Here is a 44,929-nt window from a genome sequence, read left to right as displayed (position 1 = left end):
AAAGCCTCTACATCTGCATTATTGTAAAGGGCTACATGTGACCACTCGTGAAGCTGATCCCTATATTCCTGCGGCTTAATTTTCTTAAAGACTTTCTTAACTGCCTTATAGGGTTCAAGCTGTTCTTTTAAGGAAAGGTTTTTAGGGTAGTATTCCCATTGTTTTTTTTCTTCTTCCAATTGCTCCTCAGTAAGCTGTTTCCGCTGATAAGAGAAGTTTTTGTAATTGACTAACAGCAAGTACATGGCCTCCAAAATCCTCAAATTGAGGTCATATATAAAAAGTAAAGTGCCGGGGCCATGACGTTTTTCATCGTAATGCTCGTCGTTAACTACATAATAACGCCATTCCTTTAATCGCTTGCCGTGGCCTTTTACTGAATCTGCGCTAAAAAAATCGACTACTACAGACATTGGATTTTCAACTTCGTAATGGCGAAGTGTTTTAGGGTAATGTTCCCAGGGGGCATAAGTTCCGTTGTACATGATGCTCTTTTTTACACCGGCCTCCATTAACCGGCAAAACAAAAGAATAGCGAAATATCACGGTACCGAACCATAAACGATTGTACTTTACAATATAGCCGTTGTATTTCATCTCAAGTAAAAAGTAATAGGACACAATAAATATTATGCTTAAAAAGCTCTTATCTTTGATAGAGCGTTTAAATACAATCAATTACAAATAAATGGAGAGCCCTCGAAAACTTATTAAAGGCAAGTTATCTGCTGCGTATAACGATAATAAAAATCTCGTTGTCGATGTATTTCAAAAAGCCGATGCTTGGATTTTATGGTTCATAGGCTTTTCTATTGGTGGTTTAGCGCTGTTTGCAGGCAATTTGGATAAATTTTCAAACAAGCTTACTACCGAGCAAATTCATAAAATATTTATTGAGCTATTCTTTTCGGTGATTTCCGGTGTTCTATTTAGATACGTGTATATATGGTTTTACATGTTGCTAATAAAAAATATTTATAGTCGTGTCAGCAACGACTTCGATGCGCAATATGATTTGCCAGTTTTTAAACCATTAATAGGCAATGAAACGTTTGCTGAATTGATTATTCATATCAACACATATACTGGCTCAGATTTCAATAATTTAATTCAACAATTTGCTGATGCTGATGAAAACCATAGAATAGCGTTATGTAGCGTTTTAATTGACTATTATAATAGCCTATCCCTAAGAGTTTCAGCGGTAATACTGCTTTTTGCTTCGGTCAATTGACTGTGCGACTCATACACTTGTTTTTGCAAAGTGTCTAAATAGGCATTAAAAGATTTGGTGTCCTCCTTAGTCCCTTTTAATCTGCCCGCAATGCTGTTCCATTGACTTGGCTCACATTCCCGCCCTGTGGTAGTTTCGGAACGTTTACCATTTACGGTAATGCGTAGATAAATCGGCACCTGGCCGCCTTGATAGTTTTTTGGCTTTTTTAAATAAAAAAGCAAGCTGAAATTAGTTTTCATAATGTTTTAAGCATTAAAAAGTGAAACAAAATTAAGCTTGCAATCACATCCGTACAAGATGTTCAAAATTTGAACACCTTGATTATCAAATCAATAGGTCGTCTTGGTGAGTAAGGAATTACTAAAACTTACTCACCGAATTACGCTCCTTTTTATTGCGAATTGGTGAATAATATAGCCATTTGACTAAAAAACAAAAGCCTGCAATCATTTGATCTGCAGGCTTTTACTCTGTTTTAACATTGAATTCAGTGGAGCCGGAGGGATTCGAACCCTCGTCCAAACATGGTATAAGGTAAGCTTTCTACATGCTTAGCTTCTGTTTAATTGTAGGGAAGGGGAAGGCCAGTCGCTTGCCTGTACCGTCTTCCTTAGGTGCTTTATCTCGCCCGCTATGCACACCTTAAGCAGGCCAGTTTCATCTTTCGATGCCCCTGGTGCCGGCCCGATGAAACGGAAAACCGGCGGGACAAAAGCTAGCTAAATTCTAAATTAAGCAGCTAAGGCGTAGTTATTTTCGCCATTTGTGATTTTGAGTGTTCTGATTAGAGCGCTAATTCACCCAACGCGCTGCATGCTTACTTACTTATCTCCATCCTGTCAATTCCGGTCGACCCCATTTTTTGAGTCCTTAGTCTAAAGTCGATAGTTTTAAGTCAGATAAAGGACTGCAAATATAGTTATAAACCCTGGCTTAACCAATAAATTAAGACTTTTGACTCAAGACTCCGGACTCGAGACTTAAGACTCTACCCGGGTACACCTTCAGCGCTTCGTCCAAACAAACCATGGCTTTTTCAATATCATTGATATTCAAAACGTAGGCCATCCGCACTTCGTTCAGGCCTGCACCGGCAGTGCTGTAAAAGCCGGTTGCAGGGGCCATCATCACGGTTTGGTTTTCGTGGCTGAAGCTTTCCAGCATCCACTGGCAAAATTTGTCGGCGTTGTCAATTGGCAGTTGGGCCACCACATAAAATGCGCCGCCGGGATTAGGGCAGTAAACGCCTTTCATTTTGTTTAACGCATTTACAATGGTATTGCGGCGGGCAGTATATTCTTTATTTACGGTTTCAAAGTATTTATCCGGGGTATCAACAGCAGCTTCACCGGCAATTTGTTCCACCATGCCGGGGCTAAGGCGGGCCTGGGCAAACTTTAATCCTGCCGCTATTACTTCCTTGTTTTTGGTGATCAAACAGCCTAAGCGGGCGCCGCAGGCGCTGTAACGCTTGCTTACGGTATCCATAACAATGACGTTATTATCTAACCCATCTAAATGCATTGGCGAAGTAAAAGTCTGACCGTCATAACAAAACTCGCGGTAGGCCTCATCGCTGAATAAGTAGAGATCGTATTTTAATGCAAGTTCCTTTAAGGCTTCGAGTTCCTCGCGCGAATACAGGTAGCCGGTTGGGTTATTTGGGTTGCAAATAATAATCGCCTTTGTTTTATCGGTGATCAGCTTTTCAAATTCGCTGATAGGGGGCAGGGCAAAACCATTTTCGATGTAGGATAATATCGGCTTCACCACAATATCGCTCTGGCATGCAAAGCCGTTATAGTTGGCATAAAATGGCTCGGGGATAATCACCTCGTCGCCAGGGTCCAGGCAGGCCATCATAGATATAGTTATCGCTTCAGAGCCACCGGTTGTAACAATTATATTATCAGGGGTAATGTTATAGCCCAGTTTGTTGTAATATTCAACAAGCTTTTTACGGTACGATAACGTGCCTTCCGATGGCGTATAGGCCCAAACTTTAAAGCTGATGTTCTTAATAGCATTCAGCATCCCTTCCGGGGTTTCGATGTCCGGCTGGCCGATATTTAAATGGTAAACCTTTTTACCGTCCAGCTTTGCTTTATCGGCAAACGGCGTTAATTTACGTATAGGCGATGCGGGCATTTGCTGCCCTTTGTGCGATATTTTTGGCATGGGACAAAGGTATGAAAAGAGTCCGAAAGTCCGAAAAGTCAGTAAAGCCCGGAAGAAAAAGGTCTATCGCATTTAACGCAGGCCTGTGATCTGGGTTGACGGTGGTCGCCCCCCTGGAGCTGGGTGAATTCGCTTAATTTATGAGGCACAGACTCAATGTTAATTACAAACGTCGGCTTTTAAACTGGAGAAAACCTTCAAGCCCCAAAGGATCGCTATTCATCAGCGCAGATCGCAGGCCTGCGGTAAAGGTATTGAGTTAACAATTTGTAAAAAAAAAAGACACGATTGCCCGTGTCTTCAAAATATTTTAAAAGTTTCCCTTCTAAGGGGATAAGGGTTTACTTACTGCTACTCGCCGGTTTTGCTACAACTTCGCCAACAATATTTAATGTTTTTTGCGGGATGGAAGCGTTAGATGTAACTACGATACCTTTATTAAACGGAGCTGCAACAGCTGCATTATAGGTAATTTTGATAGATCCCTTTTCATTGGATTTAACCGGGGTTTTAGTAAAGTCGGCAATGGTGCAACCACAGGTTGGCCTTACATCGGTTATAATAAGCGGCTCTTTACCAACGTTAGTAAATTCAAACACGGTGGTTACAGGAGTACCCTGCGGAATTTTACCGAAATCGTGTTTTTCTTCGTTGAATTTAAATACAGCTTTTTCGCTATCTTGTGCCGAGGCAGTAAAGGCAAAGCCTAAAATTACTGCGCATACTAATAATATTTTTTTCATAATTACATGTTTGATAATTACAAATATAAAAGGTTTAACCTAATAATAAAACTATTATGCAAACTGTATGTTTTATAAGCAGACTTGCCAATTACAGAATAGAATTTCTTAATTTTACCGCCCTAACAAAATAATATATGCCCGAAAGCGCAATTAACACTACAGGACAGCTGACAACCGCCGAACTGAGTTTTGATGATTTTAAAAAGATTGTAATAAACGATTACCGCATTGGCTATGAAAGCCGGCAGGCGAGTTTGATTGGTCGCCGTGAGGTGCTTACGGGTAAGGCGAAGTTTGGCATATTTGGTGATGGTAAGGAAGTTGCTCAACTGGCTATGGCTAAAGTCTTTAAAAAGGGTGACTGGCGCGCAGGTTATTACCGCGACCAGACTTTTATGTTCGCCACCGGCATGAGCAACCTGCATGAGTTTTTTGCGCAACTGTATGCTTATCCCGATATAGAAAAAGACCCCGCATCGGCAGGAAGGCAAATGAACTGCCACTACGCAACCCGCTTTGTCGATGCCGATGGCAACTGGACAAACCAGGCCGAAAGCATGAATTGCTCGGCCGATATTTCGACAACCGGCGGCCATATGCCCAGGTTGCTGGGTTTGGCTTATGCATCAAAGTTATACAGGCAAAATAAACAGCTGGAATATTTAAATAATTTTTCGGTAAAGGGTAATGAGGTCGCATTCGGCACCATAGGCAATGGATCGACATCCGAAGGCCTGTTTTTTGAAACACTGAATGCTGCTGGTGTTCTGCAGGTTCCAATGGCGATTTCTGTTTGGGATGATGCTTACGCCATTTCAGTTCCGGCCCGTCTGCAAACTACTAAAGAAGATATATCGGAGATATTAAAAGGCTTTCAACGCGCGCCTGGCACCAACGGGTACGAGATATTTAAGGTAAAAGGCTGGGACTATGTGGCCCTTTGCGAAACTTACGAGCGTGCCATCGCCGTTTGCCGTGCCGAACATGTGCCGGTTTTAATACATGTAATTGAAATGACGCAGCCGCAGGGGCACTCTACCTCGGGCTCGCACGAACGGTATAAATCAAAAGATCGCCTTGCCTGGGAAGACGAGCACGACTGTCTTTTACAGATGCGTAAGTGGATGATTGCGTCGGCGGTGGCTACCGAGGCCGAAATGGATGAGATGGAAGCCACGGCAAAAAAATATGTACGCGAAATCCAGCGCCAGGTTTGGAACGAATTAAGCGAAGAAATAGCCTATGAATTAAACGAGGCTTCGCGCCTTATTGAGCAATTGGCCCGCGAATCGCAATTTCAGGATGAACTGTTGGAAGTTGTTACCGAGCTGAAGGAATGTATCGACCCCGGCCGTAAAGATGTTGTTGCCGCTATACGTAAAGCTTTGCGCATTACTGTGAAACAACCTACCTCACAGCGCGAGGTTTTGATAGGCTGGCTGGCCAGCGAAAATGCTAAAAACGAAATACGCTTTAACTCTAAATTGTTTGGCGATACCCAGTATTCGCCGTTACGAGTTCCGAATGTATCGGTTAGGTATTACGAGGATTCGAAGCATATAGATGGACGCGAGGTATTAAACGCCTGTTTTGACGCCAACTTTGAACGCGATAAAAGTATTGTTGCTTTTGGTGAAGATGTAGGCGCCATTGGCGACGTAAACCAGGGTTTTGCGGGGCTCCAGGCAAAATACGGCGATTTACGTTTGACCGATACCGGCATACGTGAAGCTACAATAATAGGGCAGGGTATGGGCCTCGCCATGCGCGGCCTGCGACCAATTGCCGAGATACAATATTTGGATTACCTGCTCTACTCTATAAACGTGTTAAGCGATGATCTGGCAAGCTTAAGCTATCGTACGCGCGGCGGCCAGAAAGCACCTTTAATAGTGCGTACCCGTGGTCACAGGCTCGAAGGTATCTGGCACTCGGGTTCGCCGCTTGGGCTGATATTAAACTCAATGCGTGGCCTGCATATTTGCGTGCCACGCGATATGACGCAAGCCGCAGGTATGTATAACGTATTATTAAGAGGCGATGAGCCTGCATTGGTGATAGAATGTTTAAATGGCTATCGCCTGAAAGAACGTTTGCCAGCTAACGTAGGCGAATACACCGTTCCGCTTGGCAAAGCCGAAATACTGAACCAGGGTACTGATATTACTGTTATCTCATACGGATCAACCCTTCGTATTGTATTGGAAGCTGTTAAAGAGCTTGAAAAACTGGGGATTAGCATCGAAGTTATCGATCCGCAAACCTTATATCCTTTTGATATCGACAACGTTTGTGGCAACTCGCTGAAGAAAACCAGCAAGTTGCTGATAGTTGATGAAGATTTGCCGGGTGCGGCGTCTGCTTATATTTTACAGCGCGTGCTTGAAGATCAGAAGGGCTATTACTCACTCGACGTGCAGCCTAAAACACTTACAGCCAAAGCGCACCGGCCGCCTTATGGGTCTGACGGCGGATATTTCAGCAAGCCATCACTGGATGATATCATAGAGGCAGTTTATAGTTTGATGAACGAAACAGATCCGCATAAATATCCGGCTATATTTTAACTGGTAAATTCTTTATGATTTAGACAATGTAAAGATTTGCTAAGTTTTCACACCTCTACAAATCTAAAACAACAATAATCTTACTTTTGCGTCCTGGTCGTTTTGGCCGGGACGTTTTTATTTATACAGATATGGATATCGAATTTTCAGCAATAGCAAATACAATTAAAAATCGCCGTAGTGTTAAGGCTCAGGCCATGAATGGCAATAAAATACCAAACGGGCATGTAGCCGCTATATTGGAGCTGGCTAACTGGGCGCCTACGCATGGTAACACTGAGCCCTGGCATTTTGTGGTTTACGAAAACCCTACTGAATTTTGCCTGCAACATGCAGAACTATACAAACAAAACAGCCTGGGCGACAACTTTGTATCAGGTACCTACGATAAACTATTACACCAGGGCGATAATGTCTCGCATGTTATCGTAGCCGTTATGAAACGCGGCGACCTTCCCAAAATCACACCTTTAGAAGAAATAGCAGCTTCGTCATGCGCTATCCAAAATATGCTGCTGGGGGCAACCGCTTTAAATATTGCCTCGTTTTGGAGTACAGGTGGCATGGCGTTAAAACCCGCTTTAAAAGAGTTTTTAGGCTTTGGAGAGCATGATTTGGTGATGGGAATTTTATATTTTGGTTATGCAAATGAGTACCCTGCCGGGAAAAGAAACACCAGTATTGAAGAAAAAATAACCTGGGTTAAATAATAAATTAACAATTGTGGAGTTTATTACCAGAAGTCGTTAGTATTAAATGGTATAAATTGTTGTTTAATATTTTCAATTAAATTATAATTAAAGATAAATTTTGTAATTATTAATTATAATTTACTTTTGTAACAAATTACGATTAGTGATAAAAAAGCAAAACCTAATTTTGTTTTTTACGTAGAAAAGGTCACTAATTAATTTATTGATTTAAATCCGGGAAAACGAATGAGAAAACCTCTTGGCGGGCTCGTATCTATTTTATTGATACTTGCGATAACTACCATCAGCTGGAAAAGCGCGAAAATCACCAAAGAAAGAAATTTTAAAAATGGCTTTTCTGCCAGGGAATTACTGCAAAAATACATCAGTAATATCTACGAATCAGCCCATTTACAGGAATCAGGCCTTGGGCTTGAAGTGTTTAATAAAGCCGTAACCGGTTTTATGAACTTAAAAGCGGGCAACATGGTGCCCCAAACAAGTTTTATCCTTACTGTTGTCGATCTTGCAAAATCGAGCCACCAAAAGCGGATGTGGGTAGTAGATTTGCTTGATAAACAATTGGTTTTAAACACCTACGCCGCCCACGGCCATGGCAGCGGCGATGATATGGCAACCAGTTTTTCGAACAAAATTGATTCGCACCAAAGCAGCCTTGGTTTTTATATTACAGGTGAAGTTTACCATGGCGGCAATGGTCGCTCGTTAAAACTTGACGGTGTGGATGCCGGTTTTAACTCAAACGCCCGCGAACGCGCTATAGTTGTACACGGCGCCGATTACGTTGGCGAAAACGCAATATATTCAATTGGTCGCCTTGGCCGTAGCTATGGATGCCCTGCAGTACCGGTAAATATGGCGGAACAGGTTATCAATACAATTAAAGATAAAACGGTAATGTTTATTAATGGTAACGACGGCCGATACACATCAAAATATTTAGATGAAGAACAGGCTGCCAATTATGTTTTTCCTGAATCATCAAATGGGAACGTATTGGCATCGATGTAGAGTATAATTTGTAACTCACTATAACGAATGCGCTTTATTGATTTTACCAGTAGGCGCATTTTACTTTTTATGCAACTGCTAAATAAGGTCTGCAAAACCCATGCGGATTAAAAGGGCAATTAGCCTCGTCATTCAAAAGGCTTCTATTGACAGTCATCAAAGCAACCAGGCTTAATTGTTTGCGGCCATGCGCGTTTCCGTCTTTGCAGGGTGCAGCAACTTTTGCAATTGTTCGTATAATACAATGTCCTGCCCGTATACATCATCCCTGAATTGCAGTTTACCGTCTTCATCGGCCCAGCAAGTAATATAAGTAATGTAAACAGGTGTCTTTTTAGGTACGTTAATGTCCGATGGGTCGGGATTATTGTCGTCCATATCCTGCACAATCTCGTCGTATTTATCACCGGGTCCAAACAGGTTTAATGCAAGTGCTTTAGGGTCGCCCAAACGAACACAACCATGGCTCACAGCCCTCATCTTTCTAAAAAAAGCAGATTTTACAGGTGTATCGTGCAGGTAAACGTTGCTGCGGTTTTTAAACAGAAACTTTATCTTACCCAGTGAGTTATCTTCACCAGGTTGCTGTTTAAAGTCATAGTCTGAGTTGTCTTTTGTTACTCTTGTCCAGTCAATGCTCTCGGGGTTCGGCACCAGCTTACCATCTTTATAAACATTTATGCCTTTGTTGGCTAAATAATACCGATCATCAGCGGCCTCTTTAATAATCTCTTTATTGGCTATGCTCTGCGGGATGTTCCAAACAGGATTCACCTCAACATAGTTTATCATGCTGTTTAGCAAAGGTGTTTCGTGTTCATTTGGCCTGTCAATTTTACAAGTATCGTTATAGGCGGCCAGTGTATTGGCATTATTCATATTGCGGCCCTGGCCAACGCAAACCTTCATTTTAAGGACAGATCTACCGCCGCTATCAATCACGTTCAAGTTAAAGTCGGGAATGTTTACGATAACATATTTCTCCTCGAAAGGCTTGTTGCGCCATCTTAAGCGCTCCAGGTTAACCTGGAGCATTCGCCTGCATTCCTCGGCCGGTCTGCCTTGCATTACATATTTGTCATTCCATGCTTTTTGCAGTGCCAGGTATTGCGGGCTTTTGGGTTGAATGCTGTCGAGGTAGGCGCGCATATCAGCAATATGAAATACTTTAAGCATAGTTGCACTGTCAGGCTGCTTCGTTACCAGGAAATACCGCTGGTAAATACTCTTCGGGTTAACAACGCCGTACTGTAACGCATTTGAATACGTAATTAACGAATTTGCAGCAGCAACTTCCAGTTCGGCAATCTCCTGGTAGGCAGTATTAATATCTTTAATCTTTTGCTTGTCGTAAAACTTATAGACCAGGGCGCGCAGTTGGTCAGCGTTAAACATTTCCGGGTTGAGCCCGTGTTCGTCTGCCTTTAAGTAATAGTCGGATGCGGCAAGTAAATCATTGTTAAACAAATGATTCATTACCAGCACAGGCTGATAGTTATTTTTTTTGTAGAAGGCTGTAATTACTTCGGCATGAGAAAGATTATTTTTTTCATTTTTCAATACTTTTTTCAGCACCTGGGTAAACGCTTCGGGTGTGTAATCCTGGTAAATTTTATTGTGGGTTTTCTTAAAAAAGAAAGTTGCCTCTTCGGAGCGCTTTTTTTTACAGCTTTGAAAGGTGATAAGCAGGGCGCAAATTATTAACAGGGGCGCGGCAATCTTTTTTGCCGTTACAAGTTTAGTCATAATAATTAATCGCCTCAAAGATAACGCTTTGTTTGAAAATGCCATTTATAAGTTAATAATAGATTTTTGTTAGTTTTGAAAAGCTATTTATTTGTACAGTTTAAGTCAAGACAAAAGCATGCCAACTAAAGCAATTTTCGCGTTTATTTTACTATTGTTTATAAGTTTCTATTCAAAGGCGCAAGGTTATAAGCCGGTAAACGAAAATGCATCAGCAGGGGCGAAGAAAACGCTTAAGTTACTGTATGATATAAAGGGCAGGTATATCATGTCTGGCCAGCAGAATTACAATAGCGACAGGAACGTGTTTTCAGATAGCGCCCATAACATCACCGGGAAATACCCTGCTGTTTGGGGAAGCGATTTCATGAACTGGGGTGATAAGGACCTGGGACCGCAGATAGTTGAAGAAGCCATAAAGAAATCGAAAGAGGGGTACCTGGTGACATTGATGTGGCACGAAGGAAACCCAACGCAGGACCCGCCGTATGATTTTGAAAGAAATGTAAAAGGCAAAGTAACCGATGCGGAATGGAATGATCTGACAACCCCGGGGACTGATTTGTATAAAAAGTGGCTCGGGCAAATTGATGTGGTTGCGGGATATCTGAAGCAGCTGCGTGATGCTGGCGTCACCGTGTTATGGCGGCCATACCACGAAATGAACGGGGTTTGGTTTTGGTGGGGTAACCGCAAAGGCGAAAACGGTATTGCCAAACTTTGGAAAATGATGTACGACAGGTACACCAATTATCATCATTTAAATAACCTGTTGTGGGTGTGGGGCGCAAACGGGCTAAGGGACATCCCTTATGATGAAGCTTACGATTACAAAGACTATTATCCGGGCGCTAATTATGTGGATGTTTTAGGCGCCGATATTTATCATTTTGACTACGAGCAAAAAGACTATAACGATTTACTTGCCCTGGCAAACGGAAAACCAATTGCACTTACAGAAACAGGCGAATTGCCTAACCCGAAAATATTGAAGGTACAACCGCAATGGACCTGGTTTATGGTTTGGACAAGCTGGCTTTGGACGGATAACAGTCGCGATCATGTTCGCGAAATTTATAACCTGCCCCAAACGCTGAGCCATGATGAAGTGAAGGCTAAGATCGATTCAATTAAATAAGGATGGCAGATAAGGAACGCAAGCCCGAAGTTTGGTTACGCGGCCGATTAGCCGGAGTACCGGCACTATTGCAGCCTGTTGCCCATGCGCTATTACAGGCTCGTGAAGAAATTAATGAGTTAATGACGGGATTTCCAGATAGCCTATTGTGGGAAAAACTTGCCGGCATGGCGTCGCCGGGCTTTCATCTGCAGCACCTTGCCGGGGTGCTTAACAGGTTGTTTACTTACGCGAAAGGAGAGCAGCTTAATCATGAACAATTGAATGCATTAAAAGCGGAAGGGATACCCCTTAGCGGGGAATATGCCGTCGATACACTGATAGCAACCTTTAATAACCAGGTAGATAATTGCATTACACAATTAAAAGATGCCGACGAAACAACGTTAACTGAAAGCAGGGGAGTAGGGCGGGCGCAATTACCGTCGACGGTTATAGGCCTGTACACCCATGCTGCTGAACATACCATGCGGCATACCGGGCAACTATTGGTTACGGTAAAGGTATTGAGCGATAGATATTCGGGTGATACAGAGTCAAGACTGATTACTTAGCATTTTCGCAGCCAACGGGGCCGTAAAAAATTACCCATGTTGCAAAATCAGCACTAAAATTTTGAAAACGGTGTTCAACCCCGGCCGGTACAAAAAGTACGTCGCCAGGCCCGAAAGTGCGGCTTTCGCCGTTATTCAAAAAATTACCTTCGCCGCTGATGATAACATACAGCTAGTCCTGTGAATGCGGGGTTTGTCTGTCTGTTTCAACCGGTCGATAAATCTCGACCGACATAGACCCGTGCTCCATCAATTTAACGAACAACGCACCATCGCCGGCTGTTAATTTTTGTAACGCGCCATCTACCTTTAATTGCATAAATCAAAGGTAAATAATAAAATAGCCGTCTTCTAAAATCCGTTGATTTTACCAGGCTGTTGCTGTTGTTGAACCGTCACAGGCTGCAGTTGCAATGAGCAGGCTCGCTTTTGAAAAAAAGAATTCAATTTTAAACGATGCCCAAATTTTTTGTACAGGTAGGCTGTAAGTAATATTACCATAAGTTTGATTTTGTTTAATTGATATTTTTAAAATATATTGATAGTAAACATTTGTGTTCGAAATAAAACCGCGTGTTTATAACGGGCTGCCTATGCAAGCAAAACCCGACTGCCGTTATGCTTCAGTCAATTCCAGGAACTTTGCCCGGTAAATACGAAAGTATTTTCACGGCAAAATGCCATGTGCAAACAAAGGTCCGTAATACGACCAAAGCCTAACAGATTAGCGTAATACCGGTTACTCTGCTTAAAAAGCAAACAAACAGATTCAACAGGTTTAAATTTTTATTTTTTATCTATATTCAATTGGTTAAATAAATATTCCGGGCGTTATAAACTCGTGGCTCTCACATTTTATCAATATAATCTGCTATGTCCAATAATTTTATTTTCAGTTACTTATACGTTATATTTATAAAATAAGATGTGTTATAATTAGCGATTATAATTGCCGGTATGGGAAAAGAAACGGTTGATGATTTAGTGAGATTTTTACTGCCTTACCCCGACAGCGTTAAGGCTGCTGCACTATGGCTGCGCGAGTTTGTTTGGGATTTATACCCCGAAACCAATGAGCTCATTTATGATAATTATAACGCGGTTGCGTTTGGCTGGTCGCCTACAGACAAAGCCGGCGATGTGTTTTGCAGCGTAGCCGTAGTTAGCGATCACGTTAACTTTGGGTTTAACCGCGGCGTTGATTTTCCCGACCGGCAAAAACTATTGATAGGTAACGGCACTCAATATCGTTACTTCCAGGTGCGAAAAAAGGAAGATTTTCCGGCTGAATATGTGAAAGAGTTATTGGCTATGGCTTATGAGAACTCAGTTTCGCGCCAAAAGCCGGTTAAATTGCCAATAAAAGGGCAAACAATTGTTAAATCAATTTCACCCGTCAAAAGAAGGCCGGGTGTTAGTTGATTAGTTAACTAGTTAATTAGAAATTAGGCCACACCTTTTCACAAAGTTCCTGATCTCTAACCTCTAATAAACTAATCTCTAATTCGACTTTGCCGCTGCCTTATCAAGCTGTGCCTGTTTCTTTGGGTCGACGTACTCTTCGTCGCGGACCTCGGGCATATTTCTCAGATCGATATTATCAACGTAAACCCATCTGCCGTTTTTTAATTTGTAACCGCTGTAGGTTAAATCAGGGCCGTAACTTGAATGTTGCGCCTTCAATTTAGGGTCGGGCGGAGCAAGGTGATCAAAAACAATGGTGTTATTTTCAGGTACATATCTTAACAGCATCGAGACTTCGCGGTTATATTCAAAAACAACCCGCGCCCGTGTTTTACCGTTACCGTCGAAAATATGCATGCCGAGTTCGGGCTTGTCACCGGTAAATGACAACACGTCAATTACTTTCTTGGTTGATTCAACGGTATAGCCTTTCCAGCCAACTAATATGTAATATGGCTTGGGTGCATAAACAGGCACTATTTTATAGTATTGGGCGCCATACCATTTGCGGTTGTCAGTAACAGAATCTTCCGGATTTTTTAGTAAAGGCGAATAATCTTCAAGTGGGTACATTTTTAATTTACCACCGGTATTAAGTTGTATGGTGCCATAAAAACGATAGCTGCCATCACTGTTTTTTATGTTCCAACTGAAGATACGAAAGCGATTGTCGGGCGAATTTATTACTTTAATGCTTTTTACCGAATCGAACCCGAAAAGAAATGAATTTGGAATTTTTAAAGCATTTACCAAAGTTTTGATAAACGCATAATTAGCATTTTTCCGCTCAAGGTCGTTTTCGTCGTTTATAAACTTCTTACCAAGTTCAATCAGCGTATCCTGGTAAAGATTTAATTGTTTAATACGCCCGTTTTCGTCGGAATGCTGGGCGAAAATAAGGCGTGGCATTGCAGCCAGTAAGAAGCAGGTAACAACGAGGGATTTCATCACCCCTAATTAACGAAAATTTTCTATAATCATTGCGCTTGCACCACCGCCACCGTTACAAATTCCGGCAGCGCCATACTTCCCATTATTTTGCTGCAACACGCTTAGTAATGTTACAATGATACGCGCGCCCGAAGCACCAAGCGGATGGCCAAGCGCTACGGCACCGCCGTTTACGTTTACCTTTGCCGGGTCGAGCTTTAGAAGCTGATTGTTGGCAATAGCAACAACAGAAAATGCTTCATTTATTTCGAAGAAATCTATTTCATCTGAAGATAGTCCGGCGCGTTGCAAAGCCAGCGGGATAGCCTTTGACGGTGCGGTGGTAAACCACTCAGGAGCCTGTTGGGCATCGGCATAAGCAACTATACGGGCCAGTGGTTTAATGCCCAATTCATCGGCTTTATCCTTACTCATCAAAACAACTGCTGCTGCACCATCATTTAAAGTTGATGCATTAGCGGCTGTTACTGTGCCGTCTTTTTTAAATACAGGTTTTAACGACGGGATTTTATCAAACTTAACTGCTTTTGGCTCCTCATCATCGGCAAAAAGGGTTACGTCGCCTTTTTTATCTTTTAATTCAACCGGGGTTATTTCTCGCTTAAATTTACCATCGGCTTGTGATGCCAGTGCTCTTTTGTATGATTCTATCGCAAACGCATCCTGTTCTTCGCGACTAACACTGCATTCAACAGCACACAACTCGGCAGCCGAACCCATGTGGTAATCATTGTAAACATCCCACAGGCCATCTTTTATTAGTCCGTCGGTAATCTGTCCGTTGCCAAGGCGATAGCCGTTACGGGCCTTATCGAGATAGTAAGGCACGTTGCTCATGCTTTCCATACCGCCTGCAACCACAATATCATTTTGTCCCAGGGCTATGCTTTGGGCAGCCAGCATTATAGCCTTCATGCCTGATGCGCATACTTTATTTATGGTAGTAGCTGGTAGCGTAGGTAAACCCGCAAATATTGCCGCCTGAGTGGCAGGGGCCTGACCAATATTGGCAGAAAGCACATTACCCATATAAACTTCCTGCACTTGCTCGGGCTTTAATCCTGCTTTCTCAACAGCTGATTTAATTACAATACTGCCTAGTTGTGTTGCCGAAAGGCTGGCTAAACTGCCGCCAAAGCTGCCGATAGGGGTACGGGTTGCTGCTACTATTACTACTTCTTTCATTTGGGATGCGTGTTACTTTTGGTGGTGCAAAATTAATAATTTTTATTATGCATGCATAGTTTTTAGTCGAAAGTCTTAAGCCCAAAGTCGACAGTCGTTTTATTTTACAAACTAAAGACTTTTTACTTACGACTCTTTTTTCTTTCTATCCCCTTTTTTACGCGCGTTTAAAGCCTGCTGCAGTAAATACTCAACCTGGCCATTGGTGCTGCGAAACTCGTCGGCCGCCCATTGCTCAATTTCTTTAAGCACTTCAGGATTGATGCGTAATATAAATGCTTTTTTTTCGGCCATAATTAATGCGCTGCTTGTCTTCGCCTTCTCAAAACTGTTAAAAACGAACCAAAAAAGATTAATAAAGGAATTAAATTCGTGGGTGCCTTATTGGGGTCAATATGTATAAAATCAGTTAAGCAAAAAGGATTACTTTTAATATGCATTATTACCCCATACCCGGTTGAATTCCAAATACCCACCCGCGACCAAATCGACGGCCTGTTAAATTCGGCACTAAACCCGGTTTGCAATGTTAGTACCACTTTTCGGCTAAACAACGCCTGTGTTGCCCGACCTATTATGGCCATATCCTCGCCAGTAATTAATAACGTCCGGCTAAAAATGCCTTCGCGCTTAAATATCCATGTACCGGTTGCTGAAATCACGGTTGCCTTACACATTGAAAGCCGGTGATAAGTAATTTTACCGTAGCTGTAAATCTTGTCAGTCAACTCATACTCGTGGCTAAACCAACCCTTTCTCACCATGAAAAGGTCGTCCGTTTTGCTTGTATCAAGTGTGTTGAACATATTATTAATGATATAACGTACCTGTGTTAACAACCGGATTTACGCTGCGGTCGCCACATAATACAACCAGCAGGTTGCTTACCATAGCGGCTTTGCGTTCCTCGTCAAGTTTAACTATTTTTTTCTCGGATAATTTGGCCAATGCCATTTCAACCATACCAACCGCTCCTTCAACAATCAACCTGCGGGCCGATATAATGGCAGATGCCTGCTGACGCTGCAACATGGTGTGGGCAATTTCGGGCGCGTAAGCGAGGTGCGATATCCGGGCTTCCAACACTTCAATGCCTGCGCGGTCAAGTCTTTCGTTCAGCTCTTTTTCTAATAAAAGGCTTACTTGCTCGGCCCCGCCACGTAGGGTAATGTTCGCCCCTTCATCCTCCATATTATCATAAGGAAATGAATTGGCCAGGTGCCTTACTGCGGCTTCGCTTTGTATGTTTACGTACTGCAGGTAATTTTCAACCGCAAAAATTGCACTTGCGGTATCTTTTATCTGCCAAACAATTACTGCGGCAATTTCAATTGGATTGCCTACGCTATCGTTAACTTTAAGCTGCTGTCCGTTAAGGTTAAATGCTTTTAAGGATACTTTCTTTTTAGCGGTAAAGGGGTTTACCCAAAAAAAGCCATCCTGTTTTACCGTGCCTACATACTTGCCAAAAAGGGTAAGCACTTTTGATTCGTTGGGGTTAACGATAACAAGGCCCGGCAACACGAAAATAAAATTAATTAAAATAGTAGCAACGCCTGCGGCAATGTAATGAAGTGCAAAAGATACTATCGCTGCAGCAAGCAATAACAAGAATAAAAAGAATGCGAGGTAACCTGAGGGTGGGTTGATGGTTTTTTCGGTATTCATGATTTTTGTGATTTTAAAATGATATCATAAAGATATCATTTTTGATTTGATAAAAGCAAGAAAAAAAACATTTAACCGAAACTTATATTAATTTTGGTGTAGAAACGTATAAATGGCAAAACTATCCACTTCGCGCCAAAAGGCTTTATTTCGCAAATACTCGCGTAATGTTAAGTTTTTAATGATGCTGGCGAGTATTTGTGTAATTGTATTTACCCTGCCCAAACAGGCCAAATTCAGTTACGATATTGAGAAGGGACGCATCTGGAACCAGAAGGACTTAGTCTCACCTTATAATTTCGCGATACTAAAAACTCAGCAGGAGATTGAGAATGACCAAAAAACTGCGCTGGCAAGTATTACGCCTATTTACCAGGCTGATGCTGATATGCCGGGGCATCAGCTTGAGGGATTTAAAAACGATTTTGAAATAAAATGGCACAACGCCGGTATTCCTGATAACAAGAAAGCGAAATACGAATCCGCAGGATATGATTTACTAAAATCAATTTATGATAAAGGCGTTTTAGCGCTAAATCCTAAGTATCAACAGAGTGCCGAAAGTTACAAGGTAACGATGTTAACCTTTAACCTGGCAACTGATAAAAACACCGCCGACCTTTATACCAAGCAAACAGCCCTGGCCTATTGCGACCAGTTTTTAAGTGCCAATAAAGATTTGGATAAAGCCTTTCTGCTCGATTTGATAAGTAACCGGCTACAGCCAAATTTAGTTTATGATAATAAGCTAACATCAAGGCTTGAAAAAGAAGCGATTGACAACTTATCGACAACCCGGGGAATGGTACAAAAGGGCGATGTTATTATAGCCAAAGGTTCGGTTGTTAGCGATGAGGCCTACCAGAAACTGCAATCGTATAAGAAAGCTTTTGAGGACAATGCCCGCATAAACGGCGACCGGCGACTGGTGCTGCTCGGCCAGTTTTTGCTGGTGGGTATCACCATTACTTTGCTGATTGTATTTCTATACCTTTTTCGCAAGGATATTTACGCTGATAACCGCCTGGTGAGCCTGATATTGCTGGTTATTACCGCAATGCTGTTTACCTTATCAATAGCTATAAAACTGCAGTTGCCCAATTTATACTACATACCCTATTGTATTGTACCTATAATTATTCGCATACTGTTTGATACCCGTTTGGCGCTAAACATTCACCTGCTGGTAGTGTTGATAGCGGGCTTTTTTGTACCAAACAGCTTCGAGTTCGCTTATTTTGAAATAACTGCGGGGATGGTATCCATCTACAGCATCAAAAACCTGATACGCCGCGAGCAATTTTTAATATCGGCGCTGATTATCACTTTTACTTATTTCGTGGCTTTCCTCGGTATTTCGTTTATTCGCGAAGGCAGCATCAGGAGTATCGACTGGATGGACTTTGTGCCATTTATAGTAAGTGTGCTGCTAACCTTGCTGGCTTACCCGCTTATTTACATCTTCGAAAAAATATTTGCCATAACCAGCGACATTACTTTAATAGAACTTACCAATACCAATGCGCCTTTGCTGCGCGAAATGGCATTTACTGCACCCGGCACGTTCCAGCACTCGCTGCAGGTGGCAAACCTGGCTGAGAACGCCATATACAGCATTGGTGGCAACGCATTGCTGGTTAGGGCAGGGGCTTTGTATCATGATATTGGTAAAATGGAGAACCCGTTGTTTTTTATTGAGAACCAAACGTCGGGCTTTAATCCGCACGATAAGCTGCCGTACCAGGAGAGCGCCCAAATAATAATCAGGCACGTAAGCCAGGGTATTGAGATGGGGCGTAAAGCCAACCTGCCCGAGATTGTGGTAAACTTTATCCGCACACACCACGGCGACACAAGGGTGGATTATTTTTACCAGTCATTTTTGAAAAATTTTCCTGAAAAATTCATCGACGAGAACACTTTTAGGTACCCGGGACCCATTCCTTTCTCAAAAGAACAGGGTGTTTTGATGCTTGCCGACTCAGTTGAGGCCGCATCGCGCGCATTAAAGGAGCCGGACGAACAATCGATAAGCAACCTGGTCGACAGGATAGTAAAATACAAACTCGATCAAAACCAATTGAAAGACAGTGATATAACCCTTAAAGATATCGAAACCATCAAGGTGATTTTTAAGCGGATGCTGATGAGTATTTACCATGTGCGGGTAGATTACGATTAAAAAGAACTTTTTTTTTGAGGGATAAGCCTAATTGCTATATTTGCAATCCCGAAAAAAAGGGAATTATTGGAATGCCGGCCGAAAGGCTAAACATGGTGAGGTGCCTGAGAGGCCGAAAGGATCAGTTTGCTAAACTGACGTACGGGAAACTGTACCGAGGGTTCGAATCCCTCCCTCACCGCCAGTATAAAAAGTCCCGTAGGTTACGGGATTTTTTATTTCTGAATAAAAAAAGGAGAGGTGTCAGAGTGATCGAATGTGCCTGATTCGAAATCAGGTGTACTGCAAGGTACCGGGGGTTTGAATCCCTCCCTCTCCGCTGAATAATTGTAAAAAGCTTAAAATCTTTCGATTTTAGGCTTTTTCTGCTTTTATACCCGATAAGCCCTTGGTTATCTAATGAGGCCAGTTTATTCTCTTAGATTTTCATTTTCGATATTGTTGTACATGTGGCACTTCTTGTTTTGGCCAGGAAATTTGCGGTAACAAGCGACATGAGCAGTAACATACCCACAAACTGGTGTAAAACGGAGAAATAAATCCCAGACCGGAATATACTATTTATCAGCGCCAGTATACCGAGTATCACCTGTGCAATGACGAGCAAAAAAGGCACCCACCTGAACTGCCTGAGCGGCATGCGACCGGATAATTTCCCCGACCGGTAAAAAAAGACAATAATCAAAATGGTAACGATATAAGCCAGGCCGCGGTGAATAAACTGAATCATCATCGGGTTGTAAAGTAAATCATAAATGATACCACGGGAGGTAAACAGACCCTGGGGAATTATTGATCCGTTAATATCGGGCCAGGTTGGCGCTAGCAAGGCAGCGTGGGTGCCTGCCATAAATGCTCCGTAGGTAAGCTGACAAAACACCAGGCCCAAAAGTAGCTGCAGCAACCTGTTTGACCGGTTGAAACCTACAGACTTGCGGCTAGCCATACCAACATTAAGTGCAAACCATAGCAGATAGCTCAGTAATAACAGTGCGCAAACAAAATGAATTGCAAGCCGGATGTGACTGACGGCCACATCAGTGTCGTTTAACCCGCTTTGTACCATCAGCCAGCCAATACCACCCTGCAGCCCGCCCAGTAGAAATAGTATGATAAGCGGGCCTATCATTTTATCGCAGATCTTTTTTTTGATTAGGAAAAATATAAATGGAACGATAAATATCAGCCCCATGAAACGTGCCCATTCCCGGTGCAGCCACTCCCAGAAGAAAATGGCCTGGTAGTCGGCCAGGGCAAAATGGCTGTTCAGTTTCTTAAACTGGGCTATCTGTTGATATTTTTCGAAACTTTTCATCCATGCCTGGTCATTCATAGGAGGTAAGGCACCAAGTAGCGGCTGCCATTCGGTTATTGACAACCCGGAACCGGTGAGCCGGGTAATGCCGCCGAGTAACACCTGCACCATTAACATAACAACTCCAACTGCAAGCCAAATGCTTACCCACCGGTTATTTTTATTGTTTGAAACCATTTAGTACGGATAATATAGCTGGCAAAATTGACCATACGGCCTGGCTTTTTATATGAAGACAATCAGTTTCCTAACTGACGAGGGTCATTTTTTGCCCCGTTGTTATTTCGCACTTTCGCAAAAAACAGCAAGGGTGTTCCAGTTGTAAGGCCGATCCGAAGTTGCTGGTTATGTCTTGCGGACTAAAAAGCCGCAGACTTGACTATTTGCAATTGCTGTTGGGGCGGGATTAACTATTATGATTATATACAAACAATTTACTTTCGATTCGGCGCATTTTTTGCCGAATGTGCCCGAAGGGCATAAGTGCAGGCAAATGCACGGGCATACTTATCTTTTAACTGTTTACGCACAAGGTGAATTAAAGCAACCGGAGGGATGGTTGCTGGACTACGGTGATTTAAAAGCAATTGTTAAACCCATCGTCGATACCCTTGACCATTCGCTGCTTAACAATATTCCAGGTCTGGAGAACCCAACTGCAGAAATGCTGGCTACCTGGTTATGGACTAATATTAAACCATTACTTCCGCAACTGAGCCGGATTGAGTTGAAGGAGACACCAACATCCGGCGTAATTTATGAATGATAGCAAATTAGCCGTCAGCAAAAACAAAAATTAAAAAGTGAGACTGAGTGATATTGTACTCTACTATTATTTTCCTGCTTCCCCATGTAATGCGATCTTATTGCTGCCGTAATTAAAACTATACGCTACATCTGCATCCAGTTGTTGTTGGTTGAAGTGAAATGTAATTGTTTCCGAGTGTGGGCTTTCGGTGTAGCGTAGTTTTATTTGTAACGTTTGGCTGTCCTGCCAGGCGAAACTGCCTGCTATTTTATAAGGCGCCATAAAGGAAAAATCTTCCCGGGCTGCCGTTACCAAACCCGGGCCCTGCATAGCTGTTTGGCCGTTTATCCACTTACCGCTCCCGAAATTCAACACATAGTTCGCCGAATCCTTTTTTAAAGTAACGTGGCAAACATTACCGTCAATGGCAAATGCTATTGAGCTAATGTGTAAATTATTGGGTTGTATCGAAAAAACTTTTTTGAATTCCGTGTTCGCAGCATTTTCCGTGTTTTTCAAGGGCGGTAAGTTCAACGCGGCTAAATGGTTTTGGAGCCTTGTTTCACTCCCTTGGTCGGGAGGCAAGGTAGCCGGGTGCATGGCAGGCAGTAAATATTTCCACACAAGGTCAAGTTCGCCCTGCATATCACTTGTTTCGGAGGTGATGGCGATCACGGCGTCCTGGTCGGGCATTACCACAATATACTGTCCGAAAGCACCGTCGGCCCTGAATGCGTTGTGGCGGCAGCGCCAAAATTGATAGCAATAGCCCTGCATCCAATCACTTGCGTCTTTTTTACTTTGATCTGCCCCCGGCGCCTGGTCTATTTTGAAAGTGGTGGCTTCTTTAACCCATTCTTTTGGCAATAACTGTTTCCCTTTCCACACACCTTTTTGCAGGTAAAGCTGACCCATTTTTGCCAGATCTTCCGTCTTTAGCCGTAATCCCCAGCCACCTGTATTAATCCCCTGTTTGTTAATTTCCCAATCCATACCCTGTATTCCTAGCGGATCAAACAGGCGTGGTTTAAGGTAGTCGACTACCTTTTCCCCGGTTACTTTTTGCACAATTGCTGATAGCATAAACGTTGCCAGCGTATTGTACAAAAACTGGCTGCCCGGCTTGTGGACAATAGGTAAGGCAAGGAATGATTTTACCCAGTTGTCCTGGCTAGCTACTACACTAAAAGTAGGGTCGGGGTCTTGCCCGGCGGTCATAGTCAAAAGGTCTTTTATGGTGAGCGCTGCAAGGTATGGCTTAATAGTGTCCGGCAGGCTGCCCGGAAAAAAAGAGGTTACCTTATCGTTTACTGTGATTCGTTTTTCACTCACTGCGAAACCGATGGCCGTTGAGGTAAAGCTTTTACTGCAGCTGTAAAGACTATGCCGTAGCGTTGCCTGGTACGGGCTCCACCAACCGCTGGCTATAACCTTGCCATGGCGCAGGAACATAAAGCTATGAAACTCATGTTTGCTTTTCGCAACTGCATTCAGGAAACTATCAATACCGGCAGCTGAAACGCCGGCTGCTTCGGGGCTGCCTTTAGCAAAAGTATTTGTTTTTTGTGCGTATAATGCGCTGTTAAAAAACAAAAACAAAGCTGCGGCAGCAAGCAGTTTTTTAAAGGTGTTTTGCACCAGCGATGGATAATAATTAAGCATTGCAGTTATTTAAAGCGTTTATAATCAAGGTGAAAATAAGCTTTTTTGGTTGGAAGTTGTCAAAAATATTGAATTTCATTTATTTGAAATCATCTCGTCTGGGAATTGGTGCAGAACTTGACTTTTAATGGGTTTATGTTGTAACCCTATCGCAACCAATTGAACAAAAAAAGGGCGGTGGTCACCGGCCCTTATTGTTTTTACTGACTGCGTAAAATCTAATTTTTAAAGTAGTCGCTGGCTTTATAAACAGCTTCCACCCATATTCCTGAATTCGCATTTAATACGAATTCGCTTACCCCAACCCGGTTGGAGCCCGGCGCCCAATTGTAGGTGTAGCCCATGCGTGTCCACGGATAATAGACCTGGGTACCTGTAAGCGGTTGAAAATATGATGAGATAATTTTGTTGTTAAACCAAAGTTTGTATCGCGGGGTAGCATTTAAAGACAACGTTCCCGAGGCTTTTGCTGCCGTAACGTTCTGACTACCGGCCGGCCTGAAAACGCTGTCGACCTGCACCCAGTATTGTGCGATATGGGTGTAACCAGATACCGGGGGAAGGCCAAGCATTTCATTTAGCTTCAAAATTGTATCGGTTTTTGGCCGCATAATATTACGTAGCCGGCCCTGCATCTGGCCAGGGATAAACATCCAGGTCTCCCTGGTAGTTGTTGTTGAATCTCCTACGGGGTAGGCTTTTAGGTAATTGGTAAATGATGCCATTAATACATAGTTTTTTCCTTTGATTGTTTTCCACTTAAGCACGGGGTTAGATGGAGTTAAAGTCATCAATGTATCGATGTTTTGGGTGCTGTCGGCAATCATAGAGAGTTTTGTTGCCGCGTCGTAAATCTTTGTAAGATTATTTTGTGCACTCAACAGTGTGGTTTTGCATACAATTGCAAGCAATAAGATAATAACAGGTAGTTTTTTCATGGTAAGGTTGGTTAGGGTTAATTTATGCGATGGATTAGTTTTTTGCTTGATTTTCACCTATCGCGATTTCACATGCTAATTTACCAAAATTAATTTTAAAACAAAAATTTCGTGGTATGCAATGTTCCTAAATCAAAGTAATACAACCACAATTTTTTTTGGCTACAACAACCGCAGACTAGACTACATCACCCCATTTATTCCTGTCCACCTTTGTAGTATCAAGAAACAGGAATATGAAAATCAAAGTAACAGGTTCATTAGGACACATCAGCAAGCCACTTACCGAAGCGTTAGTGCAAAAAGGGCACGAAGTCACCGTTATAAGCAGTAACCGCGAAAGACAAAAAGAGATAGAGGCATTAGGAGCGACAGCGGCCATTGGTACAGTGGCTGATATCAATTTTTTGACGGACACTTTTACCGGTGCCGATGCCGTGTACACCATGGTGCCGCCGGGTAATTATTTTAACACCGACCTCGACGTAATAGCATCATGCAAAGTCATTGGGAATAATTATGCCGAAGCAATCAGGCAGTCGGGTGTAAAACGGGTAGTGCATCTCAGCAGTGTTGGTGCGCATTTAGAAAAGGGTTCGGGGCTGATCCTCGGCCACCATGCGGTGGAGGGTGTTTTGAACCAACTGTCGGATGTTGCCATAACATTTATGCGTCCGGTTGGTTTCTATTACAATTTATACAGCTTTTTGCCGATGATAAAAAAAGAGAGCCATATGGCGGCAGCATACGGCGCCGATGATATGCTGGTATGGGTGTCGCCAATAGATATTGCCGCTGCCGTTGCAGAAGAACTGGAAACGCCCGCAACAGCAAGAAAAGTAGCATATGTGGCCAGTGACGAGCTTACCGGCAACGAAACTGCACGGATATTAGGCGAAGCAATTGGTATGCCCGGCTTAAAATGGAATTTAATCAGCGGTGAACAAATGCAGCAGGGATTAGAGGCCGCCGGGATGCCCCCCGGTATTGCCACAGGTTTAGCAGAGATGTTTGTAAGCCAGCACAATGGTATATTAACAGAAGATTATTACCGCCACAGGCCGGCGTTGGGCAAAGTAAAGCTGGCGGATTTTGCAAAGGAATTTGCTGCTGTTTTTAATCAAAAATAAGTATATTGTGATATGGCAGCTACCCAACCGCTACGGATAAAAACGATAAGTGAATACCACCGGGTTATGGGACTCCCAAAACCGGAGCACCCGTTAATCAGCGTAATAAATTTTGAATCGATTAAACACTTGCCTTATAATGAGTCGATAAGCCTGGTGTTTGATTTTTACTCCATTTCGTTAAAGAGAAATTTTAATGCCAGGTTTAAGTACGGGCAGCAGGAATATGACTTTGATGAAGGCATTATGTTTTTTATATCCCCGGGGCAGGTATTCGGGCTCGAGATTGAAAAAGGTTCGGACTTAAGGCATTCGGGATGGTTGTTGCTTGTACATCCCGATTTTTTTTGGAACACCACCCTGGCCAAAACGATAAAACAGTACGAGTATTTTGATTATTCGGTAAATGAGGCGCTGTATCTTTCAGAAAAAGAAGAAACAAAGATTACCGATATGATGCAGAATATGGAGCAGGAATACCGCTCAAACATCGATAAATTCAGCCAGGACATCATTGTTGCCCAGCTGGATTTGTTGCTCAATTACGCCGACCGGTTTTATCACCGCCAGTTCATTACCCGGAAAATAACCAACCACCAGATTTTAAATAGATTGGAAGAAACACTGACTGCATATTTTGCAGGCGATGTATTGACAAAAAAAGGGTTGCCAACGGTCCAATACATTGCCGACACATTAAATGTATCGCCTGGTTATCTAAGCGGATTACTAAAAACGTTAACCGGGCAAAGTACGCAGCAGCATATACACGATAAGTTAATGGAGAAGGCAAAAGAAAGATTATCTACCACTGATTTATCGGTTAGCGAGATTGCGTATGAACTGGGGTTTGAACACCCACAGTCGTTCAGTAAGTTGTTTAAAACGAAGACAAACCTTTCGCCTTTGGAGTTTAGGCAATCGTTTAACTAATCTATTGAAACAAACGTCTGCGGGTAACGGATTACCCGCAGACGTTTATATAATTTATATTGTAACCACTAACCGCCGCCCATCAGGGACTTCAAGATCCCAAAGTTCGGCTATATTCTCCAGTTTAACTTCGATGGTTTCAACCTTTAGTTTCCCGTCGGCAGCCAGTTGAAACATTTCCGGTAAAATTTCCGAGAAAAGTTCAGCTACTTGCAGCTTTGACCAACTGCCCAGGCCGGAGCCTGTCAACTGCAAATCGACACTGCGCAGGTTTGCTGCAGATAGCTGGATAATATCGCCGCTCATGCTGCCTACCGAAACAAACCGGGTTTTGTTTGTAAAGGATCCTTTGCCGGTCAGGCCAGTCAGTATCATTTCGGCGGTATGACCCCAAAGGTAGTCGATGATCACATCAATAGGTGTTGCTGCATGGATGGCTTTTATTTGAGCGATAAAACTTTCATCACCCTGTTTAACAGAAATTATTTCATCAGCTCCTAATTCCAGCAGATCTTCAAGCGATTGTTGATTTCTCCCGGTCGCAATTACCTTTTTTGCGCCGTAGTGCATTGCAATTTGGACGGCAACCCGTCCGGTAAAACCGGTAGCACCATTAATTAACACGACATCTCCTGGTTGGATATCAGCTTTAAATTTAAGGCCCATAGCCGAACCAATAATGGCATTGGCCAGTGCAACTGCGGCTACATCGCTTACTCCAGCCGGAAGTTTTACAATTCTGTCTTTTTCAACCAGGGCCTTTTCGGCAAGCATCCCGCTTACACCTATTCCGTATACCCGGGTGCCGTCGTCCATCAGGCAAACGCCATCGCCACCAATTACGCGCCCGCCTTCCCGTGGCGCATCGCTTGAGTAGTGTTTGCCTGTTGCCTTTCCTTTATCAAAATGTTTTATAGCCACGGCCTTCACGGTTACTAATACCTCGTTGTTTTGAATGGTTGGCTCCTGGAAATCTGTATATTGGGGTAGTTCCCCCTTTTGGTACATTACTGCTGCTTTCATCTTATTTTCTTTTGCTAAGACAAAATTAGGTTGATAGGGAAAGGCAAACGATAACATATGTTACCAAGTGAAGGCAAAAGTCTTGAGCCGAAAACCCTAAGTCGCATTTCGGAAAATATTGATTTAAGGCCTTTGACTCAAGACTTGGACTTTAGACTCAGAACTACCGCTTCCTCGCAAGTGCGCTTTTTATCCTGCTTAAATGTACCCGGCTGATACCGAGGTAAGAAGCGATGTAATGCTGTGGTACCCGTTGAACGATGTGCGGCCGTTCATTCAAAAGATTTTGGTAGCGTTGTTCGGGCGTATCTCTTATAAACGAAACAAATTCGTGCATATAATGGAGTTGCCGTTCGGCAAAGATATTTAAAATCATATCCGCAAAACCGGGTTCGACGCTTAATTCAGTCATCAAATCCTGGAAGTGCTTTTTGGGCAGAGCGTATATTACTGATGGTTCAATCGTTTCGATAGTAAAAAGGCTTGGTGTGTTTTTCAAAAAGCTTTCAAGAGAAGTAAGTCCTTCGTTCTCGAAAAAAAACTGCACTGTTTTATCGGTGCCGTTATTATTAAAAGCTAACCGTACGCAGCCTTTTTCTATGAATATGTAATTGGATGATGTTTTTCCCTCCTCCAGCAATACTGTTTTCGCCGGCACTTCCATCCGCTTTTGCAGCGGCAGGTATCTATCCCAATATGCAGTTAGTTGCGGAAATTTGTCTTTGAAATGGAATAGCATAGTGGATGGTATGATTTGCTAAGTTAATTTAGTTAAGCAAATAGAAGAAACGTTGGCGATAAAGATGTAATTATCATTTCTTATTAAAAATCAGGTTGGTTTCACAAAATATTATTATTTTCAACTACTAAATAATATCATTTTTATGAGACTAAAAATACTCCTTTCCATTGCGCTTAACCTCCTGCTTTGTAACGTTTTCGCCCAAAATTACAACAACAGGGTTACCGTTTACCGCGATTGCGGTTTTAAAGGTCAGGCGCAATCGTTTGAGGAGGGGTGGTATACGGTTAACCAACTGGGTATTGGCAACGATGAAATATCATCCATATGGGTGCCAAAAGGGTGGATAATAACCATTTACGAGGATGATGGTTTCCAGGGCGAGCGACGGTCGTATAATACAGCGGTTGATTGCTTACCCGATGATTGGAACGACGAAGTGTCCAGCGTACATATCAGGCGAGACAACAACTTCGGAAACTATCGTGAGGGTGAGGTTGTGGTTTACCAGGATTGCTACTTTAAAGGGCAGCGTGCCGTATTGAGTGAGGGCTCATTCCGTAATTACCAGCTTGGTATTGGCAATGATGAAATCTCCTCGATCAGGATACCGATGGGCTGGACAGTTACTGTTTACGAGCACGACAACTTCCAGGGACAAAGCCAGGTATACACCGGCACCATTGATTGCCTGCCGCCAAACTGGAATGACCGGATATCGAGCATAAAGGTTAGCAGAAGAGGCGACTACAATAATTATAATAACAACAATTATAACGGTGACGACCAAGTTGTTGTTTATCGGGATTGTAATTTTCAAAGTGTAAGCAAAGCCTTTGGCGAGGGTAATTTTCGGGTCGATGAACTTGGGGTGGGCAACGATAGGATGTCGTCGTTAAAGATACCACGTGGCTGGATAGTTACCGTTTACGAAGACAATAACTTTGGGGGTGCTAGCCGGGTATTTACCCATACGGTTGACTGCATGCCTCAAGGCTGGAACGACAGGATATCGAGCATGCGCGTCAGCAGATTAAGCAATTACTATGTTAACAACCCCGTTGTTGTTTACAAGGACTGTAACTATAGAAGCGAAAGTCAATCATTTGGCGAAGGCTGGTACCGCGATTACCAGCTTGGCGTTGGTAATGATAAAATATCCTCGTTAAAAATACCATGGGGTTGGTCGGTTACCGTTTACCAGGATGATAACTATAGGGGAGCCAGCATAACCTACACCAATGATATCGATTGCCTGCCGCCTGAATGGAACGACAAAATATCGAGTATGCGCGTGATGAAGAACAGGTAGCAACACAGTAAAAAATAAACGAGGCCCGCAAAATAATGCGGGCTTTTTTTGATGACTTTATCCTGAATTACTGATTCACCCCAAACGCTTCCCACCCTGCGGCAGTAGCCCGGTTACAGGTCATGGGTTGTGTGCCGTTTTCGCTGGAGATAAACTTGCCGTTATTGCCACGTAGCGTAACCTTACCATCGGCGGTTGTTATCCAATCGAATTTTTCCCAGTCGCTAAAAGTGGCGCGGTTACAGGTTATGGCCTGTGTACCATTTTCTGACGATACGTATTTGCCCTGGCTTCGCAAAGCAATTTTGCCGCCACCCGCATCAACTACGGTAAATGTTTCCCAGGCTTGCGGGGTAGGGCGGTTGCAATTCATGGCTTGGGTGCCGTTTTCGCCGCTTACATATAGGTTATTGAAGCCTTTCAATGTAATATTTTGGCCGATAGGGGCGCCAGTGCCGCCGCCTGAATGAGCAACTATCACATTATGAATAGCCGATAACAAGGAGTTAACGCCGTTAGCATCGCCGGCCAGTTCCCAAATCATCATACCGCCAATGCCATTGGTAAAGGCAAGGTTTGTTTTGCTGGTAATAGTGGGGATACCATTGTAGCCAATGGTTTGAAATGTATCTGAATTGGGGCTGCCGCCTTGCGACAAAATCGCGTTGTAGTTAACGGTTAAATAATCGTAACGGTTGTCGCGGCCATAAAACGGAACGCCCAAAATTGTTTTCTCAACCGGCAAGCCCCTGCCGGCCCAATAATTCAAACAATCAACAGCTGATTGGTAGGTGGAGTGCTGAAAATTATTGTCGTCGTAATCCATTATATTCAACCAATCGAGCGCCGTAAACATGCCGCTGGTGATGTATGTTGCACCGGTTGAAATAACGGCAATAGTGCAAAGCTTGCCATTGTTATGCATTGCGGTGGCTAATTGCTGCATCATCAGTAAAAAATTACTGGCCTCGGCGCCGGCAGATGGAAACTCCCAGTCTACATCCACACCATCGGCGTTATACTGGTTCACAAAGCCCACCATGTTGTTTACAAAAGCGGTGCGGGTGCCGGAGCTGGCAACAATGGTATGGAAAGCATCTCCTCCGCCACCTCCGCCCACGGATATTATCACCTTAACACCGTTGTTGTGAGCGGTGGCAACAAGGCTCGTAAACTTAGGTGTGTTATCCAGCGCTTGCAGGCTGCCATTGGTATTGGGGATAAGAAACGCGTAGTTTATGTGCGTGAGCTTACTGTATTGAACAGTATTTACATCGCCTTCCCAGCTGGGCATATAACCTATCACTTTAAAACTGGCAGCGGTTACCGGCAGGGCCGTTTCTGTGTTTTTTGATAATAGATCCACCGGCTTTGGCGCATAGTCGGCTTTGTTTTCCTTTCGGCATGAGGATAAAACAAACAGCGCCGCCGCAAAGGCCATCAACAGGTAAGAGTTGAATTTTGATTTCATAATGTAGTAATTAAAGGTTAATAATATGTGTTAGTTATTGGTTAATGTTTTTAATCAAACCACATCGGGGTAAATAACCCACAACCCGTAATTAAATGGGGTGGAGACTTTTTAAGTATGTGGTAAACTAATTAAGGTTTATGCATGTAAAGTTATATAATGCGTATAAATAATTGATTATAAATAGTTTATATATGTTTTGATACGAGCTGCTCACATTACAGGAGCGTTAAAATAGAGGTTGCTTTGGTTTAAATGCGATAATCGACTAAAAGCATTATTTGTTGCGATACGGTTAATTCACAGGATTTTTGGTTAATTATTATGAAAAAGAGTTTCGCGCGTAAAGTGGGTTGATATTTTACACAGGAAATACGAAATTTTGTAGAGTTAATGTAGGGGTGCGCAACGGTAGTGGATATTTATTAGGATCAAGCTGTATATTTGAAAAATGAAGCTAAATTCTATTTACCTGTTAATTGCGTCTTTGTTTATAGCGCAGTTTGCTTATGCCCAATCTCTGCTGATAAAAAATCTTGCGGCCGGTAAACACCAGTTGTTGGTAACCTACGGTACAAGTTTAACCGCCGGTGAGGGTGGCAGGGCATGGGTAAATGCCGTTAACGATTCGCTGAATAAGAAATACAACAATAATTTAACAACGGTTAATGCCGCTAAAAGTGCAATGTGGTCGGGGTGGGGAGTACAGAACTTTGAAGACAGTGTAATTAACAAAAAACCGGATGCGGTGATTATTGAATTTGGTATGAATGATGCCTTCCTGAATTACAAAACATCGCCCGATCTGGCAAAGCTGAACCTTAACTATATGATTGACAGGCTAAAACTTTATAAACCGCAATGTGAAGTGATATTACAAATTATGAACATCCCCATTAATGTTCATGCCGATGCCCGCCCCAATATTTTAGCTTATTATGAAGTTTACCGGCAGGTTGCTGCAGAAAGAAAGCTATTGTTGATTGACCATTACCCACGCTGGAGGAAAATACTTGACCATGGAAAAAATGAATATTTAAAATATGTTCCTGATGGCATCCATCCAGGCGTTGAAAGTGCAAAGGCCGTGATTGCGCCTTACGTGTTACAGCGATTGCAGGAAGGAAATTGAAAGCCCGGGGGAACAATTTACCGCCCGGATAATATAATTCTGCTTAAGCCGTCAATAAATAATTAATAGTGCTTTTATCCGCCAAGTTATTATATTTGAACCATCACTGTTTTATGATTTATGGTTAAACTTTTTTTCGGCGGTTTTCCGCTTGAATTTACGGAACTTGACATCGCGATGCTTGTTGGTTTCCATGGTGATATAAGCACCATCAAAATTGTGCGGGACAAAAAGACAAGAATATGCAAAGGTTATGCGTTTCTTGAAATGGCCGACAAAGAGGGTGCTGAACGCGCTGTTGAAGCACTTGACGGTACAAAAGTAAGCGGCAGGCAAATCAACGTAAAAATAAGGGAAGAGAAACCTGTACCACCGCCGCGCTCTAACTATGGCTCCCGCAATACTGGCGGTGCCGATATGCAGCGTATAAAAAGGCCGCGCAAACAATTCTAACGCTTTCTGTTCCCCACGTTACCAATTACTATTATTTGTTCGGATATTTACCTGCAAACAGGTACAATAAATTCTTTTGAGCAATCCATCCACTAACAAGTCTACCGGCCCCGAAAAACATGCTGTTGTTTTAAAAGGCGTACGCATTGATACGTTAACGGATGTAGGCATTGCCCAACACAGTTATGCCGGAATATACCCGGACCTTACCGATAGCCGGCACATATTTCCGTTGCTGCTCGAGGTCGACCACGGCGTTTTTATCAACCAACATAGCAAAGTTGTTTTCCCTGACGTTACCGTTGTGCAGGAGCATGATTATTTGACCTTAACCTGCGATTGCAATACCGAAAAAGACAAATTATGCGAACACCAGGCGGCAGTATTATCAGCTATAATTAAGCGCGACGAACTGCAGATTTTTTTTGACGATAAGCTGCGCCACGGGAAACTAAAGAAATTTGCTGTTGATTACGGGTTGGAAAACGAAACCAACCTTGACGATTACTTTAAAATAGACTATACCAACAAACAGGTTGAAATTAAGCCGCGGTTAGCGTCGCTCATAGCGGTAAATAAACAAAGCCTGGCCCTGCTGAATAATGTGGTTGCTGCAGAAAACACCCCGGCAGGCAGCAATGATGAAGGGGCGGTTTGCATTGTGCTTAAGCAGCACAAGTATTACAAATACCTGTTCGTTGAACTTTACAGAGCTGAAATAAGCAAAGACGGTAAAATAAAAAACCCGCTAACGGCCCTGCCGCCCCTGGATTTTATCTGGGAGACGGAGGACGCACAGTTACTTAAGTTTTTTACAGGTATCCACAAATTCCAAAATCACGTTAATAAAACGCTGAGCGATGCGGACATTATGGCATTGCGCGCGATTATCAAAAATCCGCCCGGCTACGATTTTTATTATCACAATAACGAGATATCGGAAAAGGTTACCGCCTCGTCCATCTTCCCGGTAAAGGTAGGGCTGATTACCCGTGAGTTAAAACTGGCAGTTGAGCCAAAAGATCAATTTTTTGAGTTGTCGGCTACCTTGGGTATCGAAAACAGGCTTTACGATTTAAAAGACCTGAAAATAAAATTCAGCTATTTTGTGGATACAGGCGAAGGTCTTTACCTGGCCGATAACCTGCAGCAACTGAATGTGATCAACCTTTTAACTAAACAGCCGGATAACCTGCTGGTGCATGCCTCAAAATTTAACGAGTTCAAAAAACAGCTGCTGCAGAACCTGGAGGAAAAAGTTAAAATCGATTATAAGCATATTCCCCCCGCCACCCCGGTGCAGTTAAAACAGCAGGGCTTTACCAACGAAACGGAGCGGATAATTTACCTGTCGGATTTTGGTGCGCATGTAATGATTATCCCGGTTATGCGCTATGGTGAAGTAGAAATATCCGTACGAACAAAAAAACAGATATACTCGGTTGATAATACGGGCAAGGAGTTTATGGTGTGGCGCAATGATGAGGCCGAAATTGATTTTACGGCGTTACTGGTAAAGCAACACCCATATTTTGAAGAACAGCTGGAAAACGACCTGGCCTATTTTTATCTGCATAAAAAACGCTTTTTAGACGAGGACTGGTTTTTAAGCGTATTCGATGACTGGCAGCGGCAAAATATAACCATTCTTGGTTTTAATGAGCTGGAAGGCAATAAGCTGAACCCCAACAAAGTAAAAATTAGCATTAAGGTGTTAAGTGGCGTTAATTGGTTTAATGTGGTGGCAAATGCTAAATTCGGTAAAACAAGGGCATCACTTAAGCAAATTTACCGCGCGGTAAAAAATAAAACTAAATACGTGCAGTTGGATGATGGCACGATGGGCATAATGCCTACCGAATGGCTGGAAAAATTTAACGGCTACTTCAATTCGGGTGAGATTACGGATGACGAAACGCTGCAGATAGCGCGGAGCAACTTTACGGTTATTGAGCAATTGTTTGATGAAATAATGCTGGATGAGCAGGTAAGGAATGAAATCAGCATCTACCATCAAAGGTTAACAGATTTTACCTCTATTAAACCAATCGATACTCCGTCGGCATTTGTTGGCAGCCTGCGACCATACCAGCAGCAGGGGTTAAGCTGGTTGAATTTTTTGGACGATTTTAATTTTGGCGGCTGCCTTGCCGATGACATGGGCTTAGGTAAGACGGTACAGGTTATTGCCTTTATCCTGTCGCAACGAGAGAAAAGTCCGCGTAACACCAACCTGGTTGTGGTGCCTACTTCCCTCATTTTTAACTGGCAGCAGGAAATTGAAAAATTTGCGCCATCGATAAGGGTTCGCACTATTTATGGCGTCGACCGCATTAAAAATATTCATGATTTTGACAGTTACGAAGTGGTACTTACCTCGTATGGTACCCTGTTGGCTGATATTGTGTTTTTGAAGGATTATGTGTTTAACTACATCTTTTTAGATGAGTCGCAGCAGATTAAAAATCCTGAATCGCAGCGTTATAAGGCTGCAAGGCTGCTGAAATCGCGCAATAAAATAGTGATGACCGGGACACCGATTGAAAATAACACCTTCGATATTTACGGGCAATTGTCTTTTGCCTGCCCCGGTTTGCTAGGTAGCAAGTTGTATTTTAAGCAGATATATTCATCGCCCATTGATATGTTTAAGAGCACTAAACGGGCTATGGAACTGCAAAATAAGATAAGGCCCTTTGTACTGCGCCGCACCAAACAACAGGTAGCCACTGATTTGCCGGAGAAAACCGAAATGGTTGTGTATTGCGATATGAAACCCGAGCAACGCACCATCTACGATGCTTACGAAAAACAGTTCAGGGATTACATTTCAGCAACTACGAGCGAACAACTGGAGAAAAAATCCATGGATGTACTGAAAGGCATTACCCGCCTGCGGCAAATTTGTGACTCGCCGCTGTTGATAAAGGGGGAGAAGATGCCCGGTAATGCGTCATCTAAAATTGATATGCTGCTTGAGCAAATTGAAGGTAAAATGCACCTGCATAAAATACTGGTGTTTTCGCAGTTTGTGTCGATGCTTGATTTGATCAGGACAGAGTTGAAAAGCAGGCAGATCGGATTTACTTACCTTACCGGCCAAACCCGCAACCGGCAGGCAGTTATAGAGGAATTTCAAAATAACCCTGATGTTAGGGTTTTCCTGGTGAGCCTGAAAGCGGGAGGCACAGGTTTGAACCTGACCGAGGCTGATTACGTTTACCTTGTAGACCCATGGTGGAACCCTGCAGTTGAAAACCAGGCGATAGACCGCTGTCACCGTATTGGTCAAGACAAGCGGGTCGTTGCCGTTCGCCTGATTTGCCCTGCGACAGTAGAAGAAAAGATCATGCTGCTGCAGGAAACCAAAACCGACCTGGCGAACGATTTGATAAAGGCGGATACATCATTTTTAAACTCGCTCAATAAAAATGATTTACTGGGATTGGTTGGCGGGAAATAGTACAATGCCCGGACCAGTTTACCACAGCAAGGCTGGACTTTTAGAGATTAGACAAAATTCCTTCTCCGCATTTCGGCTAATCTCCAACCTCCAATTAACTAATCTCTACTTAACCACCTCAACCCATTGCCCCTTTATCAATGCCGTTATCGAATTATTATACATCGCTTCGCAATACGTTGCCGGTAAATAATACTTGCCTGCATAAGCGGCATTAAGCATTACGTAATAGGTAACTTCTTTCCCTTCAGGCAGGCTAAAATAAGTATTAACCCGGTCGTCCCTGATATCGCGATAGTCTGACTCCGATGAAGTAAATGCTTCTGCACCGTTCATCATCCGGGTATTCAATATTTCCCAGCCCGACGGGAATATCTGCGTAAGCGCCAGGTTATCGTAACGGCCGCGTTTGCCCGGGTTTTTAATATTTACCTGGGCAACAAAATCCGTCCCTTGTTTCAGGCTGGCAGGGTCTACCGGTTTTCCGCCGAGGGTGAAGTAACCTACCCGCAGGGTTAATATATCAGGGTCAACGCGGGTTTGTATATCCTGGCCTGATGAGGGTTGTCCTTGTTGTATCAACCTAATGTACAGCTTGTTATTGCCGTTATTTTTTAGCGATACATTGCCGCCCCTTGCATCAACAGGCAGTTGCCACATATACGACTGCGAATTAACGGCAGCCTGTGCATTACCGGCTTTGTAGTTAAAGGTAAGTTTGGCTGCCGATTTGTTTTGACCACAATATTGGGCAACTGCAATCAGCGAATAGGCGGTAGTTTGGGTGCTGTACCAGCTATCTTTCGACAAATGGGTTGCAACCAAACGTAATTCGCCGGCTGCCTTTTGTTGCTGTCCGAGCAGGGTGAGTGTTTCCAAAATCATCGCCTCATCACGCAAATCAGAGCCATATGTGCCATACATTGAATTATACGGCTTTATGGTTAACGGCAGGCCTGCAATCATTTTCAAACCAATTTCGGGCTGACCAGCCAATTTGTAGGCCGCAGCTAATCGCCAGCGGGCTTCAATGCTCAGGTATTTAAACTCACGCAAACGGTTCATGGCGCCAAGTTCGGGCGAACGTGCCAGGGCCAGCAGGTATAAGCGGTAGGCCTGTATTAAATCGGCCCCATAAAAGCTGCGCGAATCTGGCGCCCAGGTTAATGCTTTTAGTTTCTGGTATTTTTTCCATTGCTCGATAAACCCAAGCGGAAGGCTGTATCCTTTGGCTTGTGCCTCGAGCATAAAATGACCGGCGTAGTTGGTGCCCCATTCGTCGGCCTCGCCAACACCCGGCCAGTAGCTCAGTCCGCCACTGTTAACCTGGAAACCGTTTAACCGATTTATAGTTGCCTTTATGTTTCGTTCCGTTTCGGCTTTTTGCCTGGCGCTCAGGTCGAGCAACTGGCCCAAATACAACTGCGGAAATGCAGATGATGTTGTTTGCTCAACGCAGCCATAAGGGTATTCAATCAAATAATTTAAACGTTTGGTAAGGTTTAGCGGTGGGATGGAAGCAACCTCCAGCACAGCCTTGTTGGTGCCATTTATCCCTATTGCAGCATACGACGTATTCCAGCTTTCGCCCGCAGCCAGCTCCTTTTCTGTTATTTTAGTAACCGGCGGATTAGGGTTGCGCACATTCAACTCCACATCATAAGCAGCTATCTCACCGCCACTTCTGGCAACTATATGCACTTTACCCACGCCCACAAAATCTTTAACACTTAAATCAAAAGTTACAAGCTGGTCGCCGGTTTTTGTAAAGGTGATGGTCTTTTGGTTATTACCAGCCATGTTGCTAAATGCATTCGACTGCACCTGCACAGCAACCGTTTTGATGTTGTTTTCCATAGCAAAAACAGTAACCGGCAGTTGTACCTTTTCCGAAGGGCCTAAAACACGCGGCAATGTAGCAAGTATCATCAAAGGTTTTTTAACAGCTACAACTTTCTCTGCACGGCCGTAACTGCCGTTATGCCCGGCTATTACCATCGCTTTTACCGAACCGATGTACTGGGGCAGTGTAAACGCATGGGTTTGCTTTTCGCCGGCATCCAGGTGATATGGGCCTAAAAACTTCACAACAGGTTTAAACCTGTTTACCGATACATTGCGGTTGGCGCCACCGGTACCGTCACCACCTATGCTTAAAATTCGCTCAAGCCCGCCGCCAAATGCGCCGATAACATAATCGAATAAGTCCCAGGTTTTTACACCGAGCGCCTCGCGGGCGTAAAATGTCTCATGCGGATCAGGTGTTTTGTAGTTGGTGATGTCGAGCAAGCCCTCATCAACAATAGCAACCGTGTAAGTCATCTCCTTGCCTGATGCTTCGGATACGGTGATAGACGACTGTGTTTCAGGCTTTATTTTATCAGGCATACTGATAACCGGTTTCAGGATAGTCTCCGGGTTATCAACAGAAAGCGGTATCGCCCCATACATCCGGATAGGTAAATCGTTAACCGTTTGCGAATGACGCTGCAGCAGTGTAACGTTTACAAACACGTTTGGCGCCATGGTTCCATCAACTTTAAAGGTATAACGGGTTTGTCCTTTTTTTGTATCAATCCAGGTAGTTTTTAAAACCTTGCTGCCATTTTCAAAGCTGATAAGCGCGCGGCCGTCTGACATGGTAGGGATGGTCAAGGTCGCATCTTCGCCAACTTTATAATTGGTTTTATCGGCAGTGAACGAAAGCATCGCAGCCTCGGTAGGGTTGGTTTGCTGCAACCTTTCCGACCAATTTGACCAATCGACATATAAAATCTTACCGGTTGAGTGCCCGGTGGTTTCATCTTTGACGCGGATAAGGTAACGCCCCCAATCGGCCTGATTGATGTGCAGGTTCCACTTGCCGCGGCCGTTTACCAGTTTTACGCTGGCTGTTTTTACCAGTTTGTTGTACTTGTCCTGGGTAAAGTTGCTCATTTGGTTGCCGGTCTCGTCCCACCACCAGCGCCATTGTATTTTGTAGAGTTCCAGTTCAACGTTGCGGGTGCCTTCAAACGGTTTCCCGTTTACGTCTACGTCGGCAATATCAATATCATGATCTTTACCGGTAACCAGCATACCTGAAAGGTCGCTGCCTTTTTCTGTTTTAATGCCCACGTAGCCCGGGTAAACATTATATGGCATGCTCAGCGCTTGTATGCTAAAATTGCCGCCCGGTTCAAATACTTTTACCAGGAAGTTGGCATTCAGTTGCCCCGGCGCCTGTTTCTCAATATTGATATTGGTGTTTACCGATGCTTTACCGTTTTCGTCGAGCCGGCCGTCGAATATGGTTTGGGTTTGCGTGGTAAAGGCTAAGGTAGGATCATCAAATACATAATCTTCGTAACCTTTGAAAGCTGTTGTTTTTGGCGACAAAAAAGCGTCAACCTTAGCTTTCAGGTTTTGCGCCGTTCCGCCAAACAACCATTGTGCAGTGAGTGCCCCGCTTACGTCGCCGCCTTTGGTTAATTCTTTTGCCCCGCCAAAGGTTAAGCCTATTTTAAGGCGGTTAGGCATTATGGTTTCAATCTTTACGCTCTTTTCGAACACAGCGCCGCCAACTTTCACTTTAGCGCTCCAGTTACCGGTAGGCGAGGAGGTTTCGGTTGCTGTGTGGAAGCTATAGAAGCCATCTAAGGACTTTGTTTGGGTAAGCCTCCTGTATAGCTTGCCATTGGCATCAAACAGCTCAAACTGAACCGGAAGGTCTGCCGGCAGGGTTTTAAGCTTGTCCTCCAGGATAAAGGACATAAATATCGAATCACCAGGCCGCCATACGCCGCGCTCGCCATAAATAAAGCCTTTGAGTCCGCTTTGTATCTGCTCGCCGCCCACGTTGAAACGGGAGAGCGGCAATGAACTGCCATCATCCAATTTTAAATAACCGCGTTCTTTGCCGCTTTTGGCAACCAGCAGGTAAGGTTTGCGCTTCATATCAAACTTAGCCATGCCATCGCCATCTGACGTGGTTTTGAGTATCACCTGTTTTTGGTAATCCAGCAATTCCAACTCGACGCCGCTCATAGGTTTGGCGCTTAAAATATTGGTGACCGCAACCAGCATGCTGTTATCGCTGCCGCGTTTGGCAATAAGGCCTATGTTTGATGCAATAATGTTCCGTACAGCCCATCTATCCTTGGTGAAATAAGAATTGGTGCATGGGTCGTTGCGCTGTTGCCAGTTGTATTCTTCGGGGTAATAATTATCATATTTCGCCCAAAAATCGTCGTCTTCATCACTTATAGTACCTGTATTGCTGCCAAAGTTGCTGCCCTCGCCGCCATAGCCTTCGTCGTCATCTGCATTTTTTTGAACCGGCGACCCAGCCTTGCAATTGTATATTGAGTAGTCTTTCCGGAAACCGATAATAACGCGGTAAATTGCGCCGGGTTCGGTACGCAAAAGCTGGTCGATATCCAGCATAAAACGGTTCTTTTTACTCAGGTTGAGGCTTTTGTCTTCATCAAGCCGGATGGTTTTTTGAACTACGGGCTTACCTACATGCCGTAATTCCTCGCCACCATCAAATCCGTTGTTCTGGAAATACTGTGGTACGTTGTTTTCAAAAATCTTTACGATGCTTACGTCAACCGCGTTTAAATTGGTTGCCTCAAAAGGCATCATCAGCTTGCCGGAATCAGGTAAGATAACGCCTTTGCCGGGAATAGTCACTGATGGCAAACGGTTTTCAAAAAACACGTTGCCTGTATAGGATTTGGTTATTTTCTTATGCGATATATTTTCAACGCCTTCGTTTACAAAAACGCTGTAATTACCCTGCAGATGTTCGGGCGAATAAACCTTCACGGTGCTTCCCTCAATGGTATAGGCGGCATCCGTTACGTTGCCCATGCCTACCAGGCCACTTAGTTCCTGGCCAATCATTATGTTATCCGAAAATTGCACTAAAACATATTGGTCGTTGTCCTGCACAGCCTTTATGTCAAGCACCCTGAAATCGCCTACGGCTGGGATGTCAAACTGTTGGCTGCCTTTTTTGTCGATATTTAAACCACTCCCATCCCAGTTAACGGTAAGCTGGTTTATCAGACCATTACCGCGGGTGAGTTGGGTCACCACAAAGTGGTGTGTTTTGGCAACCGGATTGTGCTCCCAACTGATGTGTACCGGGTTTACAAAGTTTGCGGTAATGATCTTCTCAATCTCGCCCGAATCTTCGTTGTCGGCCGTTTGGATGATGCCGCTTAACTTCATTTTATCAAGTGAAGTATTGGTGGCGGTTTGCAAGCCGATGAATGATACCGTATAATCGGGTTTTATAGTTTGAAAGCTAAACTTAAAGTCTTCGAATTTTCCGGGTACTTCAATTATTTTATTCAGCTTGAAATCGCCGGTATAGTTTTTATCAGGGTCGAGTTTGCTTTCGGGCCTGAATTCGATGGTGCGGGCATCTATCCAATAAGCTTTGCCTTTTATGGATGGTGAAAAGCTGAAAAGTTTATCGCTTAGCTGTGCATTTTGTTCGTGACTAACCTGTACCTCGCTCGCCAGCCGGATTTTGATAGTACTCCCCTTGGATATTATCCCGGTGGTGTACGATTCGATATACTTACTAAATTCCGGGTCGATGCCTGGTTTTTGGCGATGGCGGAAAATAATAAAAATGGTTAAAACCACCAGTATCAGAAAAATACCGGTGCCGATTAATCCTTTCCGGGTACGGAAAAGGCTGTAGAAAGTATCCATGGTTAGGCTTGTTAATTACCTTGTAATTTAATTCTTTATTTCGGAATTCGGATGTTCGATTTCGGAATTATTTTTTGGATACTACGATAGGTAGCAGTTGGAAATTGTTGATAGCAACTGAAAAACAAAAAGTAGGTAGGATAAATTATCACCCGATCATCACCCCAACCTTATTAATTACAGGTAGTCGAGTGAAATTCATTTCGACAATGCTTTCGGGTAAAAAGATGAATTTTTTATCGTAGATCTGTGTGCCGATGTAGTAGCTTAACCAGTATTCGTTGTTGAGGCCGAATGTTTGCTCATCGATGGGCTCGATAATTTTGAATGAATTGCCTTCAACTAAGGGGAACATATGGCGCAGGGTGGAAGTCTTGACTTGCTCACCATCCTTTTCGCCATAACCTTTTGAGGTAATCAGCACGTTTTCAATCGGTTCGTTTTTAAGGTTAATGATATAAACGTACCATATTTTGCTCTCCACGCTTTCTTTCTCCAGCGCCACTGCTATTGCAATATCTTTTACGGTGTTATCGGGGAGGTCTTTTATCATTGTTAGTTGATTGAGTTGACTTGGTTGGATTAAGTTGACTGAGTTTTGAAAATTAACTTAATCAACCACTCACTCAATCAACCTAATCAACTAATCTATTTTTTCTTCACCGCTGCCTTCTTCTTCGCAGGAGCCTTTTTTGCAACTGCTTTTTTAGCAGGTGCGGCCTTTGCTGCCGGTGCTGCTTTGCCGAAACGCCCTTTTTTTACATCCTTCGGCATTGCATCGGCCAGGGCCTTGCATTCCTCGTAGGTAAGCGTTAACGGGTCCTTGTCCTTTGGTATTTTAACGTTCAGTTTGCCAAATTCAATATAAGGGCCCCAACGGCCGTTTAATACCTTCATGGTAGCATCTTCGTCGAACGCTTTTATCAGCCTGTCAGCATCTTTCTGGCGTTTTTCCAGTATCAGCTCAATAGCTTTTTCTTCGGTAACGTCGTGTGGGTCGATACCTTTTGGAAGCGATACAAAAGCGCTGTTATGCCTTATATAAGGACCGAATTTGCCTATAGCAACCGTCATGTCCTTATCTTCAAACATTCCCACCTTTTTTGGCAGCTTAAACAGTTCAAGCGCTTCTTCAACGGTTATAGTTTCAATGCTTTGCCCGGCGCGTAAACTGGCATATAATGGCTTTTCCGGTTCTTCGTCGGTAGCGTTCTCGCCCACCTGAACAAACGGACCGAAACGGCCTATGCGTACAGATATCTTCTTGCCGCTTTCTGGGTGCACACCTAATTCACGCTCGCCGGTTGCCTTGTTAGCTGTTTGGGTGGTGTTCTCTACTTCTTTATGGAATGGGGTGTAAAAGCTGTGCAGCATATCGGTCCATTCCTGCAATCCCTGGGCTATTTCGTCAAACTGTTTTTCAACGCTGGCAGTAAAGTTAAAATCAACAATATCTTTAAAATGTTGCACCAGGAAATCGTTTACTACGGCGCCAATATCTGTAGGGAACAACTTGCCGCGCTCGGCGCCGGTGTTTTCCACCTTTTCTTCTTTGGTTATTTTATCCCCCTTAAGGGTTAGCACGCGGAAAGCGCGTTGTTTGCCCTCGCGTTCTTCTTTAACCACATAACCGCGGTTTTGTACGGTTGATATAGTAGGGGCGTAGGTTGATGGACGGCCGATACCCAGCTCTTCCAGCTTTTTTACCAGGCTCGCCTCGGTGTAACGTGCCGGCGGTCGCGAAAAACGCTCCGTTGCCGACATTTCCTGTAGTGCCAGGCGCTGGCCTTTTGTCAAAGGCGGCAGCATGGTATTTTCGCCATCCTGCAGGTTGTCCTCCTCGTCGTCGCTCGATTCGAGGTAAACTTTCAGGAAACCATCGAACCTCATTACCTCGCCATTGGCAACCAAATCCTCATTACGTGTTGATACGTTGATTTTTGCGGTGGTTTTCTCAAACTGCGCTTCGCTCATTTGCGAGGCGATGGCGCGTTTCCAGATCAGGTCGTACAGGCGCATCTCGCTCGAGTCGCTGCTAATAGTATGCTTATTAAAATAAGTAGGCCTTATCGCCTCGTGCGCTTCCTGTGCGCTGGCACTTTTGGTTTTATAAACCCGGTGCTGGTGATATTTATCGCCATAGGCTGAGACAATTTCGGCCGCGGCGGCATTTAAGGCCGTATCTGATAAGTTAACCGAGTCGGTACGCATATAAGTAATATGCCCAGCTTCATAAAGCTTCTGCGCAACCTGCATGGTACGCGAAACTGAATAGCCCAATTTACGGCTGGCTTCCTGTTGTAATGTAGATGTGGTAAACGGCGCTGCCGGCGAACGTTTTGCAGGGCGAGTTTCCAACGATTTTACGTCAAAGTCGGCGCCAAGGCAATCCTGCAGAAATTTTTCAGCATCTTCCTGTTTAGTAAAACGCTCTGGCAATTCAGCCTTAAAAGCGTCTTTGCCTTTGCCAAAAATGGCAACTATTTTAAAAGCAGCTTCAGATTTAAACTTGTTTATTTCACGTTCGCGGTCAACAATCAACCTTACGGCAACCGATTGTACCCGGCCGGCAGAAAGCGATGGTTTTACCTTCTTCCACAAAACAGGAGAAAGCTCAAAACCAACCAGCCTGTCGAGCACCCTGCGGGCCTGCTGCGCATTAACTAAATTATAATCTATTTTTCGCGGTGTTTCAATTGCACGCAGTATCGCGGGCTTTGTAATCTCGTGAAATACAATACGCTTTGTTGTGGCATCTTTAAGACCCAATGTTTCAAACAGGTGCCACGATATGGCTTCTCCCTCGCGGTCCTCATCGGACGCTAGCCACACCATATCTGCTTCCTTGGCTAATTTCTTTAACTCGCTAACTACCTGTTTTTTATCGGCAGGTACCTCGTAGTTTTGTTTGAAGTTATTAGCGACATCAATGGCATCATCAGATTTAACCAAATCCCGGATATGCCCGTAACTCGACTTTACTGTAAAGTCTTTGCCAAGGTATCCCTCGATGGTTTTGGCTTTCGCCGGAGATTCTACAATGAGTAAATTTTTAGCCATTTAAGCAGTTTTTTTTGCAAATAAAACATAAAGAAAGCGAAACGCAAATTTGTTTTTTGGAAAAACGTAGTAAAGTTGGAATGTTGGAAGGTTGAAATGTTGTGGAAATTGTTGTAAAGTTGGAAGGTTTGAATGTTGATATGTTCAGAAGAAAAACTCAAAAACAACGTTCCAACATTGAAGCCATACAACAATCTAATCACATTAAGAATCCGCCGCCAAGTAAATCGTTGCCTTCATAAAATACAGCAGACTGCCCCGGCGCAATGCCTGAAACAGAGTGGTGGAAATCGACCATCATGTGTTCGCCCATTTGCTGGATGGTACTTTGGGTGCCGGCGTCTTTGTACCTTATTTTGGTGATGGCTTCCAGCGGCTCGGTAATGGTTTCGTATTTTACCAGGTTAAGGTTTTTAACCCAGGCTTGCTTGCGTTCCAGTTCTTCAACAGTACCTAATACTACAGTGTTGGTTTCAGGCTGTATGTTGGTTACAAACA

At 43.6% G+C, this 44,929-nt stretch carries 37 protein-coding genes, 2 tRNA genes and 1 other RNA gene (1 of these 40 running past the window's edge); 17 read left to right on the top strand and 23 right to left on the bottom strand.

Features of this window, described 5'->3' with window-relative positions:
* The coding region (locus Q0R52_RS27940) for a hypothetical protein (protein WP_295801617.1) at nucleotides 1-485 on the bottom strand (485 nt) is incomplete at its 3' end.
* A 203-nt stretch (nucleotides 486-688) separates the two neighbouring features.
* On the opposite strand from Q0R52_RS27940, the gene Q0R52_RS27935 reads away from it, so the two are divergent.
* Nucleotides 689-1,234 (top strand): hypothetical protein, encoded by a 546-nt coding sequence (locus Q0R52_RS27935; protein ID WP_295801616.1) that lies wholly within the window; start codon nucleotides 689-691, stop codon nucleotides 1,232-1,234.
* Here the strand turns inward: Q0R52_RS27935 and Q0R52_RS27930 are convergent.
* The 4 genes from Q0R52_RS27930 to Q0R52_RS27915 all read right to left on the bottom strand — a co-directional run bounded on the left by Q0R52_RS27930 (nucleotide 1,174) and on the right by Q0R52_RS27915 (nucleotide 4,158).
* Complete coding sequence (locus Q0R52_RS27930; RefSeq protein WP_295801614.1) at nucleotides 1,174-1,476, bottom strand: Arm DNA-binding domain-containing protein; 303 nt, start codon at nucleotides 1,474-1,476, stop codon at nucleotides 1,174-1,176. The genes Q0R52_RS27935 and Q0R52_RS27930 overlap by 61 nt on opposite strands.
* A gap of 249 nt (nucleotides 1,477-1,725) precedes the next feature.
* Nucleotides 1,726-2,094, bottom strand: a transfer-messenger RNA (tmRNA) gene (gene ssrA / locus Q0R52_RS27925).
* Between the two features lie 88 nt (nucleotides 2,095-2,182).
* A complete protein-coding gene (locus tag Q0R52_RS27920; RefSeq protein ID WP_295801612.1) occupies nucleotides 2,183-3,415 on the bottom strand; it encodes a pyridoxal phosphate-dependent aminotransferase in 1,233 nt (410 codons plus the stop codon).
* Nucleotides 3,416-3,756: 341 nt separating this feature from the next.
* Nucleotides 3,757-4,158 carry a DUF1573 domain-containing protein gene (locus Q0R52_RS27915; protein WP_252790757.1) on the bottom strand — a complete coding sequence of 134 codons (402 nt, stop codon included), beginning with the start codon at nucleotides 4,156-4,158 and terminating at the stop codon, nucleotides 3,757-3,759.
* 137 nt (nucleotides 4,159-4,295) lie between these two features.
* Here Q0R52_RS27915 and Q0R52_RS27910 point away from each other — a divergent pair, with 137 nt between their 5' ends.
* The 3 genes from Q0R52_RS27910 to Q0R52_RS27900 all read left to right on the top strand — a co-directional run bounded on the left by Q0R52_RS27910 (nucleotide 4,296) and on the right by Q0R52_RS27900 (nucleotide 8,452).
* Nucleotides 4,296-6,728 carry an alpha-ketoacid dehydrogenase subunit alpha/beta gene (locus tag Q0R52_RS27910; RefSeq protein WP_295801608.1) on the top strand — a complete coding sequence of 811 codons (2,433 nt, stop codon included), beginning with the start codon at nucleotides 4,296-4,298 and terminating at the stop codon, nucleotides 6,726-6,728.
* A 131-nt stretch (nucleotides 6,729-6,859) separates the two neighbouring features.
* Nucleotides 6,860-7,438 carry a nitroreductase gene (locus Q0R52_RS27905; RefSeq protein ID WP_295801606.1) on the top strand — a complete coding sequence of 193 codons (579 nt, stop codon included), beginning with the start codon at nucleotides 6,860-6,862 and terminating at the stop codon, nucleotides 7,436-7,438.
* A 228-nt stretch (nucleotides 7,439-7,666) separates the two neighbouring features.
* Entirely contained in the window at nucleotides 7,667-8,452 is a 786-nt protein-coding gene (locus Q0R52_RS27900; RefSeq protein WP_295801605.1) for a murein L,D-transpeptidase catalytic domain family protein, read from the top strand.
* A 171-nt stretch (nucleotides 8,453-8,623) separates the two neighbouring features.
* Here the strand turns inward: Q0R52_RS27900 and Q0R52_RS27895 are convergent, their stop codons facing one another.
* The gene (locus Q0R52_RS27895) at nucleotides 8,624-10,198 is read right to left on the bottom strand and encodes a L,D-transpeptidase family protein (protein WP_295801603.1); all 1,575 of its coding nucleotides are present in this window, start codon (nucleotides 10,196-10,198) and stop codon (nucleotides 8,624-8,626) included.
* A gap of 118 nt (nucleotides 10,199-10,316) precedes the next feature.
* Between Q0R52_RS27895 and Q0R52_RS27890 the strand changes: the two genes are divergently transcribed.
* Both Q0R52_RS27890 and Q0R52_RS27885 read left to right on the top strand, forming a co-directional pair.
* Complete coding sequence (locus Q0R52_RS27890; RefSeq protein WP_295801600.1) at nucleotides 10,317-11,336, top strand: glycosyl hydrolase; 1,020 nt, start codon at nucleotides 10,317-10,319, stop codon at nucleotides 11,334-11,336.
* A gap of 2 nt (nucleotides 11,337-11,338) precedes the next feature.
* Nucleotides 11,339-11,890 (top strand): DinB family protein, encoded by a 552-nt coding sequence (locus tag Q0R52_RS27885; RefSeq protein ID WP_295801598.1) that lies wholly within the window; start codon nucleotides 11,339-11,341, stop codon nucleotides 11,888-11,890.
* Here Q0R52_RS27885 and Q0R52_RS29420 read toward each other — a convergent pair.
* Together Q0R52_RS29420 and Q0R52_RS27880 are read right to left on the bottom strand one after the other, a co-directional pair.
* On the bottom strand, nucleotides 11,883-12,050 hold the full coding sequence (locus tag Q0R52_RS29420; protein WP_366520957.1) for a cupin domain-containing protein: 168 nt from the start codon (nucleotides 12,048-12,050) through the stop codon (nucleotides 11,883-11,885). The genes Q0R52_RS27885 and Q0R52_RS29420 overlap by 8 nt on opposite strands.
* A 12-nt stretch (nucleotides 12,051-12,062) precedes the next feature.
* Nucleotides 12,063-12,209 (bottom strand): hypothetical protein, encoded by a 147-nt coding sequence (locus Q0R52_RS27880; RefSeq protein ID WP_295801596.1) that lies wholly within the window; start codon nucleotides 12,207-12,209, stop codon nucleotides 12,063-12,065.
* A 638-nt stretch (nucleotides 12,210-12,847) separates the two neighbouring features.
* Here Q0R52_RS27880 and Q0R52_RS27875 point away from each other — a divergent pair.
* A complete protein-coding gene (locus Q0R52_RS27875; protein WP_295801594.1) occupies nucleotides 12,848-13,312 on the top strand; it encodes a DUF1801 domain-containing protein in 465 nt (154 codons plus the stop codon).
* A gap of 78 nt (nucleotides 13,313-13,390) precedes the next feature.
* Here the strand turns inward: Q0R52_RS27875 and Q0R52_RS27870 are convergent, their stop codons facing one another.
* From Q0R52_RS27870 to Q0R52_RS27850, 5 genes are all read right to left on the bottom strand, one after another.
* Nucleotides 13,391-14,302, bottom strand: coding sequence for a hypothetical protein (locus Q0R52_RS27870; RefSeq protein ID WP_295801592.1), 912 nt, complete (start codon nucleotides 14,300-14,302; stop codon nucleotides 13,391-13,393).
* 9 nt (nucleotides 14,303-14,311) lie between these two features.
* Nucleotides 14,312-15,490: an acetyl-CoA C-acyltransferase gene (locus Q0R52_RS27865; protein ID WP_295801590.1), complete on the bottom strand. Its 1,179-nt coding sequence runs from the start codon at nucleotides 15,488-15,490 to the stop codon at nucleotides 14,312-14,314.
* A 126-nt stretch (nucleotides 15,491-15,616) separates the two neighbouring features.
* The gene (locus Q0R52_RS27860) at nucleotides 15,617-15,784 is read right to left on the bottom strand and encodes an Arc family DNA binding domain-containing protein (RefSeq protein WP_295801589.1); all 168 of its coding nucleotides are present in this window, start codon (nucleotides 15,782-15,784) and stop codon (nucleotides 15,617-15,619) included.
* A gap of 2 nt (nucleotides 15,785-15,786) precedes the next feature.
* Nucleotides 15,787-16,296, bottom strand: coding sequence for a hypothetical protein (locus tag Q0R52_RS27855; RefSeq protein WP_295801587.1), 510 nt, complete (start codon nucleotides 16,294-16,296; stop codon nucleotides 15,787-15,789).
* A 4-nt stretch (nucleotides 16,297-16,300) separates the two neighbouring features.
* Nucleotides 16,301-17,158 carry an SPFH domain-containing protein gene (locus Q0R52_RS27850; protein ID WP_295801585.1) on the bottom strand — a complete coding sequence of 286 codons (858 nt, stop codon included), beginning with the start codon at nucleotides 17,156-17,158 and terminating at the stop codon, nucleotides 16,301-16,303.
* A 112-nt stretch (nucleotides 17,159-17,270) separates the two neighbouring features.
* Between Q0R52_RS27850 and Q0R52_RS27845 the strand changes: the two genes are divergently transcribed.
* The 3 genes from Q0R52_RS27845 (at nucleotide 17,271) to Q0R52_RS27835 (ending at nucleotide 19,659) form a co-directional block, all read left to right on the top strand.
* A complete protein-coding gene (locus tag Q0R52_RS27845; protein ID WP_295801583.1) occupies nucleotides 17,271-19,340 on the top strand; it encodes an HDIG domain-containing metalloprotein in 2,070 nt (689 codons plus the stop codon).
* A gap of 94 nt (nucleotides 19,341-19,434) precedes the next feature.
* A tRNA-Ser gene (locus tag Q0R52_RS27840) sits at nucleotides 19,435-19,524 on the top strand.
* A 50-nt stretch (nucleotides 19,525-19,574) separates the two neighbouring features.
* A tRNA-Ser gene (locus Q0R52_RS27835) sits at nucleotides 19,575-19,659 on the top strand.
* A 99-nt stretch (nucleotides 19,660-19,758) separates the two neighbouring features.
* Here the strand turns inward: Q0R52_RS27835 and Q0R52_RS27830 are convergent.
* Nucleotides 19,759-20,832 (bottom strand): COX15/CtaA family protein, encoded by a 1,074-nt coding sequence (locus Q0R52_RS27830; RefSeq protein ID WP_295801581.1) that lies wholly within the window; start codon nucleotides 20,830-20,832, stop codon nucleotides 19,759-19,761.
* Nucleotides 20,833-21,070: 238 nt separating this feature from the next.
* Here Q0R52_RS27830 and queD point away from each other — a divergent pair, with 238 nt between their 5' ends.
* On the top strand, nucleotides 21,071-21,421 hold the full coding sequence (gene queD / locus Q0R52_RS27825) for a 6-carboxytetrahydropterin synthase QueD (protein ID WP_295801580.1): 351 nt from the start codon (nucleotides 21,071-21,073) through the stop codon (nucleotides 21,419-21,421).
* Between the two features lie 66 nt (nucleotides 21,422-21,487).
* Here the strand turns inward: queD and Q0R52_RS27820 are convergent, their stop codons facing one another.
* Complete coding sequence (locus tag Q0R52_RS27820) at nucleotides 21,488-23,065, bottom strand: serine hydrolase (protein ID WP_295801578.1); 1,578 nt, start codon at nucleotides 23,063-23,065, stop codon at nucleotides 21,488-21,490.
* A gap of 218 nt (nucleotides 23,066-23,283) precedes the next feature.
* Nucleotides 23,284-24,003, bottom strand: coding sequence for a hypothetical protein (locus tag Q0R52_RS27815; protein ID WP_295801576.1), 720 nt, complete (start codon nucleotides 24,001-24,003; stop codon nucleotides 23,284-23,286).
* A 236-nt stretch (nucleotides 24,004-24,239) separates the two neighbouring features.
* On the opposite strand from Q0R52_RS27815, the gene Q0R52_RS27810 reads away from it, so the two are divergent.
* Both Q0R52_RS27810 and Q0R52_RS27805 read left to right on the top strand, forming a co-directional pair.
* Nucleotides 24,240-25,133: an NAD(P)H-binding protein gene (locus Q0R52_RS27810; RefSeq protein ID WP_295801574.1), complete on the top strand. Its 894-nt coding sequence runs from the start codon at nucleotides 24,240-24,242 to the stop codon at nucleotides 25,131-25,133.
* Between the two features lie 12 nt (nucleotides 25,134-25,145).
* A complete protein-coding gene (locus Q0R52_RS27805) occupies nucleotides 25,146-26,066 on the top strand; it encodes a helix-turn-helix transcriptional regulator (RefSeq protein ID WP_295801572.1) in 921 nt (306 codons plus the stop codon).
* Nucleotides 26,067-26,120: 54 nt separating this feature from the next.
* Here Q0R52_RS27805 and Q0R52_RS27800 read toward each other — a convergent pair whose 3' ends face one another.
* Together Q0R52_RS27800 and Q0R52_RS27795 are read right to left on the bottom strand one after the other, a co-directional pair.
* Nucleotides 26,121-27,089, bottom strand: a complete 969-nt coding sequence (locus Q0R52_RS27800; RefSeq protein WP_295801571.1) for a zinc-binding alcohol dehydrogenase family protein — start codon at nucleotides 27,087-27,089, stop codon at nucleotides 26,121-26,123.
* 163 nt (nucleotides 27,090-27,252) lie between these two features.
* A complete protein-coding gene (locus Q0R52_RS27795) occupies nucleotides 27,253-27,828 on the bottom strand; it encodes a Crp/Fnr family transcriptional regulator (RefSeq protein ID WP_295801569.1) in 576 nt (191 codons plus the stop codon).
* Nucleotides 27,829-27,973: 145 nt separating this feature from the next.
* On the opposite strand from Q0R52_RS27795, the gene Q0R52_RS27790 reads away from it, so the two are divergent.
* Nucleotides 27,974-29,143: a beta/gamma crystallin-related protein gene (locus Q0R52_RS27790; protein WP_295801567.1), complete on the top strand. Its 1,170-nt coding sequence runs from the start codon at nucleotides 27,974-27,976 to the stop codon at nucleotides 29,141-29,143.
* 67 nt (nucleotides 29,144-29,210) lie between these two features.
* Here the strand turns inward: Q0R52_RS27790 and Q0R52_RS27785 are convergent, their stop codons facing one another.
* On the bottom strand, nucleotides 29,211-30,614 hold the full coding sequence (locus Q0R52_RS27785) for a glycosyl hydrolase family 18 protein (protein ID WP_295801566.1): 1,404 nt from the start codon (nucleotides 30,612-30,614) through the stop codon (nucleotides 29,211-29,213).
* A gap of 451 nt (nucleotides 30,615-31,065) precedes the next feature.
* Between Q0R52_RS27785 and Q0R52_RS27780 the strand changes: the two genes are divergently transcribed.
* From Q0R52_RS27780 to Q0R52_RS27770, 3 genes are all read left to right on the top strand, one after another.
* Nucleotides 31,066-31,746, top strand: a complete 681-nt coding sequence (locus Q0R52_RS27780) for an SGNH/GDSL hydrolase family protein (RefSeq protein ID WP_295801564.1) — start codon at nucleotides 31,066-31,068, stop codon at nucleotides 31,744-31,746.
* A gap of 120 nt (nucleotides 31,747-31,866) precedes the next feature.
* The gene (locus Q0R52_RS27775; RefSeq protein ID WP_295801563.1) at nucleotides 31,867-32,199 is read left to right on the top strand and encodes an RNA-binding protein; all 333 of its coding nucleotides are present in this window, start codon (nucleotides 31,867-31,869) and stop codon (nucleotides 32,197-32,199) included.
* Nucleotides 32,200-32,275: 76 nt separating this feature from the next.
* Entirely contained in the window at nucleotides 32,276-35,662 is a 3,387-nt protein-coding gene (locus tag Q0R52_RS27770) for a DEAD/DEAH box helicase (protein WP_295801560.1), read from the top strand.
* A gap of 105 nt (nucleotides 35,663-35,767) precedes the next feature.
* Here the strand turns inward: Q0R52_RS27770 and Q0R52_RS27765 are convergent, their stop codons facing one another.
* From Q0R52_RS27765 to mnmA, 4 genes are all read right to left on the bottom strand, one after another.
* Nucleotides 35,768-41,371 (bottom strand): MG2 domain-containing protein, encoded by a 5,604-nt coding sequence (locus Q0R52_RS27765; protein ID WP_295801558.1) that lies wholly within the window; start codon nucleotides 41,369-41,371, stop codon nucleotides 35,768-35,770.
* A gap of 148 nt (nucleotides 41,372-41,519) precedes the next feature.
* On the bottom strand, nucleotides 41,520-41,924 hold the full coding sequence (locus tag Q0R52_RS27760; protein WP_295801556.1) for a hypothetical protein: 405 nt from the start codon (nucleotides 41,922-41,924) through the stop codon (nucleotides 41,520-41,522).
* Nucleotides 41,925-42,019: 95 nt separating this feature from the next.
* Nucleotides 42,020-44,431 (bottom strand): type I DNA topoisomerase, encoded by a 2,412-nt coding sequence (topA, locus tag Q0R52_RS27755; protein WP_295801553.1) that lies wholly within the window; start codon nucleotides 44,429-44,431, stop codon nucleotides 42,020-42,022.
* A gap of 199 nt (nucleotides 44,432-44,630) precedes the next feature.
* On the bottom strand, nucleotides 44,631-44,929 hold the end of the coding sequence (gene mnmA, locus Q0R52_RS27750; RefSeq protein ID WP_295801551.1) for a tRNA 2-thiouridine(34) synthase MnmA. 790 nt of this gene lie beyond the right edge of the window; 299 of the gene's 1,089 nt are visible here — the last part of the coding sequence; its start codon lies beyond the right edge, outside the window — the gene reads right to left on this strand; its stop codon occupies nucleotides 44,631-44,633.

It is taken from the genome of Mucilaginibacter sp., from assembly GCF_025359345.1.
In the GTDB taxonomy this organism is placed as follows: domain Bacteria; phylum Bacteroidota; class Bacteroidia; order Sphingobacteriales; family Sphingobacteriaceae; genus Mucilaginibacter.
Note: the sequence above shows the minus strand (reverse complement) of the source record. Positions and strands in the feature narration are given on the sequence as shown.

Bases quoted from the DNA above. Each gene is read 5' to 3' on its own strand.
- Q0R52_RS27905 (WP_295801606.1), top strand. From the start codon at position 6,860: ATGGATATCGAATTTTCAGCAATAGCAAATACAATTAAAAATCGCCGT.
- Q0R52_RS27785 (WP_295801566.1), bottom strand. From the start codon at position 30,614: ATGAAATCAAAATTCAACTCTTACCTGTTGATGGCCTTTGCGGCGGCG.
- Q0R52_RS27860 (WP_295801589.1), bottom strand. From the start codon at position 15,784: ATGGCCGAAAAAAAAGCATTTATATTACGCATCAATCCTGAAGTGCTT.
- Q0R52_RS27855 (WP_295801587.1), bottom strand. From the start codon at position 16,296: ATGTTCAACACACTTGATACAAGCAAAACGGACGACCTTTTCATGGTG.
- Q0R52_RS27780 (WP_295801564.1), top strand. From the start codon at position 31,066: ATGAAGCTAAATTCTATTTACCTGTTAATTGCGTCTTTGTTTATAGCG.
- Q0R52_RS27810 (WP_295801574.1), top strand. From the start codon at position 24,240: ATGAAAATCAAAGTAACAGGTTCATTAGGACACATCAGCAAGCCACTT.
- Q0R52_RS27915 (WP_252790757.1), bottom strand. From the start codon at position 4,158: ATGAAAAAAATATTATTAGTATGCGCAGTAATTTTAGGCTTTGCCTTT.
- Q0R52_RS27880 (WP_295801596.1), bottom strand. From the start codon at position 12,209: ATGCAATTAAAGGTAGATGGCGCGTTACAAAAATTAACAGCCGGCGAT.
- Q0R52_RS27870 (WP_295801592.1), bottom strand. From the start codon at position 14,302: ATGAAATCCCTCGTTGTTACCTGCTTCTTACTGGCTGCAATGCCACGC.
- Q0R52_RS27865 (WP_295801590.1), bottom strand. From the start codon at position 15,490: ATGAAAGAAGTAGTAATAGTAGCAGCAACCCGTACCCCTATCGGCAGC.
- Q0R52_RS27920 (WP_295801612.1), bottom strand. From the start codon at position 3,415: ATGCCAAAAATATCGCACAAAGGGCAGCAAATGCCCGCATCGCCTATA.
- queD (WP_295801580.1), top strand. From the start codon at position 21,071: ATGATTATATACAAACAATTTACTTTCGATTCGGCGCATTTTTTGCCG.
- Q0R52_RS27795 (WP_295801569.1), bottom strand. From the start codon at position 27,828: ATGCTATTCCATTTCAAAGACAAATTTCCGCAACTAACTGCATATTGG.
- Q0R52_RS27765 (WP_295801558.1), bottom strand. From the start codon at position 41,371: ATGGATACTTTCTACAGCCTTTTCCGTACCCGGAAAGGATTAATCGGC.
- Q0R52_RS27850 (WP_295801585.1), bottom strand. From the start codon at position 17,158: ATGAATACCGAAAAAACCATCAACCCACCCTCAGGTTACCTCGCATTC.
- Q0R52_RS27875 (WP_295801594.1), top strand. From the start codon at position 12,848: ATGGGAAAAGAAACGGTTGATGATTTAGTGAGATTTTTACTGCCTTAC.
- Q0R52_RS27830 (WP_295801581.1), bottom strand. From the start codon at position 20,832: ATGGTTTCAAACAATAAAAATAACCGGTGGGTAAGCATTTGGCTTGCA.
- Q0R52_RS27805 (WP_295801572.1), top strand. From the start codon at position 25,146: ATGGCAGCTACCCAACCGCTACGGATAAAAACGATAAGTGAATACCAC.
- Q0R52_RS27845 (WP_295801583.1), top strand. From the start codon at position 17,271: ATGGCAAAACTATCCACTTCGCGCCAAAAGGCTTTATTTCGCAAATAC.
- Q0R52_RS27800 (WP_295801571.1), bottom strand. From the start codon at position 27,089: ATGAAAGCAGCAGTAATGTACCAAAAGGGGGAACTACCCCAATATACA.
- topA (WP_295801553.1), bottom strand. From the start codon at position 44,431: ATGGCTAAAAATTTACTCATTGTAGAATCTCCGGCGAAAGCCAAAACC.
- Q0R52_RS27930 (WP_295801614.1), bottom strand. From the start codon at position 1,476: ATGAAAACTAATTTCAGCTTGCTTTTTTATTTAAAAAAGCCAAAAAAC.
- Q0R52_RS27885 (WP_295801598.1), top strand. From the start codon at position 11,339: ATGGCAGATAAGGAACGCAAGCCCGAAGTTTGGTTACGCGGCCGATTA.
- Q0R52_RS27935 (WP_295801616.1), top strand. From the start codon at position 689: ATGGAGAGCCCTCGAAAACTTATTAAAGGCAAGTTATCTGCTGCGTAT.
- Q0R52_RS27910 (WP_295801608.1), top strand. From the start codon at position 4,296: ATGCCCGAAAGCGCAATTAACACTACAGGACAGCTGACAACCGCCGAA.
- Q0R52_RS27775 (WP_295801563.1), top strand. From the start codon at position 31,867: ATGGTTAAACTTTTTTTCGGCGGTTTTCCGCTTGAATTTACGGAACTT.
- Q0R52_RS27890 (WP_295801600.1), top strand. From the start codon at position 10,317: ATGCCAACTAAAGCAATTTTCGCGTTTATTTTACTATTGTTTATAAGT.
- Q0R52_RS27790 (WP_295801567.1), top strand. From the start codon at position 27,974: ATGAGACTAAAAATACTCCTTTCCATTGCGCTTAACCTCCTGCTTTGT.
- Q0R52_RS27760 (WP_295801556.1), bottom strand. From the start codon at position 41,924: ATGATAAAAGACCTCCCCGATAACACCGTAAAAGATATTGCAATAGCA.
- Q0R52_RS27900 (WP_295801605.1), top strand. From the start codon at position 7,667: ATGAGAAAACCTCTTGGCGGGCTCGTATCTATTTTATTGATACTTGCG.
- Q0R52_RS27815 (WP_295801576.1), bottom strand. From the start codon at position 24,003: ATGAAAAAACTACCTGTTATTATCTTATTGCTTGCAATTGTATGCAAA.
- Q0R52_RS27820 (WP_295801578.1), bottom strand. From the start codon at position 23,065: ATGCTTAATTATTATCCATCGCTGGTGCAAAACACCTTTAAAAAACTG.
- Q0R52_RS27895 (WP_295801603.1), bottom strand. From the start codon at position 10,198: ATGACTAAACTTGTAACGGCAAAAAAGATTGCCGCGCCCCTGTTAATA.